Source organism: Dyella ginsengisoli LA-4, assembly GCF_000334915.1.
In the GTDB taxonomy this organism is placed as follows: Bacteria; Pseudomonadota; Gammaproteobacteria; order Xanthomonadales; family Rhodanobacteraceae; genus Dyella_A; species Dyella_A ginsengisoli_A.
Map to the genome: position 1 here is coordinate 55,075 of NZ_AMSF01000010.1, position 57,671 is coordinate 112,745.

Here is a 57,671-nt window from a genome sequence, read left to right on the forward strand (position 1 = left end):
CTTCTCGACGAAGGCCCGCTCGATCACGTAATCGCCCGGCTCGCGGGTGCGCGGGGAGACCTGGAAGCCGCGCGCGTCGAGAATCGCCGCGGTGTCGTCGAGCATGTGCTGACTGCCGCAGAGCATGGCCCGGTCGACCGCCGGATCCAGCGGGGGCAGGCCGATCGCCTGGCTCATGCGGCCGTCGACGATGGCGTCGGTGATGCGGCCCTGGTTGCGGAACGGCTCGCGCGACACGCTCGGGTAGTAGATGAGCTTTTCGCGCACCATCTCACCCAGGTACTCGTGCTGCGGCAGCTCGTGCTGCAGGTAGTCGCCGTAGGCCAGGTCGCTGATTTCGCGCACGCCGTGGGCGACCACCACCTTCTCGAAGCGCTCGTAGGTCTCCGGGTCGCGCACCAGGCTCATGAACGGCGCCAGGCCGGTGCCGGTGCTGAGCAGGTACAGCCGCTTGCCGGGCTTGAGGTCGTTCAGCACCAGGGTGCCGGTCGGCTTGCGGCTGACGATGACCTCGTCGCCGGGCTTGAGGTGCTGCAGGCGCGAGGTCAGCGGGCCGTTCGGCACCTTGATCGAGAAGAACTCCAGGTGCTCTTCCCAGTTGGCGCTGGCGATCGAGTAGGCGCGCATCAGCGGACGCCCGTCCACCTCCAGGCCGATCATCACGAACTGGCCGCTGTCGAAGCGGAAGCCTGGGTCGCGGGTCGTGCGGAAGCTGAAGAGCGAATCGTTCCAGTGGTGCACGTCGATGACGCGCTCGGTTGCGAGAGCCACCATGGGGAGTACCGTTGTCCGTCGCAGTAGAAGGAGCCGACGCGTGTCTGAAGCGGCGCAGGCAGCCGCTCATTATCGCATCGCAACGCAAAACCGTCAGATACCTGCGTCACACTGTCCAGCACCCGGTGACAGCAGAGGGGCAGGGACCGCTATCATTCGGCGAATTTCATGGGTTCAGGGGGCGGCATGCGGCAGATCGACCAAGCAAGGATCGCGATCGTGGGGTTGGGCTATGTCGGCCTGCCGCTTGCGGTCGAGTTCGGCAGGCACTATCCCACCGTCGGTTTCGACATCAATGCTTCGCGCATCGAGGAACTTCGCGCCGGTCGCGACTCCACCCTCGAGGTGGACGAGGCCGAGCTGGCCCAGGCGACCCGGCTCACTTTCAGTGCCCAGCTGCCCGATCTGGAGGGCTGCAACTTCTACATCGTCACGGTGCCGACGCCGATCGACGCAGCGCGACGCCCCGATCTCACGCCGCTGGTCAAGGCCAGCGAGATGCTCGGCAAGGTGATCAAGGCCGGCGACATCGTGGTGTACGAGTCGACCGTCTACCCGGGCTGCACCGAAGAGGTCTGCGTGCCGATCCTGGAGCGGGTGTCGGGGCTCAAGTTCAACCACGACTTCTTCGCCGGCTACAGCCCCGAGCGGATCAACCCGGGCGACAAGCAGCATCGCGTCACCACCATCCTCAAGGTGACCTCCGGTTCCACCCCGGAAGTGGCCGATTTCGTCGACCGCGTCTACGGCTCGATCATCACCGCCGGCACCCATCGCGCCAGCTCGATCAAGGTGGCCGAGGCGGCCAAGGTGATCGAGAACACCCAGCGCGATCTCAACATCGCCCTGGTCAACGACCTGGCGATCCTGTTCAACAAGCTCGGCATCGACACGCTGGAAGTGCTGCAGGCGGCGGGCACCAAGTGGAACTTCCTGCCGTTCCGGCCGGGCCTGGTCGGTGGCCACTGCATCGGCGTGGATCCGTATTACCTCACCCACAAGGCGCAGGAGGTCGGCCATCACCCCGATGTGATCCTCGCCGGCCGCCGCACCAACGACGGCATGGGTCCGTACGTGGCCAACGAGGTGATCCGGCTGATGGTGCGCAAGGGCATCAATCCGGTGCACGCGAAGATCCTGATCCTTGGCCTGACCTTCAAGGAAAACTGCCCGGACCTGCGCAATACCCGCGTGGTCGACATCGTGCAGGCGCTGCACGGCTACAACGCCGATGTCGACGTGTACGACCCCTGGGTCGACGCCGACGAGGCCGAGCACGAATACGGTCTGCGCCCCATCGATGCGCCGGCGCAGGGCAGCTATGACGCGGTGATCGTGGCAGTCGCCCACCACCAGTTCGTTGCGCTGGGCGCCGAGGGCGTGCACGCACTGGGGCGCGATGGCGCGGTGATCTATGACGTGAAGTACGTGCTGCCGCGCGAAGCGGTCGACGGGAGGTTGTGATGGAGCGCAACGAAGTGTTCATTCCTGCTGCATTGCAGGCACGCGTGCGCGCCGCACAGGGGCCCTGGCTGGTGACCGGCGCTGCAGGCTTCATCGGCTCCAATCTGGTGGAGACGCTGTTGCGGCTCGACCAGCAGGTGATCGGCCTGGACAACTTCGCCACCGGCTACCAGCACAACCTGGACGAGGTGCGGGAGGTCGTCGGGCCGGACGCCTGGTCGCGCTTCCGTTTCATCGAAGGCGACATCCGGGCGTTCGAGGACTGTCGGGCGGCGTGTGCCGGGGTCGCCCATGTGCTGCACCAGGCTGCGCTGGGTTCGGTGCCGCGCTCGATCGAGGATCCCCTGGCCACCCACGCGGCCAACGCGACCGGGTTCCTCAACATGCTGACGGCGGCGCGCGATGCCGGGGTGTCCAGCTTCACCTATGCGGCCTCCAGCTCGACCTACGGCGACGAGCCGACCCTGCCGAAGGTCGAGGATCGCATCGGCCGTCCACTGTCGCCGTACGCTGCCACCAAGCTGATCAACGAGATCTACGCCGAGGTCTACGCGCGCTGCTACGGGTTCCGCGCGATCGGCCTGCGCTACTTCAACGTGTTCGGTCGACGGCAGGATCCGGATGGTGCCTACGCCGCGGTGATCCCGCAGTGGATCGCCTCGCTGATCCGCGGCGACGATCTGTTCATCAACGGCGATGGCGAGACCACCCGCGACTTCTGCCATGTCGCCAATGCGGTGCAGGCCAACCTGCTGGCCGCGTTGTCCGCCGACGAGGCGCGCGACCGCGTCTACAACGTGGCAGTCGGCCAGCGCACCAGCCTCAATCAGTTGTTCGACCTGCTGGTGGGCGGCCTGCGGGGGCAAGGGGTGAATTACGATCGCCGGCCGGTCTACCGCGATTTCCGGGCCGGGGACGTGCGTCACTCCCTGGCGGATATCGCGCTGGCCGCAAAGCATCTCGGCTACGCACCCACCCACACCATCGCCGATGGCCTGCATGACGCGATGCCCTGGTATCTGGAGTTCATCGCCCGGCAAGGCGGCTGATCCCGGCCAGGCCCTGGGCGATGGAGACGAGGGGTGGGCAGTTTGCCCGACGGGTCGATGTGGCTCTGGAGCAGGCGGGGGTCGGGCGGCTGGCCGGAGCGCAGGCCTGGGTGGTGGTGTTCGACACCGCCGAGTGGTCGGACGGTCTGCAGCAGGCGGCTTCCGTGCTGGATGCATGGGAGCGGGCTCGCGCCGAGCGCTTGCGGTTCGAGGCCGACCGCACCAGTTATGTCCTCGCCCATGCCCTCTGGCGCCAAGTGCTGCGGATGTGCCTCGGCACGGGTCCGCTGCTGCCGCGCATCCTGCCCGATGCGCTGGGGCAGCCGCTGCTCCCTGATCACGCCGGCCATGTGACGAGCTTGAGCCGATCCGGACAATTCGCGGCAGTCGCCGTGGCCCGGATGGCGGCCGTGGGCGTGGATATCGAGCGCTTTCCGGCGCGCCATTCTCTGGATGGCGTGTTGGCGGCGATCGGCACGGCGGCCGAACGGAAGGCGCTGGCCGGGCTTGCCGGCGAGCCCTGGCAGCAGGCGGTGCTTGGGCTGTGGGCGGCCAAGGAGGCGGTGCTCAAGGCCCGGGGCACCGGACTGAGGTCCGATCCGGCCCTGGTCGATACGTTGCAAAGCCCGGTCTCCGACCCCTGCGGACGACCGTTGGCATGGAGGCTGCTTCGACTGGTGTTGCCGGCAGGTCTCGTCGGCGCGATCGCAGTACCCGGTGAACCCGAAGCGCTCAGCACCTGTTGGCTCGGCGCTGGCGGGAACATCGTCACACATGCTGACTGGACACTGTAACAAAATCGTGCATAACATGGCGGTCCGGCGCATGTAAAGCGAACTGAGTCACGGTATCAGGGGGTAGTGCCATGTTTCGCTCATCCAAGAATAGCGGCCTTCGCTGGCTGCTGTTGCTCGCCGTCATCGAGTTGCTGCTGCTGAGCGTCTCGCTCTATGTGGCCGCACGCCTGCGCTACCCGGGGGCGCCGGAAGATCTCGCGCGCTTCACCCGCTCTCTGGTCCTGCGCTCGCTGGTATTCGCCGCCGTGCTCATGCTCGGACTTGCTGCGCTGGGGCAGTACCAGTTGAACATGAGAACCAGCTGGTTCGGTCTGCTGGCCAGGCAGGCCGTCGGTTTCTGCTTCGGCGCGGTGATGCTCGTGGTCCTGTACTACGTGTTCCCCCAGGCGTACGTTGGCCGCGGCGTGTTCGGTATCGGCCTGGCAGTCGGTTTCATCCTGGTCACCGGATTCCGCCTGGTGTTCCAGCATCTGACCGAGGTCGAGGGTCTCAAACGCCGGATCCTGATCCTTGGCGCGGGCCAGCGTGCGGCCGAGGTGCACAGTCGCATGCGCCGTCGTTCCGATCGCCGTGGATTCATCGTGGTCGGTTTCCTGCCCCGGGCCAGCGAGGAGGTCTGCGTGCCTGCCGAGCATCTGCTCGACCCCCAGCACACGCTGCTGCAGTGGGTGAACGAGCGCCAGGTGGACGAGGTCGTGGTGGGCGTGGAGGATCGTCGCGGCAACCTGCCGATGGCCGACCTGCTGGAGTTGCGCCAGATCGGCGTCGAGGTGACCGATCTGACGACCTTCGTCGAGCGCGAGGCCGGTCGCGTCCAGCTCTCCTTCACCGACCCTTCCTGGCTGGTGTTCTCCGGCGGCTTCGATTCGACCCCGCTGCGCCGTTTCAGCAAGCGCTGCTTCGACCTGTTCGCCGCGGTCGTGGTGCTGGTCCTGACCTGGCCGTTCATGCTGCTGACGGCGTTGGCGATCCGCATGGAATCCGGTCCTGGCCAGCCGATCCTGTATCGGCAGGAGCGGGTCGGTGCCCGTGGCAAGACCTTCTGGCTGACCAAGTTCCGCAGCATGGCGACCGATGCCGAACGTGACGGCATCGCCCGCTGGGCGAGCAAGAACGATGATCGGGTGACTCGTGTCGGGCGTTTCATCCGCAAGACGCGCCTGGACGAGCTGCCGCAGTTGTGGAACGTGGTGAAGGGCGACATGAGTTTCATCGGTCCGCGGCCGGAGCGTCCCCAGTTCGTGGCCGACCTGAGCCGCAAGATCCGCTACTACGAGGTTCGGCACTGCCTCAAGCCCGGCCTCGCAGGCTGGGCGCAGCTGCGTTATCCGTACGGCGCCTCGGATGAGGATGCCGCGGAAAAGCTCAAGTACGACCTCTACTACGTCAAGAACCACAATCTGCTGTTCGATCTGCTGATTCTCATCCAGACCGTAGAGGTCGTCCTGTTTGGTCGCGGCGCGCGTTGACGGATGCTGAACGACCATGGATGGGGCGGAGACAGAGGCATGCGCGATGGCACGAAACAGCGCATGCTGACGGGGCGCTGCCCAAGCCCCTCCGTTCTCTGTGATCAGGGAATGCACACGCGCACCCAAGGGACCCGCCCAGATGAACGCCGATGACGTCGAATCCGTCCGTGCCGACGGTACTTCCCGACCCCGCCGCTGGCCTCGCGGGCCGCGCATAGGCGCCACGATCGTGTTGCTCTTTTCGGTGGCATTCGGGATCGCCGGCATGGTCCGGCCCGACCTTGTGGCTCCCCTCGGCCCGGGCAGGATCGTCCACGCGCCGGCAGCAGCCACGCCGGCTGTTTCCGCTTCCGCGGCCAAGGTGGACGATGACGCCCAGGCGCCATCGGAGGAATCCTTGGCCGTTGCGGCGGGCGCACCGGCGACAAGCCATGCCAAGGGTGACGCCGCCACGCGTTCGGGGCGTCTGCTCCGGCAATATGCCGAAGCCGTCACGCCGGGCAGTGCCGACGCGGGGTGGCCTTGCAGCGCCAACGGGCAGACGCTCGGGTTCACGCCGATCGGCAATGGGGTGCTCAAGCGCGGTAAGGCGAGTGACTGTTCTTCGGCCGTCACGTGGACGCGCGCGCTGTTTCCCACCGCGGCGAGCAGCCTTGGCATGGCGCTGTCGGCAAAGGTGCTGGTCGGGAGCTCGGCTGCGGCATCGGCAGGGTCCGGCAGCTCGACAACCGCCGGCAGCGGAACCCATTCAGGCATCGTGGCTGCGTCGGTGGGTGGCGCCACCCCGGCTGCCGTGGGCCCGACCATCACTGCCGCGCACCCGCGCATGATCCTGGACTCGACAACGCTGGCCACGCTGCGCCAGCACGCAACCGCCAACACCACCGAATGGCAGGCGCTTAAGGCGACCTGCGACAGCTATATCGGCGGCACGGTGCAGTATCCGAACGGGAACGCCTACCCGAACCTGCCCAACCTCGGTTCCGGCTACCAGGGCGAAGACTATCTCCCGGCCCTGCTGGCCGAAGCGATGTGCTACCAGGTGCTGCGTGCCACGAACGCCGGCCAGGCGGCGACCTATGGCGCCAAGGCGGTGGACATCCTGATGAAGATGTCCTCGCCCTTCGGTACCGGGCAGGGAACCGACCCCTGCACGGACAGCGGCTATGGCATCCGCTTCTACGGCGTGGGTTTCGGTCTCGGCTACGACTGGCTGTATGACCTGCTCTCCAGCAGTCAGCGTACGCAGGTCTACACCACGGCCAATGCCTGGCTCACCGCATGGGAGCAGCCCGGAGGCTGTGCGGCTTTCGAGTACGCGCACCCCCAGAGCAACTATTACGCGGGCTATTTCCACGCCAAGGCGGTGATCGCGATCGGCACCTATGGCGAGAACCCCTCGGCGCCTGCCGAGTGGGACGACTGGTACGGCAACCAGTTCACCGCGCGCGTGCTGCCCTACTACCGCCTCCATCTGACCGGTGGTGGCTGGCCGGAGGGCTTCGCCAACTATGCGCCACTGGGCATCTTCAACATGAGCCTTCCGGCGCGCGAGGTGAAGACCGCCACGGGGGTCGATCTGGTGCACGCCTCGACCGCATATACCTTCCCGACCGACAATGCCGCATACCTGATGCACTTCACCTGGCCGTCGCGCGGCTACATCGACGACCGTGACACCAATCGCTCGTCAGGCAGCCTTCCGGATCCGGGGACGGCGCAGCTGAGTGTGTTCCAGCAGGTCTACGGCGAGGCGGCCTACTGGGGGTCGTCGCTGGCGCCGGTGCTTCTGCAGTATCTGGGCCAGGTATCCAGCGCCACGTCCGGCTACAGCCCCGCGGCACCATGGCTGGCTTTCCTGGAGAGTGCTCCCGGCGGGGCGAAGGCATCGATCGACACGTTGCCCCTGTCGTACTTCGCCAGCGGCCTGAATGCGGTCTCGGCGCGCTCGGACTGGACCACCGCCGCGGTCTGGATGTCTTTCCGCGCCGGTCCTTACGTCAACAATCCCGGCCAGGGCGAGGAATACTTCGACCAGGGCTCGCTTGCCCTGGTGCGGGGCGCCACGCCGCTGCTGCTGAACGCGACCGGCTGGCTGGTGCACAGCCCCAACGGCAGTGCCGACGAAAGCCGCATCTACGACGACAACTACGGCAGTTTCGACGGCACGCCCTACAAGGGGAATCGGCAGATCTACAACGTGTTCTACGTGCGCAGCATGAGCGGCTCGACCGTCCAAAGCGCCTACGGGCAAGGGGCCTACACGACCGAAAGCGATGGCGTACGGACAGCGGTCAGCGCGTTCGAGGACGGCAGCGACTACGTCTATCTCCGCGCCACCCATCTGGAGGATATGTACCGCTCTTCGGGTGGCTCGCTCGGCAAGGGCGTCAGTGCGTGGTCGCGCGAGGTCACCTATCTGCGGCCCGGCCGCTTCGTCGTGCATGACCGCACGACCGCCAGCAGTGCATCGCTGGACCAGTACATGGCCTGGCACTTCCCGGCCAGTCCCACGAGCAAGACCACCTCGTCCGGCGGCACCCGCTTCGATGTCACCTACAACGGCACCTACGCTGGCGCGATGACCGTGGTGACGCCGGTCAATCCGGTCACCACCACCCTGGCGATGTATCCGGCCAGCAACCCGACCAAGGCGTGGCAGGTGCAGGTGCGGCCGGCGACCGCGGCGGCCAGCAACCAGTGGCTCACCGTATTCGATCTCTCCGGCACGGCTGCCGCGGTGGCGGCCGCGTCGCCGGTGACGATCAACCAGGGCAGCATCGTCGGCGTGCGACTGGCGGGCACCGATGGCGTCAGCGTGGTGATCAACAACGCCGGCACCCCGGGGACGCCGATCAGCGGGACGATCGCCTACTTCGTACCGGCCGAATCCGCACACCATGTGGTCACCGGGCTGGCCCCGTATACCGGCTACAGCATCACGCCGGCTTCCCAGGGGGGAGGGCGCGTGGTGACCATCGCCCCGGGCGGCACGTTCACGAGCAGCGGCAAGGGGGTGCTGGATTTCTACGTGACCGGTGCCGGCGTCGTGCAGATGAACACGCCCGGCTACGTCAACCTGCCGATCAGCACGATCCCGGTCGGCAATCCGACGCCCTACACGCCGGGTGGCTGAGCAGCCGACCCGGCGTGCATTCCGGGGGAACGGGCGATGGTGGCGGTCATCGCCAGCCAGCGCAGGCCGCCATCGGTGCATTCCCTGCGCTCCAGCAGCGTGAAACCGGACTGCGCCAGCAGTCGGGGGTAGTTGTGCGACAGCGACAGCTCATCGCCGTAAGGGCGTGAGTGGAAATCGCGCTCAAGGTCGTGATCGAGGGCGATCGGCTCGACCAGCATCAGGGCGGCCGGGGCGAGCGAGGCAATGTCCTGCAGGAGCGAGCGCATTGCGGACTCGGCGAAATACTCGAACACGCCGCCGTACGTCATGAAGATCATCCCGGGACGGGCATGCCGCGGAATCCACTGGCAGGCGTCGCCGTGAGCGAACGTGAGGCGCGGGTCGCGATGGCGCGAGCGATTGATCCCGGTCTGCTCCGCCGACAGATCCAGACCGATCAGCTCACGCAGCTGCGGGAGTGCCGAGCCGAGCTCGGCCAAGACCACGCCAGAACCGCAGCCGATCTCGCAGATCGAGCGCAACCCCGTGGCTTCCGTCAGTCGACCGAGCATGTCCGGAACGAAGCCATGCACGCGGTGGAACTCGTCCCGGCAGCGGGCTTCGGTCACCGCGTGGAACAGCACGGCCGATTCGCCTTCCCAATAGCGGCTGTGCTGCGGCATCAGGCGATCCATGCCCCCCGACGACCGATAGCGGGCCACCAGTCCTGCCAGCACCAGTCGCTCGATCCGGTTGCGGGGGGCTGCACCCGCTTCCAGCTTTCGTGCGATGTCCGGGCGCAGGATCGCCAGAAGGTAGCCGGCGGCCGCCTTGGCCAGCCGGCGCGGCCACGAATCGTGGGTCTGCAGCGGGAAATCCCACGGCGAGGTGGGAGAGTCGCGCGCGCTCTTTTCATCCACCAAGGTACGACCCTCCGAAGAGCGATGCCGGCACGGGGCCGGATGGGGCACGGGATGGCACGAACGCATCCCGGACCGGCTCGATGATCGTGCACGCCTGGCGCATGTGGATGACTCCGAGTCAGGGGGTGCTGGTGGACCTCACGGGAAGCGGGCGCAGCGGCGAGCTGTACCAGTCGACGACGCGGTCGTCCTTGAAGCGGACCCATGACGGGCCGTAGTCCCAGCGATCGCCGGCGTCGAGCTGCGGCTGACCGGCGAGGTCCAGCACCTGACGGCGCGTGGATCCGGCATCGATGAAGGACTCCACGGTCGCCCTGCCGTCTGCGCCATCCCTCCTGGGGGATGGCGTGGACGGGGGCGGTGATGCCGCGGGCATGCCGGTTTCGGTCGGGGCGGGCCATGCGTGCCAGAGCAGCAGTCCGGCGGCGACCAGGGTGACCAGCAGCAGGCCGTGTGCCCTTTTCCTTCCGCGCTTGCGAGGAGGTGTCGGCGCGGGTGCCGGGGTGGCGCGCATGGCGGGAGATCCCGGGAGGTGTCCGCGCGTGCGGTAAAACGCCATGGCAGCGGCGAACATGGCGGTCACCTGCTGGACCTCGGCCAGCTCCATTGCCGGGCGCTCGCGCTGGCGGTCCGGATGCCTGTCGGCGATATAGCGCCGGTAGGCCTGGCGCAGCTCGGCCTCGCTGCAGTCGGCATCGAGGCCGAGGCGCCCGTACATGGCAAGGAAATTGTTGATCTGCGCCATCCGTCTCTCCGGGATCGCGGCGAGCCATGTGAAAGTCGCACCGACCGGACGATTCCGCTGTCCTGTCGCGTGCATGTCGCCTCATTGAAGCGGCGACGTACTAGAATGCGAGCTGCAACACGGTTTTGTGTCGACTGCTAATGTAACGCCTCTTCACCTTAAAGGCGGTCAGTTTCAGGGGGATTCGTGACGAGGGAAAGGTCGCCCACGCTGAGTGAGACGGCGGGGTGGGCGGTGCCGCTCGGCATCGGCCCCGGTCTCCCGCCATGTCGCTTCCGCCGGGCCGGAAGCGGCCGGGCCGATCGCTCCGGCACGGTGCCGGAGTGGATCGCTGCGCCGGCGGGCGACGCGGCCTCCTGCCACGGCCGCAGCGGTCGCCATCGGGCAGCCGTCGACGTATCCGTCGGCGTATCGGCATGACCGCCGTCAACGACCACGCGCTGGATTTCCTCGACTGGGCCGACCGGTCCCCCGGTCGCGTTGCCCTGGCTGACGAGAGCCGGGCCCTCGACTACGCCGGGTTGCGCGTCAGGGTCATGACATTGGCGGCGCGGCTGGGCGCCATGGGGATTGGGCCGGGCGATGTGGCCGGCGTGGCGTGCGACCGCTCTCTCGACAGCGTCGTGGCGATCCTCGCCGTGCTTGCCGCCGGCGCCGCCTACCTTCCGCTGGACCTGGGCTATCCCTCGACACGCCTGGCCCAGATGGTCGAAGACGCGCGCCCGCGGGCGATGCTGCTGCGGTCCTCGTCGGCGACGGCGGAACTGGCCGGCCTCGGCGTGGCGATGTTCGACATCGACGCGCCGGCGACGGTCGAGCCGCTGGCGGCACCGGTGACCGTCGATGCCTCGTGCGCCGCGTACGTGCTGTTCACCTCCGGCTCGACCGGTCGTCCCAAGGGGGCCGTGCTGTCGCGGCGGGCGCTCGGCCACATGGTCGCCTGGCATCTGCGGCATCCGCGCCTGGCCGCGCCGGCGCGCACCCTGCAGTTCGCCACCCTGGGCTTCGACTCCTCGGTGCGGGACCTGTTCGCCACCTTCGCCACCGGCGGGACGCTGGTGCTCGCCGGCGAGGCCGACCGCCGCGATCCGTTCCGTCTGCTCGCGATGATGCGCGAGCAGCGCATCGAGCGGGCGTTCCTTCCCTACGTGGAGTTGCGCGCCATCGCCAATGCGCACGCTGGGGGCGGACCGCTGCCCGCCGCGCTGCGCGACCTGATGACCGGCGGCGAGGCACTGGCGATCACGCCAGCGATCCGCCGGCTGTTCGCCGAGCTGCCCGATGCGGTGCTGTACAACGAGTACGGCCCGACCGAGTCCTGCGTGTTCGTGACCAGCAAGCCGCTGTCGGGCGATTCCGCCGCCTGGCAGGATCGCCCGGACATCGGCGATCCGCTGGATCACGTGCGCCTTTACGTGGCCGACGACGAGCTTCGGGTGCTGCCCGACGGAAGCGAAGGCGAACTGCTGATCGGCGGCGAAAGCCTCGCCGATGGCTACGTACACCGCCCCGACCTGACCGCCGAGCGCTTCGTGCGGGTTCGCACCGGTGGCGAGTGCGACGAGCGGGTCTACCGCAGCGGGGATCGCGTGCGGCGGGAGGCGGATGGCCGCCTGGTATTTCTCGGGCGCGCGGACGACCAGGTGAAGATCGCCGGTTACCGGGTCGAGCTGGGCGAGGTCGAGGCCGCCCTGGCTGCGCATCCGCTGGTCGCCGAAGCGGCCGTGGTCGCGCCGGCCGGTGCCGAGGGGCGCCGACTGGTCGCCCACCTGGTCGCCAGGCCCGGGGCGCCGGTCGACTCCGAACTGCTCGACGTGCTGAAGCAGCACCTGGCCGAACGGCTTCCCGCCTTTGCGCGCCCGCAGCGACTGGTGCTCCACGACCGACTGCCGCTGACGCCCAATGGCAAGGCGGATAGACAGCGGCTGGAGGCGGAGTCCGTGGTGGCGCACGCACCCGCCGCGGCGACGCTGCCTGAGCATGCGACCGCGGAACAGCGCATCCTTGCCGCGTGGCGCGAGCTGCTCGAGCTCCCCTCGCTTCGAGCCGAGGACAACGTGTTCGACCACGGCGCCGATTCGCTGCGGGTGATGGCGGTGCTTCCGCGCCTGCAGGCGCTGGGCGTGGAGGGGTTGTCGGCCACGCGGGTCTACGAATTCCCGACCGCGCGGCAGCAGGCGCAGGCGCTGGCCGGTCATGCAGCCACCCAGCCGGCGCCATCACCGGTCAGGGGCGCCCAGCAGCGCGATGCCCTTGCGCGCTTGCGCGACCGTCACAGGAAGACGAACGGATGAATGAGAAGGACGCCATCGACGGCATCGCCATCGTCGGCATGGCCGGGCGGTTTCCCGGCGCGGCCTCGGTGCGCGAGCTGTGGGACAACCTGCTCGCCGGCCGGGAGGGCATCACGCGCTTCGGGCCTGGCGAACTCTCGCCCGGGTTGCCGGCGGTACAGACCCGGCATCCGCGTTACGTGCCGGCGCGCGGCGTGCTGTCGGATGCCGATCGCTTCGACGCCGGGTTCTTCGGCATCGCTTCGCGCGAGGCGGTGCTGATCGATCCCCAGCAGCGGGTCTTCCTCGAGCTGGCCTGGAATGCACTGGAGGACGCCGGTATCGACCCGGCCCGTTTCCCGGGGAGCATCGGTGTCTATGCAGGCACCTCCAACAACACGTATCGGAAGCTGGTCGAATCGCGGACCGACCTGCTGGAGGCGGCCGGCGAATTCGCCGCGGCGATCGCCAGCGAAAAGGACTACGTGGCCACCCGCGTGGCACACCGCCTCGATCTCACCGGGCCCGCGCTGAGCATTCACTCCGCCTGTTCCACCTCGCTGGTGGCGGTGGCACAGGCCTGGTGGGCGCTGATGAGCTACCAGTGCGATCTCGCGCTGGCCGGCGGGATAAACATCGTCGTGCCGCAGGAGTCGGGCTATGTCCCGGTGGACGGAGGCATCGAGTCGGAGGACGGGCATTGCCGGCCATTCGACGCGGCGGCCACCGGCACGGTGTTCTCCTCCGGCGGCGGTGCCGTGGTGCTCAAGCGGCTGGCCGACGCGGTCGCCGACGGCGACACCATCTACGCGGTGATCCGCGGCGTGGGGGTCAACAACGACGGTGGCGACAAGGCCAGCTTCGGCGCGCCCAGCGTGCGCGGACAGGCCGCGGTGATCCGCCAGGCGCTCGACAGCGCGGGCGTCAGCGCCGCATCGATCGGTTACGTCGAAGGCCATGGCACCGCCACGCCGCTGGGGGATCCGATCGAGGTTGCCGCGCTCGACCGCGCTTTCGCCGAGGATGGTGCTGCGCCGGGGAGCTGCTGGCTCGGCTCGGTGAAGAGCAACTTCGGCCATCTCAATGCCGCCAGCGGCATCGCCGGACTGATCAAGGCGGCGCTGGCGCTGCACCACGAGCGCATCCCGGCGACGCTGCATTACCGCACGCCGAATCCGCAGATCGATTTTTCCGCCAGCGCGTTCCGGGTGGCCGACCGCCAGATCGCCTGGCCCCGCGGCGGCGAGCCGCGGCGGGCCGGTGTCAGCTCCTTCGGTGTCGGCGGCACCAACGCCCACGTCATCCTGGAGGAGGCGCCACCGATGCCCGCATCGGGGCCGGGGCGCCGCCTGAACCTGTTGCCGCTCTCGGCTCGCGACGAGGCGGCGTTGCAGCGACGCGCGGAGCAACTCGCGGTGGCCTTGGCGGACGACGATGTTCCGGCGCTGCCGGACGTGGCCTGGACGCTGGCGATGGGCCGGCAGCCAATGGCCGCGCGCGGTTTCGTGGTTGCCGCCGATGTGCACCAGGCAAGCGAGCGCCTGCCCCGGATCGCCGCGCACGTCGCACCGGCGGAACCGCCATCGCTGGTGATGCTGTTCCCCGGCCAGGGAGCGCAACACGCAGGCATGGCAAGGGAACTGGCGGAGCACGAGCCGGTGTTCCGTCATGCATTCGAGCGTGGCTGCGCGCTCGCCAGCAGCTTGCTGGGTGAAGACCTGCGTGCGTTGATCCTGCCGGCAGCGGAGGGCGAGGACGAGGCCGCGCGACGGCTGGCCGAGACGCGATTCACCCAGCCGGCACTGTTCGTGGTCGAGTACGCGCTGGCCGAGTTGTGGGCGGCGTGGGGCCTGCATCCGGCGGTGATGATCGGCCACAGCATCGGCGAATACGTGGCTGCCTGCCGGGCCGGCGTGTTTTCGCTGGAGGACGCGTTGCGGCTGGTGGTCGCCCGCGGCGCGGCGATGTTCGCGCAGCCGCCGGGCGCGATGCTGGTGGTGCGGGAGGACGCCGACGCGCTGCGCGCTCGCCTGCCGCAGGGTGTGGAGATCGTCGGTTGCAATGCGCCGACACAGACCGTGCTCGGCGGCACCGACGCGGCCATCGAGGCGTTCGCCGCCACCCTGGCTGCCGAGGACGTCGCCTGCACCCGGCTGCGGGTCAGCCATGCCTTCCACAGCCACCTGATGGAGGGCGCCCTGCCGTTGTTCCGCCGGGCGTTCGATGGCGTCGCGCTGCACCCGCCGGAGCGGATCTTCTATTCCTGCGTCAGCGGCCAGCCGGTCACCGTGGAACAGGCGACCTCGATCGACTACTGGTGCCGGCAGCTGCGCGCGCCGGTGCGTTTCGCCGATGCCGTGCGCCATGTGCTCGAACAGGGCCCCGCGTTGCTGCTGGAGGCCGGCCCGTCCCAGGCACTCAGCGGGTTGGTCCGCGGCATGCTCGACGGGCGCGGCAGGGTGGTGGCCAGCCTTGGGCCGGCCTCGCGCGCAGGCGACGCCCAGGAGCAGGTGCTGCGGGCGCTCGGTGAATGCTGGTGCGCCGGACTCGCCCCGGACTGGCCGGCCCTTCACGGCGAGGTGCCGCGGCGTCGCGTGTCGCTGCCCGGCTACCCGTTCCACGGCAAGCGTTACTGGGTCGAGCCGGCGGCGACCGCGCCCGCCGCCATCGACATGACACCGGCGGCAGCGACCATGTCCGCGGCCTCGCCATCCCCGGAGGAAACCGCAAGCATGCCGTCCGCCGCACCTTCCCCGAGTACCGTGCCACGACCGCTGCGGCTGGCTGTCGAACTGCGCGAGCTGTTCGGCAACCTGGGCGGCGAGCCGCTGGATGCGCGGCACGATGCCGAGAGCTTCCTCGACCTCGGTTTCGACTCGCTGTCCCTGACCCAGGCCGCGCTCGCGGTCGAGCAGCGCTATGGCGTGAAGATCAAGTTCCGCCGCCTGATGGAGGACGTGGACAGCATCGGAAACCTGGCAGGGATGCTCGACGCCACCCTGCCGCCTGACGCGCTGCCGGCGGCAGCCATCGCCGCGGCTCCGGTCCAGGGTCAGGGGGCAGGCGTGGCCGCGCCTTCCACACTGGCCCAGCTGATCCAGAACCAGATGGCATTGCTGCAGCAGCAGAGCGCCCTGCTGGCGAGCCTGTCCGGGCAGCCGCCGGGCGGTCAGGCTGGCGGATCGGTTCCGATCGCTGCACCGGCACTGCCGGCCGTGGCGGGCGACGAACTGGCCCCGGCCAACCTGAAGGAGCGCCCGTTCGGCGCGTCCGCGCGCATCACCACCGACCGCCATGGCGATTTCTCGCCGGCGCAGCGCGCCTGGCTGGCAACCTTCACCGAGGCGTACTGCCGGCGTACCCGGAGCTCGAAGGACTTCGCCCAGCAGCATCGCGCGCTGATGGCCGATCCCCGCGTGGTGACCGGCTTCAATCCGCAGTGGAAGGAACTGGTCTACCCGATCACCGTCGAGCGTTCCCTCGGCGCCCGGCTGTGGGACCTGGACGGCAACGCCTACATCGACCTGCTCAACGGCTTCGGCGTGAACTTCCTCGGCTACCAGCCGGCGTTCGTCACCGCTGCGCTGCATGCGCAGGTCGATACCGGCGTCGAGATCGGTCCGCAGCACCCGCTGGCCGCCGAGGTGGCTCAGCTGATCAGCGACATGACCGGGATGGCCCGCGTCGGCTTCTGCAACACCGGCTCGGAAGCAGTGATGGGCGCCATGCGCGTGGCGCGCACGGTCACTGGCCGCAAGACCATCGTGGTGTTCCGCGACTCCTACCACGGCATCTTCGACGAGGTGATCGTGCGCGGTACCCGCACGCTGCGTTCGATCGCCGCGGCGCCGGGCATCCTCGCCAACGCGGTGGAGAACGTGCTGGTGCTGGACTACGGCACCGACGAGGCGCTGCGCATCATCGGCGAGCGTGGCCACGAACTGGCCGCAGTGCTGGTCGAACCGGTGCAGAGCAAACATCCGGAGCTGCAGCCGAAGGCGTTCCTGCAGTCGCTGCGCGGCCTGTGCGACCGGGCCGGCTGCGCGCTGATCTTCGACGAGATCATCACCGGCTTCCGCATGGCCCCGGGTGGCGCGCAGGAGGCGTTCGGCGTGCGCGCGGACCTGGCCACCTACGGCAAGATCATTGGCGGTGGCCTGCCGTTCGCCGCGATCGCCGGCAGCGCGAAATGGATGGATGCGCTGGATGGCGGCTTCTGGCAATTCGGCGACGACAGCTATCCGGGCGCAGGCGTGACCTATTTCGCGGGCACCTTCGTGCGGCATCCGCTGGCGCTGGCCGCGGCGAAGGCCGCGCTGCAGTGGATCCGGGAACAGGGGCCGCAGTTGCAGGCCTCGCTCAACGCGCGCACGCAGGACATGGTGGCGCGGCTCAATGCGCTCTTCGACGCGCGCCAGGCCCCGGTGACGGCCGTGGGTTACAGCTCGTTGTGGAAGCTGCGCGTCGATGACGGCCAGCCGTTCGCCAGCCTGCTGTGGTACCGGCTGCGCCATGCCGGACTGCATGTGTTCGAGCAGTTCAACTGCTTCCTCTCCGTGGCGCATGGAGATGCCGAGGTCGAGTGCATCGTCGCCGCCGTCACCGAGTCGGTGGACGACCTGCTGGGCGCCGGCATGCTGCTGCCGCGTCATGCCGCGGCCATGCCCGCGCCCGCGCCGGAGACCGATCGACTTCCGGCCAAGGTGCCGCTTACCGACGCGCAGCTCGGGCGCTGGCTGGGCATGCACTTCAGCGACGATATCGCGCCGGCCTTCAACGAATCGACGCAGCTCGGCTTCCGGGGTCCATTGGACGTCGATGTGCTGCGGCGCGCCTTCGACACGGTGGTGGCACGCCACGAAATCTTCTCGATGCGCTTTGCCGAGGACGGCAGCGGGCAGCTGTTCGAACCGCCCGCCGCGGTGCGCCTTGAGTCGCTCGATCTCAGTGGTGGCGCCGATCGGCAGCAGCGGCTCGACGCCTTTGTCGCCGAGCAGTCGGCACGCCCGTTCGACCGCCTGCAGCCGCCCCTGCTGCGCGCCTGGCTGGTCAAGCTCGCCGACCAGGAGCACGCCCTGGTGATGGTGTCCCATCACATCGTGATGGACGGTTGGTCGCTCAGCGTGTTCCTGCGCGAGCTGGCCACGGGGTACAACGCCTTCCGCCAGGGCGCGGCGCCGGCGTGGCCGTCGGTGGATGCCTGGCGCCGGTTCGTGCTGGACGAACGCGCGCGCCGCGACGGCGCGGAAGGTCGCGAGTCGCTGGACTGGTGGCAGGCGCAGTACCGCACGCTGCCCGACCCGCTGGCGCTGCCGCTGGACCGTCCGCGCGGGCGCGATGGCGGCTTCCGCGGCGCGACTCTGGGCGGCCATCTGGACGGCGACGTGGCCAGGACCCTGCGTGAGGCGGCGCGGTCGCAGCGGGTCACCCTGTTCGCGCTGCTGCTCGGTGGCTTCTACGCGCTGCTGCAGCGTTTGTCCGGACAGGACGACCTGGTCTGCGGCATCCCCTTCGCCGGGCAGGCGGTGAGCCGTTACGGCCAGACGGTCGGCGATGCGGACAACACGTTGCCGCTGCGCATGGCGGTGGATCCGGACGAGTCGTTCGGCGCGCTGGTCAAGCGCGTGCAGGGCCGCCTGCTGGACGCCGGCGAGCACCAGGACGTCTCGATCGCCCGCATCGCGCAGGCGCTGAAGCTGCCGCGCGATACCGGACGCCTGCCGTTGGCGGAGGTGTTGTTCAACTTCAATCCGGCCGTGGCGGATACGCCGTGGGACGGCGTCGCGGTGACCCACGGGGACCTGCCCAAGCGCCACATGAACTGGGACATCGAGTTCCACTTCACCGAGCACGAAGGGCGGCTGGACTTCCTGTTCCACTACAACCCGGACCTGTTCGACGCGGCGACGATCGAGCGCTGGAGCGGCTACCTGGGCGGGATCCTGCGCCAGGGCGCGGCGCGGCCGGAGCAGGCGATCGGCGACTTCGTGCTGATGGACGAGGCGGAGCGCCGCCTGGTGCTTGAAGGCTGGAACGATACCGACGCGCCGCTGGACCGGCGGCAGTCCCTGGTCGAGCTGGTCGGTGCGACCATGCGCGAGCATCCGTTCCGCACCGCGGTGAGCGGCAGCGGCATCTCGGTGGACTATGCCGGCCTCGATGCCGCCTCCCGTGCGCTGGCGCTGGCGCTGGGGCGGCGCGGCATCGGTCGCGGCGACTACGTCGGCGTATGCGTGCCGCGTACCGTGGACATGCTGGTGGCCGTGCTCGGCGTCCTGCGCAGCGGCGCCGCCTATGTGCCGCTGGATCCGGAGTTCCCGCCCGAGCGGCTGCGCTACATGGCGGACAAGGCCGCTGTCCGCTCCATCCTCTGCGGACCGGCCGGTGCCGTGCCGGAGGTGCTGCGCCAGGGGGCACAACTGCTGGAAGTGACGCAGTTGATGCGCGAACCGGACGACGGCGGCGAACTGCCGGCGGTCCACGGCGACGATCAGGCCTACGTGCTGTTCACTTCCGGATCGACCGGCCAGCCCAAGGGCGTGCGCATCCTGCACCGGAACCTGGTGAACTTCCTGCGCTCGATGCAGCGCGATCCGGGGTTCGCCACCGATGACGTGCTCTGCGCGGTGACCACGCTCTCGTTCGACATTGCCGGCCTGGAGATGTACCTGCCACTGATCTGCGGTGGCCAGGTGGTGGTGGCCACCGAGGCCGATCACCGCGACCCGCAGGCCTTGTGCGAGCTGATCGAGCGCAGCGGCTGCACCGTGCTGCAGACCACACCGTCGCTGCTCAAGCTGGTGGAGGAGATCGGCTACGACAGCGTCTTCGCCGGGTTGCGTCTGCTGGTCGGCGGCGAGGCATTGCCGCTGGCGCTGGCTCGCTCGCTCGCCGCGCGTTGCCGTGGCATGTGGAATCTGTACGGTCCCACCGAGACCACGATCTGGTCCACCGTGGCACCGATCGACGCGGGGGTGGAGGTCGTGCCGCTTGGCCGGCCGATCGCCAACACGCGCATCTACGTGCTCGACCGCCGTGGCCAGCCGGTGCCGCCCGGGGTGATCGGGGAGATCATGATCGCCGGCGACGGCGTGGCCGATGGCTACCTGGGAGAGCCCGCGCTGACCGCCCAGCGCTTCGTGCCCGAGTCGTTCCACGCCGGCGGCGGGCGCATGTACCGCACCGGCGACCTGGGTGCCTGGCGAGACGGCGTGCTGTATTTCCACGGCCGCGTCGACCATCAGATCAAGATCCGCGGCTTCCGCATCGAACCGGGCGACATCGAGGCGGTCGCCGGCGCCGATCCGTCGGTGCGCGAATGCGTGGTGGTGGCGCATCGCTTCGGGGAGAACGATCTGCGCCTGGTGCTCTATGCAGTGGTCGACGGTGATCGGCTGGAGGTGTCCGAGCGCCTGCGCGGCGCGCTGCGCGAGAAGCTGCCAGCCTACATGGTGCCGCAGATGGTGGAGGTGCTGGACCGGTTGCCGAAGACGGCCAACGGCAAGATCGACCGAAAAGCCCTGCCGGCACCGGCGGCAGCGCCCGAGTCGCCATCGGTCGATGCCGCGCCGGCGGTGTTCGACGATCCCCGCCAGGCCTATCTGGCCTCGCTGTGGCGCGAACTGATCGGCGCACCGACCGTGCGGGCCAGCGACAACTTCTTCGATGTCGGCGGGCATTCGCTGCTGGCGGTGGCTTTCACCACGCGCGTGCAGCGCGAGACCGGGGTGCGCATCAACCTGCTCGACGTGGCGACCAGTACGCTGGCGGCGCTGGCCGCGGCACTGCCGGAGCCGGCCGAAGCGGCCGAGGCGTCCCCCGAAGCGCCGGACAGCTCGCTGCGTGCGCGGATGTCGCGCCTGTTCGGGCGCTCCAGAGACGGTGGGAAGCACGGTCGATGACTTATCTGCACGGGCTGTTCTGGCTATGTGCCCTGGCGCTGGGGCACACCTTCGTTGGCTACCCGGCCTGGGTGGTGGCGAAGGCACGCTGGGGCCCGCGCCCGGTGCGCCGCGGCGAGTGGACGCCGACGGTATCGATCGTCGTTGCCGTTCACAACGCCGGGGCACAGGCGGAGGCGCGGTTGGCCAATCTCGCCGCGCTGGACTATCCGCCGGGTCTGATCGACATCGTGGTGGTCTGCGATGGCTGCGAGGACGACTCGGCCGAGCGCTGCCGACGCTTCGGCGACGAGCGGGTGCGCGTGCTGGAGTTCGTCCGGCGACGCGGCAAGGCGGCGTGTCTCAACGACGCCATCGCGGCGGCCCGCGGCGAGGTGCTGCTGATGCTCGACGTGCGCCAGCGCCTGGAGCCCCAGGCGCTGCGCGAGCTGGTCGCCAACCTCGCCGATCCGGAGGTGGGTGTGGTCGGCGGCGAGCTGTGTTTCGAGGACCCGGAGACGGGCTTCGCGCGCAGCGTGGATGCCTACTGGCGTTACGAGACCCTGATCCGACGCAGCGAGAGCGCATCCGGCTCGATGATCGGAGTCAGCGGCGCCCTGTACGCGATGCGTCGCGAGGTGTTCCAGCCGCTGCCGGAGGGGACGGTACTGGACGACGTGCTGGTGCCCATGCGCGCGGCCCGTGCCGGCTGGCGCGTGGTGTTCGAGCCGCGCGCGCGCGCCTGGGATCGTCCGTCGGCCGAGCCGGTGCAGGAGAAGCGACGCAAGATCCGCACCCTGGCGGGCAATTTCCAGCTGGTGCAGCTGTCTCCCTGGCTGCTGCGGCCCGGGCGCAATCCGCTGTGGTTCCGCTTCGTCAGCCACAAGCTGCTGCGCCTGGCCGCGCCGTGGATGGTCCTGCTGCTGGGTCTGACCGCCGCCGTACTGGCCACGCGGCATGTGTGGTGCGCGCTGACCCTGGTGGCATTGCTTGCCGGAGTGGCCATGGTGCTGGCGTCGCGTCTGCTGCCGGTGCTGGGTCGCTGGTTGCCGGTGCGCCTGAGCGTGGCCTTCTTCTACATGAACGCGTACGCGGCACTGGCCCTGCTGACCTTCGCCCGCAACCGGCGCCTGCACCTATGGTGAGCGTCCGCAAGGTGATTCCCTGGCGCGGCGACCTGCGGGTACGGCTGGGCACGTGGTGCTACCGGACCGGGTTGCTGGGGCCGCTGCGCCAGGTGCGCGGCTGGCGGATCCGGGACCTGCGCATCCTCGCCTATCACCGTGTAATCACCTTGCCCGACCCGGAGCTTTTCGAGTTCGACCTCGAAGTTGTCAGTGCCTCGGCCGAGCGCTTTCGCGAGCAGATGCTGCTGCTCAGGCGCAAGTTCCACCCGATCTCGCTGGGTGAGGTGGTCAGGCGCATCGAGGCCGGTCAGCCGATGCCCCGCAATGCGGTGGCGGTGACGTTCGACGACGGTTACGACGACAACTACCGTGTCGCGTTCCCGATCCTGCGCGAGCTCGGTGTGCCGGCCACCTTCTTCGTTTCCACCGGACACGTCGACGACGGTCTGCCGTTTGCCTATGACTGGTTGGCACACATGGTGCTGAGCTCGACCGAGCCGCGCCTGCAACTGCCCGAGGTGGGTCTGGACGTGCGGCTGCCGGCGGGCCGGGACCTGCGGCGCAAACTGGTCGAGAACCTGCTCGACCGGCTGAAAAGTCTCGACGATGCCGCGCAGGCCGCGTTGATCACCGGGCTGGAGAAGGCCTGGAACATGCCGCGCGACCGCGCCGTGGCGGATTGCCGCCCGATGGGCTGGTCGCAGCTGCGCGAGATGCACCAGGCCGGTTTCGAGATCGGGTCGCACGGCGTCACCCATCGCATGCTGGCCAAGCTGCCGCAGGGCGAGCTGGAGTGGGAGTTGTCCGAGTCGCATCGGGTGCTGGAGCGCGAGCTGGGCAGCGCCCCGAGCCTGTTGTCGTATCCCGTCGGCGGCGATCGCGCGTTCGACGCACGGGTGATCGAGGCGGCGCGCGCCGCAGGCTACCGGCTCGCCTGCAGCTACATCAGCGGTACCAATCCCGATCCCGCGGTGAACCGCTACGCCCTTTACCGGTTGCCGGTGGAGCGCCAGATGGGCCCAGGCTGGTTCGCCGCCATGGTTTCGCTTCCCGGCCTGATGGCTTACCCCACGGCCCGTCGTACCGGCGCTTCCGCCGGGGAGTCCTGATGTTTCCGCTGATCATCCTCTATCTCTCGCTGACCATTCTGCGCCCCCAGGACTACCTGCCTTCGCTGGCCGGATTCCCGCTGCTGCCGATCGTGCTGGCGATGGCGCTGCTGGCCTGGATGGCCTCGCGCTACAAGACGTTCGGGGCGCCGCATTTCGTGCTGTTGCCGGTGTTCATGCTGGCGTTGATGATGTCGGAGGTCGCCAACGGCTGGATCGGCGGGGCCATCGAGCAGCTCAGCGGCTTCGCGCCGGTGATCGTCGCCTTCGCGATTCTCGCGGCGGGGGTGAGTGCCAGCCAGAAGCGGGTGTCGGCCACGTTCGCGGTGTTCGCGCTCTGCTCATGCGTGCTGGCGCTGCACGGCGTGGAGCAGAAGCACCTGGGCGTGGGCTGGACTGGCATGGGCCTGTCCGAGGACGGGCGCATCCAGTACGTGGGCATCTTCAACGACCCGAACGACCTCGGCCTGCTGTTCGTCACCGCGGTGCCGATGGCCGTGTACATGGCCGGCCGCTCGCGGTTCCTGATGCGGCTGGTGTGGCTGGCCGGCACCTGCCTGCTGCTCTATGGCGTCTACCTCACCAATTCGCGCGGCGCGATGCTGGCATTGCTGATGGAGGGCGGTGTCTACATCTGGATGCGGCGCGGCATGGTGGTGGCCGGCATGCTCGGTGGCATCGGGCTGGTGGCCATGCGCATGCTGTCCTCGCGCATGGACGAACTGGATGCCGGGGAAGAGTCTGCCGCCGGTCGCGTGGACGCCTGGTACGAAGGCCTGCACATGTTCACCTCCCATCCGCTGTTCGGCGTGGGCGCGGGCAACTTCACCGACTACAACTACCTCACTGCGCACAACTCCTTCATCCTGGTGCTGGCCGAGACCGGCTTCTTCGGCTACGTCACCTGGCTGGCCCTGGTCGGCTACAGCTTCCTGATGCTGCGCCAGGTGCTGCGGCACCAGCCCTCGGAGGAGGTGCTGCACGAGCACGGGATCGACTGGCCCGCCGAAAAGACCATCGCGCGCACGCTGCTGCTGTCGCTGTGCGGCCTGTTCACCGCGGCATTCTTCCTCAGCCGCAGTTACACCGTGATCCTCTATCTCACCCTGGCCATCGTGGTGGGCGCCTATGTCGGCATCCGTCGCCGGGTCCCGGACCTGCCGCCGATGCGACTGGGCCGCTCGTGGTGGACCTGGGTTCCCGCGGCGATCGGCAGCATCGCGTTCTTCTTCGTCCTCGTCGCCGTCCTGTTGCATTCCGAATGAACGACCGTCGCAATACCCTTCGCAACACCGCGTTCTCGTCGATCGGGATCTACGCCGAGTATTTCCTCGGCATGGTCGCGTCGATCGTGATCGCCCGGCACCTGGGGCCGGGTCATTACGGCGTGTACAGCATGTTCATCTGGTTCGCCGCGATCGGCATCGTGGTGACCAACTCGGGGATCACCACCGGCGTGATCAAGTTCATCTCCGAGTTCCGCGGCAACGGCAACGAGGCGATGATCCGCCCGCTGCTGAGCTACATGCGCCGGGTGCAGGCCTGGCACATGGTGCTGGTGGTCGGCCTGGCCGGGGCGGGCCTGGCGCTGGCCGGGCATCGCTGGGCCAACACACCTGACCTGGCCGAGTTCCTGCTGCTCGCCGCCGCAGTGGCGATGCGTGCGCCTTACATGTTCAACATCGCCGTGGCGAAGGGCTTCGAAGCCTTCGACGCCACGGCGCGGGTATCGATGGTTGCCGCGCCGCTGAACCTCGCTCTGGTGGTCGGCGCGGTACTGCTGAAGGCGCCGATGTTCTGGTTCCTGGTGGTGTACGCCACTTCCAGTGCGATCTTCCTCGGCATTTCCTGGTGGCAGGCGCGGCGGCTGGTGGCCACGGTGCCGCCAGCAGCACCGATGGCCAGTGAGCTGAACCAGCGCATCCGCCGCCATCTGCGCATCGTCTCGGTGACCATCGTGGTGGGCTTCCTGATCACCAGCGACGTGGAGATCGTCTTCCTCAATACCTTCGCCAGCTCGGCCGACGCCGGCTACTTCAAGGTCGCCTATCAGCTGGCGACCGGCATGATGCTGCTGGTGCCCGGAGTGTTCGCCGCAGTGCTGCTGCCGATGATGTCCAAGGCGCTCAGTCGCGGGCGCGACCAGGCCGCGCAGAAGTTCGTGGCGGTCACGACCTACCTGGTGATGCTGTGCGCACCGGTGGTGATCTTCGGCGTGTGCTTCGCTGCACCGATCATCCAGCTGCTCTATGGCAGCCGTTACGGTGCCGCCGCACCGGTGTTTGCCGTGGCGATCCTGGCCAGCGCCATCGCCACCGCCAACCAGGGAGCGACGAGCCTGCTGGTGAGTGCGGACCGGCAGCAGACGATTCTCGTCATGGTGGTGGTGTTCGGTGTGATCAAACTCAGCCTGGACGCCCTGCTGATCCACCAGTTCGCATTGCGGGGCGCGATGGTGGCGATCCTGACCGAAGCGGTATCCAGCACCACCGCCTACGTGCTGATCGGCCTGCGGGTGAGCGGTGCGCGTCTGGACGGCCGGCGCCTGGCCGCGGTGGCGCTGGCTGCGGCCGGTGCCGCCTTGGTCGCGCTGCCGGTGCTGCTGCTCCGGATGCCCGTGTTGCTGACCGTGCTGCTGGGAGGAGTGGTCGTGCTGGGAAGTTATGGGGTACTCACCCTGCTGCTGCCGTGCTGGAATCAGGGCGACATCGCGCAGCTGCAGGAATTGCACGCGCGCTTCGCGCGCAACTGGCCGCAGCCCCTGCACCGGCTGTTGCTGCGCGCCGGCGAGCGCGCCAGCGCGCGGGCGGAGCGGGCGGCATGAGCGCCCCGGTGTTCGCGCGGATCTACGAGGCGGCCTTCCGCCACGTACTGTTCCCGGCCTACGAAAGCGGCCTGCGCCGCCGGCACACGCTGCGCTGGCTGGCCGACTACGAGCGCGACCAGTGGCTGTCGGCCGACGAGGTACAGGCGCTGCAGTGGCAGCGGCTGAAGGCCTTGCTGGAACATTGCTACCGCGAGGTGCCGTTCTATCGCGAGCGTTTCCGCGCGATCGGCGCGACGCCCGACGACATCCGCAGCCTCGCCGACTACGCGCGTCTGCCGCGACTGACCAAGGCCGACATCCGCGCACACTTCGCCGAGCTGCAGGCGCCATCGCTGGCCGGGCAGATGGTCTACAAGGCGACCGGCGGCTCCACCGGCGAGCCGCTGCGTTTCGGCTGCGATCGCGGCAGCAACGACCGCCGCACCGCGGTGATGTGGCGCGGCTACGGCTGGGCCGGTGCGCGCATGGGCCGGCGCACGCTGTATCTGTGGGGCGGTGCGGTGGGTCAGCCCAGTCGCTCCAAGCTGCTGAAGGACCGCCTCTACAACGCCGCGTTTGCGCGCCGGATGGTCGACAGCTTCGGCATGAGCGAGGCGACCATGGCCGAATACGCCACGGCGATCGACCGCTACCGGCCGGAGATCATCGTCTCCTACGTCGGGCCGCTGGTGCGCCTGGCCGAGTGGATGCTCGCCACCGGGCGTCGCGTGCATGCGCCGGTGGCGATCCTCGGTGCAGCCGAGGCGCTGCACGGGTTCCAGCGCGAGCTGCTGGAGCGTGCGTTCGGCTGCCCGGCGTTCAACACCTACGGCTGTCGCGAGTTCATGCTGATCGCCGCCGAGTGCGAGCACCGCCACGGCCTGCACGTGAACGCCGACCACCTGCTGGTGGAGCTGGAGGCGATGCCCGGCGGGCACGGTCCGGCAGAGGTGGTGGTCACCGACCTGTTCAATTACGGCATGCCGTTCCTGCGCTATGCCAACGGCGACGCGGCCACGCCGTCCGAGCGCACCTGCGCCTGCGGGCGGGGCCTGCCGCTGGTGGAGCGTGTCGACGGTCGGGTGCTCGATGCGATCCGAACGCCGGCCGGCCACGTGCTGCCGGGCGAATTCTTCCCGCACATGCTCAAGGACGTGCCGGGGGTGGAGCGCTTCCAGCTGGTGCAGCGCCAGCTGGATCGGCTCGACCTGTCGATCGTGCGCACCGACGGTTTCGACGAGGCCTCGCTGGCCTACATCCGTCGCGAGGTGGGCAAGAAGCTCGGCGACAGCGTGTCGCTTCAGGTGCACTTCGTCGACGACATCCCGCTCACGCCCAGCGGCAAGCTGCGGGTGACCGTCTCCGAGCTGCCGCCGGACGCGCGTGCCACGGGGGCGCCGTGAACGTCACGCACGTGGTGGAAAACCTCAACCGCGGCGGGCTCGAGCGGATGGTGCTCGACCTGGTCGGCTTGCAGCAGCGTCAGGGCCTGACGCCCCAGGTCGTGTGCGTATTCGAGGCCGGCTCGCTGGCCGGGGAGCTCGATGCCCTCGGCGTACCGCTGCGGGTCTGCGGCAAACGCAGGGGGCCGGACCTGCGCGCGCTGTACCGCCTGCGCCGTGCCGTGCGCGATCATCGCACCGAAGTGCTGCACACCCACAACGCCGCCGCGCACTACCAGGCGGTGCTGGCGACGCTGGGGTTGCCCGGGCGTCGCCGCGTGATCAACACCCGGCACGGCATGGGAGCCGGCCCCAGCGCGTCGCGTCGCGATGCGCTGTATCGCGCCGCGATGGGGCACACCGACGCGGTGGTGACCGTCTGCGAGGCCGCCTGCCGCGACGCGGTGGCGCGTGGCCTGGTGCCCGAGTCGCGCGCGGTGGTGATCCCCAACGGGATCCGCGTCGAGCGCTTCGCCGCCGCCGGCGAAGCCGCCCGCATGGCGCTGAAGCAGGCCCTGGGCCTGGCGCCGACGACCCGCCTGATCGGTACGGTCGGCCGGCTGAACTGGGCCAAGGACCAGGACAGCCTGATCCGCGCCTTCGCCCGCGTGCATGCAACCCGACCCGATACGGCGCTGGTGCTGGTCGGCCAGGGCGAACTGCGTGACGACCTGGAAGACCGCGCCCGGCTGGAGGGCGTGGCATCGGCGGTGCATTTCCTCGGCGACCGCAATGACGTGGTGCAACTGCTGCAGGGCTTCGATCTGTTCGCGCTGTCTTCGGTCAGCGAGGGCTATTCGATGGCGCTGCTGGAAGCGTCGGCCAGCGCGCTGCCCATCGTCGCCACCGATGTGGGCGGCAATGCCGAGATCGTCCACCACGGGCACACCGGCATGCTGGTGCCGGCCGGCGCGCCGGAATCGCTGGCCGTGACGCTGGGCGCACTGCTGGATACACCGGACGTGGCGACCGCACTGGGTGACGCCGCGCGCGCCTGGGTGCTCGAGCATGGCTCGCTGGAGGCGATGGCAGAGCGCTACGCCAGCCTGTACGCGGGAGACGTTGCGGCATGAGCCTGCGCATCCTCGCCCTCACCAATCTGTTTCCGACCCGCTGGGATCCTCACCGCGGCGCCTTCAACCGCCAGCAGTTCGAGCGCCTGGGGCAGCGCCACGAGGTGGAGGTGATCACCGCGGTGCCGCTGCCGGAGCGTCTGCGTGGACGCGGCGCCGGCGAACCCCTGACGATTGCCGGTCTGCGCCTGCGCACGTTCGTCTTCGTCTACCTGCCGCGCGTCGCCCGCTCGCTGCACGCGCTCTTCTGGGCCGCATCGCTGCTCGCGCAGCAGGGATGGCACCTGCTGCGCGGGCGCTACGACTGCGTACTGGCCAGCTGGGCCTATCCCGATGCCGCCGCCGCCGGCTGGCTGGCGCGGCGCATGGGCTGGCCCTACGTGGTCAAGGTGCACGGCAGCGACCTCAACGTGCAGGCGGAGGACCCGGCCCGGCGGCCGCAGATCCGCAGGGCGCTGGTGGGCGCGCGGGCCGTGGTGGCGGTGAGCCGGGCGCTGGCCGACAAGGCGGTGGCGCTCGGAGTCGAGCCGGCGCGGGTCCATGTGGTCTACAACGGCGTCGATCATGCGCGCTTCTCGCCAGGCTCGCGGCAGGAGGCGCGTCATCGTCTGGGCCTGTCCGAGCGCGCTCCGGTGCTGCTCTATGTCGGCAACCTCAAGCTGAGCAAGGGCTGCATGGACCTGCTCGAGGCCTTTGCTCCGGTCGCGAAGGCGCAAGCAGCGGCCCAGCTCGTGTTCGTCGGTGCCGGCGAGTGCCGTGACGCGCTGCGCGCGCGTGCCGATGAACTCGGTCTCGGCGGTGCTGTCCGTCTGGTCGGGGCGACACCGCATGCCGATCTGCCGGACTGGTTCCGCGCCGCGACCCTGCTTTGCCTCCCCAGCCACAACGAGGGCGTGCCCAACGTGGTGCTGGAGGCCATGGCCTGCGGCATCCCCGTGGTGGCCACGCGCGTGGGCGGAATTCCCGAGGTGGTTCCGGACGAGGCCGGATTGCTGGTTCCGGTGCGTGATCGCGATGCGCTTGCCGAGGCGCTGGTCGAAGCCATTGCCCTTCCATGGGACACTGGATGCATCCTGGAACACGCCAGGCAGTTCAGTTGGGAACGGAATCTGCAATCGCTGTCGGACATTCTCGAGGCTGCGGCAGCCGACTCCCCTCTCCCTAATTCGCTTCCGACATGAACATCCGGCCCAAGAAACACCAGATTCTCGGTCTGCTGCCGCGCTCGATCGTGCAGACGCACGGCGACCGCGCCGGCACCGGCCGCTTCCTCAGCTTCGACGATGGTCCGCATCCCGAGCACACCCCGCGCCTGCTCGATCTGCTCGCGGCACATGGCGTGCGGGCGAGCTTTTTCGTGGTGGGCCGCCACGCCGAACAGTATCCGTCGATCGTCGAGCGGATCGTCCGGGACGGGCACCTGCTGGGCAACCATTCCTACAGCCATACCCGTTTCGCACACATGAGCACCGCGGACCAGGTCGCGGACCTGGAACGTGCCGACCGGCTGCTGGCGGCCTTCGACGGGCGGGCGCGGCACCGGATCCGCACGCCGCAGGGACACGTGACGCTGCCGCTGCTGCTGCATTTCGCCCGCAGCGGCCGCAGCCTGGCCTACTGGTGCTACGACAGCATGGACTACCACGATGACGATGCCGCCGTGGTCGTGAGGCGCCTGCAGACACAGCCTCCGCGCGCCGGCGACATCGTGCTGATGCACGACGACGGGGCTGCCGGCATGCACGCCCTGGCCGAGCTGTTGCCGGCGTGGTGCCGGGACGGATGGACCTTCCACGCCCTCGAACAGGATGCTGCATGCGAGTGATCTACCACCACCGCACCCGCGGTCGCGACGTCGAGGGCGTGCATATCCGCGGCATCGTCGGCGCATTGCGCGGTCTCGGTCACGACGTCACCATCGTCTCGTTTCCCGGCGCGGATCCGGAACAGGCCCCGTCCGCGGGTGGCGGCGCTCCAAGGCGCAAGGGGCGGCTGGCCTCGCTGGTTACGCGGCTGCCCGGCGTGGTGTTCGAGCTGGCCGAGCTGGCCTACAACGCGGTCACCCTGGTGCGGATGGGCCGCGTGCTGAAGCGCGTGCGGCCGGACATGGTCTACGAGCGCTACTCGCTGTTCCTGTTCGCCACCGTGTGGCTGGCACGCCGGCACGGCGTGCCGATCGTGCTGGAGATCAACGATTCGGCGCTGGTCGAGCGTGTGCGCCCCCTCTACATGAAGGGACTGGCGCGGCGGATCGAGCGCTGGTGCATGCGTCATTGCACCGGGCTGGTGTTCATCTCCAGCTACTTCCGCGACCAGGCACAGGCAGCCTATGGCGACATCGCCCCCTGCGTGATTTCGCCGAATGCGGCCGACCTGGCGCATTTCGATCCGGCGCGTTTCGACCGCGAGGCACTGCGCCGCGAGCGCGGGCTGGAGGGCCGGGTGGTGTGCGGCTTCATCGGTTCGTTCGCCCGCTGGCACGGGGTGGACGGCTTCGTGCGCGCGATCGCCCCGCAACTGGCGCGGGCACCGGAGCTGACCCTGCTGCTGGTCGGCGACGGCGTCACCCTGCCGGAAGTGCGCGATCTGGTCGACCGTGAACGGCTCGGCCTGCAGGTGCGCCTGCCGGGCCGCGTGCCGCACCCGGACATCGCCAGCTGGGTTGCTTGCATGGACTATGCCGTGTTGCCCGATTCCAACGAGTACGGCTCGCCGATGAAGCTGTTCGAGTTCATGGCGATGGGCGTGGCGGTGGTCGCGCCGGACTACGCGCCGGTGGCCGAGGTCACCGAGGATGGCCGCACCGGCTGGCTGTTTCCGCGACGCGATACGCCGGCGTGCATCGAGCGCCTGCTGGCACTGGCGCCACGCGACGAGGAGCGCCGGCGCGTCGGTGCCGCGGCGCGTGAGTACATCGCGCGCGAGCGGCAGTGGCGCAACAACGCCGAGCAGCTGCTGGCACTGGCATTCGGAGGGAAGGGCGGATGATGGTCGTGGCAATCGGCGTGCTGGTGGTGCTGGTCGGCGGCTTGCTCGCCCTGGCGAAGTTGCTGCGCGGGCGCAACATGCACATCTGGCTGGGCGGCTATCTGCGTCGCCGCGTCCCCAGGGTCGATGGGCCCGTGCACGTGATGTTCTGTTTCGTCGACCACTACGAGCCGGCCTGGGGCAAGGTCGATCTGGCCACCCAGCGCGCCCGCGTCGACCGCTGGTGCACCGACTACCGCGCGATGGCCTCGAAACACCGCGATGCCGACGGTCGCCATCCTCAGCACAGCTTCTTCTACCCGGAGGAGGAGTACCTCCCCGAGCACCTGGACAAGCTGGCCGCGCTCTGCGCCGACGGCTTCGGCGAGATCGAGATCCACCTGCACCACGATGACGACACGCCGGAGAACTTCCGTCGCACCATCGCCGGTTTCTGCCGGACGCTGCACGATCGCCACGGCGCGCTGAGCCGCGATCCGGCCACCGGGGAGCTCACCTTCGGCTTCATCCATGGCAACTGGAGCCTGGACAACTCGCGCGCCGACGGCCGCTGGTGCGGCCTCAACAACGAGCTGATCCTGCTGCGCGAACTGGGCTGCTACGCCGACTTCACCCTGCCGTCGGCGCCCAGCGACACGCAGACGCGCCTGAGCAACGCGATCTACTACGCGACCGACGACCCCGAACGTCCGAAGTCGCACGACACCGGCGTGCCGGTGCGCGTGGGCGGCACGCCCAGCGGCGACCTGATGATCGTGCAGGGGCCGCTGGGACTGAACTGGGCCGAGCGGCGCAAGGGCATCGTTCCGCGCATCGAGAATGCGGACGTGCGGCGTGCCTGCCCGCCGACACGCGCCCGCGTCGACCTGTGGGTGCGTACCGGCATCCATGTCGAGGGGCGACCGGAGTGGGTGTTCATCAAGGTGCACACGCACGGCACGCAGGAGCGCGACATGGACACCCTGCTGGGCCAGGCCATGCACGACATGCACAGCTATCTCGAGAGCGCCTACAACGACGGCAAGCGGCACGTGCTGCATTACGTGACCGCACGCGAGGCCTACAACATCATCAAGGCGGCCGAAGCGGGCAAGTCGGGCAATCCCAACGATTGGCGCGACTTCGTGCTGCCGCCGCCGCCGCATCGCGCCGGGTAAGCGGCCACGGGATCAGAACGACTGCTGCATCCAGTCGGCGATGGCTTCGCGCAACCGCGCACGGTCGCCCGCCAGGATGAAGGTGTGGTCGGCCTCCGGGAATGTCCGCACCTGCACGTTCGGATCCGCGGCAAGCGAGCCGAAACACTCGCCGAACTGCCGCGGGTGGTTGAAATAGCCCAGGGCGCCGCCGCTGTAGATGAAGCAGAGCTTGCGCTCCTGCCGCACCATGTCGGTCAGCTCCGAGACCACCTGCTGCCTGGGCGGCCATTCCACGGCGAAGCCCGGCAGGTCCACATCGTCGCGCCGGCCGATGCGCCGCAGCCGCCGCCAGGCCGCCCGGGCCACCCTGCCGGGGTGGAGCAGTCGTGGCAGGTAGTGGCGCAGGTAGAAGCCGCGCGTCCGGTAGGCAAAGCCATCCATGAAGACGGCCCCGGCCACACGCGGGTCGCTGTGCGCCACGTGGTGGGCGTTCTGCGCACCCGAGCACAGACCCATCAACACGAAGCGCGAGCAGCCGGCATGTTGCTGCAGCGCCGCCATGGCGTCCTGCACATCGGCCAGCACCTGGTCCTCGCGCGAGCCGGCGTCGGCGGTGCCACCGCTGTCGCCGATGGTGGAAAGATCGAACCGGAGCGCCGCATATCCCTGACCGGCAAGCATGCGCGCCAGCTCCACCGTCATCCGGAAGGGTCCGATGCGATGCACCAGCCCGGCGTTGAGCAGGATGACTCCCGGGCGGGGCGCGGCAGCGTCGCGGGAGTCCGGCGTGGAGAGCACCCCGATCAGGTGATCGTGTCGGCCGAAGCGGCAGGCCGCCTCCGTCATTGCAGCGTCTCCATATGGCGCTGCACGCGCGCGATCAGCTCGTGCGACTGGATGGCCACCTCGAGGCGGTCGAGGTCGTCCCAGCCGAGCGGCTCGTCCAGCGCCACGATGTTTCCGGCGCGAGGGAACGCGTCGGCCGAGTCGAGCAGCAACGCGTCGGGAGGAACGGACAGGTGCATGCCGGCCAGTTCGCCCCCGAGCTGCTCGCCATGCGGAAAGCCCAGCCACTGGCCGGCACCTTCCGCCGCAGTCCGCGGACGGACGAAGCGGCGGGTGTCTGCGAGCATCTCGGCATGCAACGCCTTGAGCTGCGCCCGATGCGCGGGGCCATCGAGGATCGGGTCGCACAGCATCAGCGCATCGAACGGCTGGCGGGCATGCGCCTGCAGCGCGATGCTGCCGCCGAGGCGGGCCCCGAAGGCGAGCAGCCGACGGCAGCGGGTGCGTTGGCGCAATTCCCCGATTGCGTTCAGGGCGTCCTCGACGCAGCGCGCGAGCGTGGTCTGGTCGGCATCGCCGCAGGAGTCGCCGCTGCCGTAGTAGTCGAAGCGCAGCACGGCCAGTCCCCGCCGCACGAACATGTGCGCGAGCTGGCGGTACAGGCGATGGCTGCGAATCAGGTCCTGCCCCAGCGGCGGGCAGAGCAGGACCCCTGTGCTGGGCGGGTAAGCCGGTTCGGCCATGATGCCGAACAGCGATCCTTGCGGCCCGAAGTAACCGGGTATCTCCTTGAGGAGCTCGCCACTCATCGCCGGAAGATCACCCCGACATAGATGCGGTTCTCGTGGAAGCTCTGGCCGGCGGCGTCGCTGTGCCGCTGCTGGTGCAGGAAGGAAACGCGCCACGACCAGTGCACCGTGCGCTGATCGGTGAGTGCGACCTCGTAGCTGAGTGTGCGGTCCAGGCGATTGAGGGTGTCGTAGCGCAGCCGCTCACCGTTGACATAGGCCGACAGCAGCAGCGTGGGACGGAACTTGTAGTCCAGGCCGACGTTGGCGCCCTTGCCGACCTGATCGTAGGTCGTGTCGTTCACATAGCTCAGCTTGCGATAGTAGGGAGCGAGCGAGAACGTCAGGCGGTCCGAGCGCCAGGCATAGGCGAGCTCGCCACGGCGCTCCAGATAGACCTGCGGCCCCACGACGGTCTGCCCGGTCACGATGCCGCCGCGCCCCTCGACCGGCGAGGTGAGGTCCGGCTCGAGCATGCTCTGCGCTGCATCGGTGTATTGCCGCGCCAGGTTCACGCTCAGCGAGTTGGTCTCGCTGGGGTGCCAGGTACCGGTGGCGCTCAGCATCGAGCCGGAATACGAGCGGGGCGAGCCCTGGTCGAACTGAAGGTGCGTCCAGCCGGCCGACACGTCCAGCTCGGTATGGGCGGAGCTGCCCTGGTAGCGGCCGAAGAACTGGTCGCGTCGGTAATCCGATCCCGGCAGCGCCGAGGTGTAGTGGACCTTCTGGGTCTCGGCGTTCAGCGATCCCACGTCGCTGTGGCTGAAGTCGTGGATCAGCCGGGCGGCGAACTGGCCGCGCTGCGAGTCGAACTGCTTGGTCTTCTGCGCCCGGCTGTCGATGTAGCGGGCATCCACCTGGCCGCGCCAGGTCGACGCGAGATCGAAGCGCAGGGTCGGCCCCAGGCTGAGCACGTTGGTCTGCTGGAGGTTGGTCGGCGAATTGCTGACCGTCGAGTCGACCGGCTGCACCGCGGCGTAATCCTCCACCACGAAATCCAGGCGCTGCGGCGAGATCGACCAGTTGGCCTGGCCGGAGAGCTGGGTCTGGGTCTGGTTGCTGAAACGCGAACCGAGGTAGTCCCGGTATTCGATGCTGCCGAGGACATGGGCCTGCAGGTCCTCGCCCTGCTGGTCGAAGCGGAAGGTGGCCCCCGGAATCAGCGTGCTCTGGCTGATCGGGTCGGTTGCGCTCAGCGTAATGTTGTCGCTGTGCTCGATGCCGGTGTACAGGGTGTAATCCAGTTGTCCGGCCCGAGCTCCGGCGCAGGCGAACAGGCTGGTGATCGTGGCGGCGAGGATGCGCCGTGAGCAGCGATGATGTGCGGACATAGTCTTACCCCTTCCGGGCCAGGATGCGGGGATGCGCGTGCTTCTCCCACCGGGCATGCCGATGGAAAACAGCTCACCTGCTCCCCTGTTTTGGGCCGCGCCGCCCTTGCGGACGTCGCGCGGGTATCACGCGAAAACCTTGGCCAGTCGTCCTCTCAGGGAGCCTGGTTGAAGATCACGCCCGCCAGCTTGGACCGGTCGAACCTGCTGGCGGCCTGCATGATCGCTGCGGGTGTGTCCTTGCCGTAGCCGGCCACGAGCACGACGAAGTCCGCCAGTTCGGCCAGGATGCGGGCATCCGGCGACCCCTTCACGGCAGGGCCGTCGAGGAAAATGTAGCGGTCGTTGTAGCGGCTCCGCAGCGAATCCACCATCGCCCGCATGCGGAACGAGGAAAAGTACTCGCCGACATTCTCGCGCGCAGTGCCGGCGGGAATCAGCCGCACGTGGCGCAGCACGGTCGGATAGATCACCGACTGGATTCCGCGCGAGGGATGGTCGAGGAAGTCGATCAGGCCGCCGTTGTCGGTATCCACGCCGAGCACGCGGTGCTGCTCGGGATAGCGCAGGTTGCAGTCGATCAGCAGGCTGGTCTTGGACTGGTCGAACGCAAAGGCCGCAGCCAGGTTGCGCGCCACGAAGCTTGCGCCGCAGCCGGGGCTCACGGCCACCACCAGGGTGATGAAGTTCTGGTCGTTGGCCAGTTCCAGGAGCCGGGTACGGATCTCGCGGAAGACGTCGGCCTGGCTGCGCGAGGACTGCTCGGCGTGGATCAGCCGCCGCTGCTCGAGCTGGGACGGCACCAGTGCGCGCGTCTCCTCCATGAGTGCGATCGACTGGCTGTCGCTCTTGCGAGGAAGCTGGTCGCCGGGTCCGGTGTTGGAGCCGACTGGCAGCTGGCCTTCCCCGGTATGGTCGTCGCGCATGTTCATGCTGCAGCCCTCAGGTTGATCCATACCGAAACGAGGTAGGCCAGCACGATGGCGAAGGCGACCGCTCCCAGCAGGACGAACTGCATCTGCTGGCGACGACGGTCCTGCGGCGCCTGGTAGTACGGAATGGTCGCCAGCATGGGCAGCCCGGTGAGCTGCTCGAGCTGTTCGGCCGAGCGGACGCGGGGATCGAACCGTACCAGCAGGAACAGCAGTCCGAGCGGTACGCCGATGGCCATCACGATGCCGACCAGGGCGAAATGGATGAAGCGCAGTCCGGATGGCGCCAGCGGCAGCGTGGCGGGGTCCTGCACGATGAAGTTCAGTCCCTGCTGGGTGGCGTCCAGGTTCATCGAGACGCGCGCGTTCTCGCGGCGCTTGAGCAGATCCTGGTAGACGTCGCGGTTGACGTCGTAATCGCGGGTCAGCTCGGCGACCACGTTCTCCGAGCCGGCCACGCGCTTGGCGCGCTCGAGCTCGTCGTTGAGCATCGCCTGGCTGGCGCTCAAGCGCGCGGCGGTGGCGGCGATGTCTCCGCGCAGCGCGGCGAGCTGGCTCTTCAGTTGCTGGTACAGCGGGTTGAACTGCGCGTTGCCGTCGATCGCCACCGGTGTGCCGGCGAGCTTGGCGGCCTGCCGCTTGGCGTCTTCGGCCTGGATCTGTCGTTTGATGTCGTCCATCTGGTGGCGGGTCCGCACCACGTCCGGATATTCGTTGGTGTAGTTGAGCAGCAGCTTGTCCAATTTCGCCTGCAGGTCGGCCAGTTGGGCGCGGTAGACGCCGTCGGTGGTCTGCACGGCGGTCACTTCGGATTCGCCCGAGAGCTGGGACATCAGCGACGCTTCCTGCGAGCGCTTCTGCATCAGGTCGAGCTTGGCCGTCTCCACCTGGGTGCGCAGCTCGCTGATGCGCGAATTGATGTTGGCGTCGCTGCCGGGTCGCGCGTCGACGTTGTTCTCGCGATAGCGCTTGAGGTTCTCCTCGGCGGCCGTCAGTTTCTGCCGGTAGGCCTCGACCTGGCTGTCGATGAACTTGTACGCGTCCCGGCTCTCACGCTGTTTGGACGCAAGGCTCTCGCTGATGAACAGCTTGCTGAAGTCGCGGGTGACCTCGAACGCGCGCTTCGGATCGGAATCGTGATAGCTGATGGTGATCAGGTTGCCGTGGCTCAGATTGACCACGGTGCGGGCCTTGATGCCGTCGATGATGCGGTCGATCTCGGCCGGGGAGGGCTTGTCCTGGAGCAGGCCGGCGTCGGCGAGCACCTGGTTCATCACCGGGCGACTGAAGATCACGTCACGTGCGATGTTGGCGCGGTTCTTGGTGCCCGTCGGCGAGGCGGCGCCCTCCATCAGCGGCGTGATGATGCTGCTCTCCTGCGCGAGGATCGTGGTGCTCGCGTCGTAGCGCTTCGGCCATGCCAGACCCAGTGCGAGCGCGCCGAGCGCGATCACTACGAAGATCAGGATCATCGTGCCCAGCCGGCGCCTTGCTTCGGTCAACAGCACCGGTAGCAAGGACTGCAGGCTCGGTTGTTCGTCCTTCATGAGTACCGCTCCCCCTGTCGGGCTTTCCTGGTTCAGAACGACCGCTGCGGCACGGTGATGACATCGCCCGGCTGGACCGGATAGTTGGTGCCCAGCTTGCCGTCCTGAAGGATTTGACCCAGTTGCACCGCGTAGGACGAGGTGGTGGACTTGGTCTTGCGATAGAGCTCGGTCCGGTCCGGTGCCGCGAACTCGGTGATGCCGCCTGCGGCCAACACCGCATCGAGCACCGTCATGCCCTGGTGGTAGGGAATCGAGACCGGATTGCGCACCGCGCCGGTCACACGTACCCGCAGCAGATACTCGTGGCTGCGCAGCTCGGTGACGATGACCGCCACCTGCGGGTCGCGGATGAAACTCTTCAGGCGCTCCTTGATGTCGGCCGACACCTGGTCCGGCGTCTTGCCGCCCGCCACCACGTCTCCGATCAGCGGCACCGTGATGCGGCCGTCCGGGCGGACCGGCACCTTCACGCTGAGGTCGGGATTGTTCCAGACCGAGACTTCGAGCAGGTCGTCGACGCCGATGTGATACTGCGTCATCGCCTGCGCGTCGGGATTGAACACGGGTGCGTCGGTCGAACCCTGGGTGGTCGCACACGCAGCGAGCACGAGGGTGAAGAGCACTGCGAGTAGAGCCTGATAGATCTTCATAAATGTGAACCAGTTCCATTGACTCGTTGTTAACCGGATATTAGCAGCCAATTGTTTCCGGGAGCCATGCCGGGCTGTCGGGAGCGCAGATCGGTCCCCGGCCCCAAGCGACCGGTTTTCGGCGACCATATGCCGATGCCAATCGCGATTTCGCCCTCTGCCGCCCCCTGGCGCGTCTGTGTTGCCCCGATGATGGACTGGACCGACCGGCATTGCCGGTATTTCCACCGTCTGCTGTCGCCCCACGCCCGGCTCTACACGGAAATGGTCACCAGCGCGGCGCTGGTGCGCGGCGGGCAGCTCCGGCTGCTCGAGCACAGCCAGCAGGAACACCCCGTGGCGCTGCAGCTGGGCGGAAGCGAGCCGGAAGAGCTGGCGCAGGCCGCGGTGTTCGGCGCCCAGGCCGGCTACGACGAGATCAACCTCAACGTCGGCTGCCCCTCGGATCGCGTCCAGTCCGGTCGGTTTGGCGCCTGCCTGATGCTGGACCCGGGGCTGGTGGGGCAGTGCGTCCGGGCCATGCGGGATGCCGTGCAGGCCGCAGGCTCAAGCGTTCCGGTCACCGTCAAATGCCGCATCGGGGTGGACGATCAGGATGCTTATGCCGACCTGCAGCGCTTCACCGAGGCGATGGTCGAGGCCGGCGTGCAGGTCCTTGTCGTGCATGCCCGCAAGGCCTGGCTGCAGGGGCTGAGCCCGAAGGAGAACCGCGAGATCCCGCCGCTGGATTACGACCGGGTGTACCGCCTCAGGCACGAGTTCGCCGGCCTCACCGTGGTGATCAACGGCGGCATCACCACGGTGCCCCAGGTGCGCCAGCACCTGCAGTCCGTCGATGGCGTGATGCTGGGACGGGCGGCCTATCACGATCCTTTCCTGCTGGCGGAACTGGAGGCCGCTCTGTACGGCGAACCGCTGCCGACCCGCGAGGGGGTACTGAACCACCTGCGGCCCTATGTGGAGGCCGAGCTGGCTCGCGGAACGGCGCTCAAGCACATCACCCGGCACCTGCTGGGCCTCTATCAGGGCCAGCCGGGCGCGCGGGCTTTCCGCCGGGTACTGAGCGAGGGGGCCCATCGACCGGGGGCGGGCTGGAGTCTGCTGGAACAGGCCATGGATCCGGTACGCGCCGCGGCATGACAGGGGGTGTCGTTCGGGCCACTATTCAGGCCGCGGCCCTTAACCTCGGGCGCTCCTCGGATTCCCCGTCGAGGCCGGATCACGAACGTATGACACCCAAGACGCTTATCCTGACGCGCCTGCTGGTCGTGCCGCTGTTGCTGGCGGCCGCCGGTCCCTGCCTGGCCAAGCAGGACACGAATCTCACATTGGACCAGGCGGTGGAGCAGGTGCAGCACGATACGGGGGGCAAGGTGCTGTCGGCCGATCGCCGGGAGTTCGGGCGCAGGACCGAGTACCGCATCAAGGTACTCACGCCCGGCGGTTACGTCCGCACCGTCACGGTGCCCTCCGAATCGGACCGGCGCCCGGCGCCGGCCCAGTCAACCAAGAATCCGGCCGGAAACGGTCGGGGCAACAAGGAGAAACACTGATGCGCATCCTTTTGGTGGAGGACGAGGCTCCGCTGCGTGAGACGCTTGCCGCGCGCCTGAAGCGCGACGGGTTCGCCGTGGACACCGCCCAGGATGGCGAAGAGGGCATGTATCTGGGTCGTGAGGTGCCGTTCGACCTGGCCATCATCGATCTCGGCCTGCCCAAGATGTCCGGCATGGACCTGATCAAGTCGCTGCGCGAGGCCGGCCAGCGCTATCCGATCCTCATCCTCACCGCCCGCGGCGGCTGGCAGGACAAGGTGGAAGGGCTCAAGCACGGTGCCGACGACTACCTGGTCAAGCCGTTCCACGTCGAGGAGCTGCTCGCACGCATCAACGCCCTCGTGCGCCGCGCCAGCGGCTGGTCCAAGCCGGTGCTCGCCTGCGGCCCGATCAAGCTCGACACCACCGCGCAGACGGTTTCGGTCGAGGGCAAGGTGGTCGACCTCACCAGCTACGAGTACAAGGTGCTCGAATATCTGATGCTGCACGCCGGCGAACTGGTCTCCAAGGCCGACCTGACCGAGCACATCTACCAGCAGGATTTCGACCGCGATTCCAACGTGCTCGAGGTGTTCATCGGCCGCCTGCGCCGCAAGCTCGACCCCGAGAGCACCATCAAGCCCATCGAGACCGTGCGTGGACGCGGATACCGCTTTGCCATCCCCCGCAGCGACGGCGACGAGGACTGAGCCGGCGTCCACGCGTCGCCCGCTGTCGCTGGCGGCGCGTGCGGCGATGGCGACCGGTCTGGCGCTGGCCGGGTTTCTCGGCATCATCGGCGTCACCCTGTCGCAGGCCAAGTACCAGACCGCGTTGAGCGGGCTGCGCGACCGGCTGGAAAACGACGTGCTGGCCTATCTGGCGCTGATCGACGTGGGCCGCAACGGGCGGCTGCTGATGCCGTATTCCTCGCCGGATCCGAGCTTCTCCCGGCCCGGTTCCGGGCTGTATGCGGTGGCCACCGGCGAGAACGGCTTCCACTGGGAATCGTCTTCGGCGATCGGCCGGGACTTCGGCTTCCTGTCACCGCTGAAGCCGGGCGAGACGCGCTTCGTCGGACCGATCGATACCCGCATGGGCCGGCTGTACTACTACAGCTACGGCGTGGTGTTCGAGTCGCAGGACGACCGGAAGGTGCCGCTGACTTTCACCGTCGCCCAGACCGAGGACCAGTTCAAGGGCGAGAACGCGACCTACCGCCGCTCGCTGATCGTCTATCTCTCGACCCTCGGGGTGATGCTCATCGTGCTGCAGATGCTGCTGCTGCGCTGGAGCCTCACGCCGCTGCGCAAGGTGGCGGCGGACATGAGCCGGGTCGAGCGCGGCAAGAGCGATTCGCTCGATAGCCAGTACCCGCTCGAGCTGACCGGACTCACCGAGCGCATCAACGGTTTCATCGAGAGCGAGCGCGAACAGCGCACGCGTTACCGCAACACCCTGGCCGACCTGGCCCACAGCCTGAAGACGCCGCTGGCGGTGATCCGCTCCCGGCTGGAGTCCTCCAGCGAGGCGCCCCAGTTGGCCCACGACGTGCTGGACCAGGTTCGCCGCATGGACGAGCTGGTCGCCTACCAGCTGGCGCGCGCGGCCACCACCGGGCGCCAGCCGTTCGCCACGGCGATCCCGCTCGGCGGGCATGCCGAAGACCTGGTGCAGAGCCTGGAAAAGGTCTACGCGGCGAAGAACGTCCTGTGCGAGTTCGAGATCGAGGAGGGCGTCGCCTTCTACGGCGAACAGGGCGACCTGCTCGAGCTGATGGGCAACCTGCTGGAGAACGCCTTCAAGTGGTCGCGCCATCGCGTGCTGCTGATGGCGAGTGCACGCACCCAGCCGGGCAAGCAGCGACCGGGGCTGATGCTCAGCGTCGAGGATGACGGCCCTGGCATCGAGCCGGACCAGATCGAGCGGATCCTGCAGCGTGGTGTGCGCGGCGACGAGCGGGTCCAGGGCCATGGCATCGGCCTGTCCATCGTGCAGGACATCGTCAGGGCCTATCGGGGCGAGCTGGTCGTGGACCGTTCGCCGGAACTGGGCGGTGCGCGATTCAGCGTGGAACTGCCGCCGGGCTGACCGGCGAAGCCGCGATTACTGGATCGAGCCGGGCAGCAGCGACTGCCAGCCCGGGCTGGCGTGGTGCGGTGCAGCCTGGCGCGCGCTGCCGCTGACGGGCAGGTTGCCGGACGGATCGCTGTCCGCGTCGCTCGAGCTGCTGGCCGGAGCGCTGGCGCTGGTGTGCTGGGGCAGGCTGGTGACGTCGCCGCCGCCGGATGCGGATGCGCCGTTGACCAGGGTCCGCGAAGACGTGCTGTCGGAGCTGGACTGCTGTCCGCCGCCATCGAGACCGCCGAGATCCGACGACGCCGCAGACGCGAGCGCAGGCAGCGACAAGGCCGCCGCGAGGGCACTTCCGACGATCCAGCGCGGTGCGTTCATGACGACTCAACCCCTTGATTCGCATGATCCAGATCGCCGAGGGTGACAGAAAGCCCGACCTGCCGCCAGTGTCGCGCCCGGGGCGGCGGGGCGCGCCGCATGGGGCTGCCCGAAACCTCGGGATAGAATCGGCCGCCATGCATGCCATCCCGACTCCCCTCGGCGCGTTCGCGCCGATCACGCTCCCGTCCTCCGATGCAAGCGCCTGAACTGCTCGCCGCGCTGGCCGGCGGCCACCCCGTGTCCGGTGCACGGCTCGCCGAGGCCGCCGGGGTGACCCGCGCCGCGATCTGGAAACAGGTCGAGGCCTTGCGCGCCCGTGGCGTTCCGGTCGAATCCCACGGCAGCGCCGGCTACTGCCTGCCGTGGCCGGTGGAACTGCTCGACGCCGACCGCATCGCGGCGATGCTGCCGCCGTCCGTGCGCCACCGGCTCGGCGCGCTGGAGGTGTTCTGGGAGCTGGATTCGACGTCCAGCGAGCTGCAGCGCCGCGGTGCGGCGACACCCGACCTCAGCATCGTGCTGGCGGAAACCCAGACGGCGGGTCGCGGCCGGCGCGGGCGCACCTGGCTGTCGCCGCCGGGGCTCAATCTGTATCTGTCGTGCCTGAAGCGTTTCGAGTCCGGAATGGCCGGGCTGGGCGGTCTCTCGCTGGCGGTGGGGGTGATCGTGATGCGTGCGCTCGATGCGCTCGGGGTGCGCGGCGCCGGGCTGAAATGGCCGAACGACGTGCTGGCCGGTGCCGGCAAGCTGGCCGGCATCCTGGTCGAGGTCAGCGGCGAGTACCAGGGCCCCTGCGCGGCTGTGATCGGCATTGGCCTGAATCTGCGGCTGACCTCCGCGCTGCGCGACCAGGCCGGTCAGCCGGTGGCTGACCTGGCCGGGCTGTGCAGCGGCGAGCCGCCCTCGCGCATCCGCACGGCAGCGGCCCTGATCGAGGCCCTGGCCGCAGGCCTGGAGGCCTTCGAGCGGGATGGCTTCGCCGCCTTCGTCGACGACTATGCCCGCCACGATCTGCTGCGCGACCAGCCGTTGGCGCTCAGTGGGGCACAGGGCGATCTGCGCGGTACCGGTGCAGGCATCGATGCGCGCGGCGCGCTGTGCCTGCGACTGGACGATGGCCGCATGCAGCGGATCGACAGCGCCGAAGTCACGGTGCGCCGCGCATGAGGCTGCTGCTCGATCTGGGCAATACCCGGCTCAAGTGGTGGGCGCTGGACGCGGGCCGGCGGCTCGGCGAGGGCGCGGTCGCCTGGACCGGGTCGGTCGCCGAGCATCTGGCTGCCGAATGGGCTGGCCTGCCGGAGCCGGAAGCAGTGTTCGGGGCGTCCGTGGTCGACAGCGAACGCGAGCAGCTGGTCGACGCGCAGGTTCGTCGGCGCGGTGGAGCGGCGACCGTCTGGGTGCGCAGTCCGGCCGAAGCCTGCGGCGTGCGCAGTGCCTACGCCGACCCCTCGCGCCTGGGCGTGGACCGTTTCCTGGCCATGGTCGCGGCGCATGCCGATGGTCGCTCGCCCTGCGTGCTGGTCGGTGTCGGCACCGCGCTCACCCTGGATGCCCTGGGCGGCGATGGCCGCCACCTCGGCGGGCTGATCGCGCCGGGGCCACAGCTGATGCAGCACTCCCTGCTCGGCGCCACCGTGCAGGTGCGGCCCGAGCGCCCGGGTGAAGTCGCCGTGCTGGCCGACAACACCGCCGATGCGGTCGCTTCCGGTTGCTGGGGCGCCTGCGCGGCACTGGTCGAGCGTTTCGTGGCGCAGGTCGAGCCGATGCTCGGGAGCGGCTCGACGCTGCTTTTCGGCGGCGGCGACGCGCCTCTGCTCCGCGAACTTGTCGCCCGACCCGGTGAGCTGGTCGTCGATGGCGTGTTGCGTGGCCTGGCAGTGTGGAGCGGTACCGCGCTGCCACCCGCCGCGGACGACTAGAATCCACCGCAGTACCGGAAGAGAGCTCTGGATGTTCCTGCGTCTCCTGTTCGTTCTGCTGATCGCACTCAATATCGCCGTGGGCGCCTGGCTGGTGCTCGGGCAGGACGATGTGACCGTGCCTAGCGCCGCTGACCCGGGCGTGCCCGTGCTGCACCTGCTGACCGAGCGGCCAGACCTGTCTGCCGCCGGCCCCGCGCAGGGTGCCAGCGCTCCCGCCGATCCTTCCGCAGCGGATGCCGTCGCGATCGCTGCCTCTTCGCCGGCGCCCGGCCGATCGACGCCCCTGCCGGTCGGCGGCTCCACCGCGGCAAGCTACCAGTGCCTGGCGCTGGGGCCGTTCCCCAGCCTGCAGTCCCTGCGCAGCGCGCGCGAACGACTGGCGCCGGAGTTGGCGCGCAGCCAGTCGCGCCAGGAGCAGTCGCAGCAGTCGCGTGGCTGGTGGGTCTACCTGCCGGCGCAGGCCAGCCGCGCCCAGGCGCTCGCCGTGGCGCAGCGGCTGGCCGATGCGCACTTCAGCGACTACTTCGTGGTCAGCTCCGGCGACCAGCCCAACACGATCTCGCTCGGCCTGTTCAAGGACCCGGCCAATGCGCGCAAGCGCCGCGAAGACCTGGTGGCGGCCGGCTTCCCTGCGCAGATGACCGAGCGGGTCGAGACCGTGCCCGAGTACTGGCTCGACGTCGTCGTGCCGGATGCCAATTCGGCGACCTGGCGCCAGCGCGTGCGCGAACTGGCCATCGGTTCGCACAGTACGGGTTGCTTCTGAGCCGGTGCGCCGCGGACGTCGCCTGCTAGAATGAACGCTCATGCCGGTATAGCTCAGTTGGTAGAGCAACTGATTTGTAATCAGTAGGTCGCGGGTTCGATTCCTGCTGCCGGCACCAGTGAAATCAAGGGCTTGCCGTCGTGCAAGCCTTTTTCTTTTCCGGTGAGGCAACACCTAGGCAACGGCCGACACGGCTCGCAACCAAAAAAAAAGCCCGCCGATGTGGCGGGCTTTTCAAGCTAAAGGGGACGGACTCGTTTACGCAGCGAGATCTTGCTCGCCGCGGGTGCTCAGGCACTCAGAAAGAATCGCGTCGATCTTGTCGAACTCGGCCATCACCTGAGACGCCATCTTCATGAACCGATGATGGCTCAGGCTGGCCGTGCTGTTTTCACGGATGGGCGACAGTTCAGATTTCATGGCTTGCTCCCTGGGGGTAGACCCTTCACAAGTAACGGCTGAAGTGAGCTCCTCTTGAGCTCGAACCGCAGTCCGGTAACACACACACACACACTTCTTTAGATGCTGCCGCTGAGGATAAGGTTCAACTCGGCGATACAGCGGTCGTACTCTTCCTTGTCCTGCTTTACCACGGCAATAAACGTACATTGCAGCGTGCCAATTGCACGTGAACAGTTCAGCAGCGCGTTCGCCGCGCTATGTGTCAGCCCTTCCGCAGTTGCCATCAGCTTCAGCAACGCGTCTGCGTGACCAATGGCGGACAAAAGCTCCTCGATAGAGGGGTGCGTCTTCGCCCTGAACTGAACAATATCCAGCTGCTCGTCGGTTTCCAAAACGTGGTTCACGTAACCGATAGCCCGCTGCCAAAGATCCAAGCACACATCCTCCTTAGCCCGATGGTCATCGGTGGAGGCAAAGGGAACGTCAAAAACGATTGCTTGGCTCATGTAAAAGCGCTATCCGTGCGGGCAGGCCCAACATTGTAGCTTTTTTGTGAAGGGCTGCAACGACTAGCACTTTTACTTGCTTTCCAGCCACGGAACCAAGGTATCAAAGCCGACACTACCATCCCCTCTGCAGAGGGGATGGTAGTGTCGGTGAAGTGAAATGTACAACTCATTGATAAACAAGACTTTCTCTGACGCTTTGTAATCCCTGGATACGTCGGAGCCCGCCTACGGGGATCAGAGGAATCCCCCGGTACCGGTTGGGGTGACCTGGCGGCAAGATTGCCTAGCCCCGCACGTCAGGCCCAAACCGACCAAGCTGCCAGGCGTAAGCCAGCCGGCACGGAACGTCCAGGCGGAACCGATGCGCGGGGCTCTCCCCTTGGGTTAGCTCACCGCCCCCTTTGAGCACCAGCGGCGCCCGTGTGGCGCCGTTTTTCTGCGTGTGGGGGAGGAGTAGGCTCACGAGGTCGGGGGAGTTCGGTGCGATGGACAGCCAACAGAAGAAAGACGAATGGGCCACCGCGGCAGGGCTCGCGGCATACGTCGGCGTCTGCGCGCTGGCGTGGGGCGCTTGGAAATTAACCGAGCGCTGGGGCTGGGGTGTTCCCTACGAACTGTTGGCCGTTCCCGCCGTATTGGGCGGTTTGGTGGTCCATCCAGTAGCCATGTGGTTTGACGACTTCAGAGCCGCAAAACGTCGAGACACCACCGATAGCTAAACGGCCGCACCGTGGTGGTGTCCTGCAGCCACTCCTGTGCGTCCAGTTCGCGCGCCATGGGCTTGGCCTCGGGATGGCGGGCGCGGCGCTTCTCCATCGCCTCGACATCCTTGTAAGCCTGCAGCACCACCGCTGCGACGATGCGCCGGGCGGTCGATGGCTCCAGCCCGATGGGCTCTAGCCCCTTGGCTGACAGCAGCGTCATCGTTCAGCGCGCCGGCTGGCCAACAGCCGCCCCGAGGTCTGGTGCACGGTCGGGGGTCATTTCGCCCGGCTGCCACCAGCTGCTTTGCCCGCGCCGCATCATCCGCTGGCGGGTGCGTTCGTTGTAACCCGGGGACAGCTTCTCCATCTGCTGCTGGTAGATCATGTGGTTGAACGCGGCTTTCGCGTACCACAGGCGCGAGAACGGGGCCGCGTAGTTGCGGGCGAACTTGAGCAGGCGCGCCCCGTACTGGCCGGGCTTGGTGCTGCTCTCGCCGCTGGCCTCGTGCTCGGTGTCGCCGTAAAGGTGGATCAGGTCATCCAGGAACGTGGCGCCCGGGCCGGCCAGCTTCACCAGGCCGTTATTGCGGTGCTCGGTGCTGTCGCCGAACAGGAAGTCACCGTACATGCCGAACCCGCCCGAGGCGATGGCCACCTTCGCGGCGCCTTTCCTGGTGAGCAGGTTGTCGGGGTCTTGGCCCAGTGCGATCGACTTCAGCGTCAGCGCGAGCGCGCCCAGACTCGCCTGCATTGCCACCAGGCGGGCGCGGTAGCTCCAGGCGCTGCGCCAGTCGTTCAGACCGCCCGGCACATCGATCATGTGTGTGCGGAACATGCCCAGCGGCGTCTGCTTCAGGAACAGCAGCCACCGCGCAACCTGGCCCATGATCGTGCCGCCGTTCTCCGGCGTGATGTGCAACGTGAGGTTGTCGCGCACCGAGTTGCCGGAGCCGCCGCGCGCGCCGATGTGCGATTCCGCAAGCGTCACCGCCAGCAGGTGCTGCGCGGCCTCCGTGCGTAGCCGGCGGATGTCCTGCGCGATCTGCTCGGGCGTCGCCTTCGCACCCATGCGCGCCTCGGCGATCGGGCGAAGCTTGTCGTCCGGGATGCTGTAGATCGCGTCCGGCGTCAGCATGGTGTGGTCGCCACTGGGACCGCGGTCCAGTTCGGCCTGCTGCCAGGTGGCGAAGTGGTCAGCGGTGACGCCGCGGCCCGTCAAATAGGCCTGGTCCTTCGGATCCAGGGCGGCGAAGTCCGCGCGGCGGGTGTGCTCGCCCAGCAGGTCCATCAGGCTGGCCGAGATCGCGTGGATCTGCCCGCGGTCCCACATGCGCAGCAGCGACAGCACATGCACGCCGTGATTCAAGAAGCGGGTGAACTGGTTTGATAGCTCGCCGGCGCCGAATCGGTGGGTGCCGTCCTGCAGGGTCTGCGCGGTGATGCCCAGCCGGCGGATGTAGGCGAGATTCTCGGCGGACGGCTTCATGCCCTCGGCCATGTTGCCGACGATCGCGCGCCGGGTAAGTCCGAGCTCGCGGCCGTAGGCGATCGCCATGCCGACGTCAGGGATGGCGGCCAGCGTCGAGCCGCCCAGCAAGGTCGAGCCGACGATGCCGCGCACCGTGTTGGACACCTGCGCCCACAGGGGCAGGGCGCCAGGGCTGCCCGGGTTTCGCAGCGCCTGATACTCGGCCAGCGTCCGGCGCTTGAGGTTGTCCAGCTGCTTGATCTGCCCTTCGGTCAGGCCGCTGGACACATCGGCCGCAAATGCGCGGTTGACCAGTTGCGGCACGAACCGGTCTGCATCGCGACCGAACGCCCGCGCGGTCGCGATATCGCGGGCCATGCCGTGAAAATGGTGGTCCAGCAGCGACAGCACATTGCTCGCGCTGCCGAATTCCTCGGCCATGCGAATTTCCGCTTCCGCATCCTTGAACTTCAGTTGTCGCGGCGTGTTTCGCGATGCGCCCACGCTGCTGCCGTAGCCGGCGCCCATGCCCTCGCCGCGCTTGTTGGCGCCGTTCGTGCCCAGCGTCTCGGCGGCCTCGGTGACGAACCGGCGCAGCTGGTCGGGCGTCATCGGCGAGCCGTCGCGGTTGATGTAGTCGCCCGGGTTGATTTCCTCGAGGGCGCGCTTGATGAAATGGGCGCGATCGGCGCCGATCTTTTCCCACGCCCACGCGCGGGGCATGTAATCGTCCAGGTGGTGGATCGGGATGCCGACGTCATTGGCGGCCACGCGGGCGCGCTCCACGACGTCGCGCACCTGCTTGCCCAAGGCGTTGATGTCCGGGTTGCCGGAGTCCTTGCCGAAGATGGCCAGCAGGATGGCGCGCTGCTCGGCCGGGTTCTGGATCAGGCCGAAGAATCGACCCTTGAGCGCGCCGCCGTCGAGCTCGCGCGTAAAGTCCTGGTAGACGCCGCGGATTTTCTGCTCGAGCGGGATATCGCCGCCGCGGAAGTTGCCGGCCAGGGTGAGGCGCTGGCGCAGCGCGGCCAGCTGGCCCTGCAGACCCGGCTTGAACGAATCCACCTTCTTCAGCTCCCGCGCGCGTGTCTGCATTTCCTGCACCGCCCGCGAGCGCGCGGCCGTCACGTCGTCCAGATGGCGCGAGCGCGCGAGCTTGGCTGCCGCGGTGTATCGCTCGTCGCGGCCCATCGCGCGCCACGCGGCCGGATCCTGCCGGGCCAGCGTCTGCATCGACGACAGCATGCGTTCCTCGATGCCGTCGATTTCCGCCTGGGAAAGCTGGCGGCCGGCCGCCGCGGAAAGTGCCTGGATGCATTGGGCGAGCATGGTCAAACTCCGTGATGGATGGCGCAGGCGGCCGCGACTTCGTAGAGGGGCGCGAACTTCGACGCCTCGGCTTGCTGCTGCTGCAGCTCGTCGGCCAGCTGCGCGAAGGTGACTTCGCGGCCGTCGTCGGTGGTGGTGCGTTCGTCGCCGAAGTTGGCCACCAAGTGGGCCAACTGGTGGGTGTAGACGTCGCCCGCGTCGGCGCCCGCAGCTGCCGGCGTGAACGGTTCGGGCGGCAGTTCCACGCGCGGCACGTTGGCGGCTGCCTCGGCGTAGCCGGGCACGTCTTCCAGCGCGGCTTCGTGGATGGCTGGCGCGAAATCCTGCGCCGGATCCGGGATAGAGTGGTCGACGATTTCCTGCGCGTGCTCGGGCGGCACGTCGGGGAGCTCGCCATTGGCCAGGCTGTGGATTGCGTCGGCCATGGTGGACGCGTGCAGCGTCGCAGTCACCGGGTCCGTCGGAATGCCGGGCGCGCTGCGGTTGAAATGGTCCTCGGCGCTGACGGCCAGGGCCGCGTCGACGTCGGCCGGGTTGGTCGTGCGCGAGCTGTCCGGGTGGGTGAAGTGCCCCATCGCACCGAACGCTCCGCCGAGGATGGCGTCGGCAGCCATCGCCTCGCCGTCGAAAATCCGGTACTGCTTGGCCTGCTCGGGAAAGCCGTCGGCCTCCAGCGCTGCGGCCGTCAGCCCGCGCTGTGTGGCGCCCAGCGCCAGGTTGGTCGCGCTGCCGCCTAGGATGCTGGTCAGCGCCGTCTTGCCGAACTTCATCGGCACCAGCGCGCCGGCTGCCGAGAACAGGCCAGTCAGCGCAGCTTGGTCTGCCGACGCGCCGGGGCTCAGGCCCTGCTTCAGGCCCTCCTTGTACGACGCATGCGCCTCGGTCGTGCCCAGCAGCGCGGCCGCGCCCCAGGGGCCGGCGATGGTCGCGCCTGCCGCGCCGATGGTGATGCCCTCGGCGGTTTGGTTCGCGATCCGGCCCACGCTGCCCGTGATGCGCGGGTCTTGGCCGGTGGCGCCCCAGTCGGCCACTATCTTGGTTGCCGCTTCCAGCTTGGCGCGACGCTCGGGCGTAAACGCGTCCATCGCCAAGCCGCCGAACGGCACCGAGTGCAGCAGATAGTTGCCGGCATCCGTCTGCCAGGCGTCGAGTGACAGGTCGCTGAGCTTGGCCAGGCCGCCGGCGATGCCCTTGGGAATGGCGGCGGCCACGCCATCGAGTGCGCTCGCCGCCGGAATGTCCGTCGTGCCGGGCATGTTGGCGATGCGGTAATCGTCGTCGTATCCGGGATTGAGAAAGCCCATTGTTTTTGCCTATTAAAAAAAATTTGCGGTGTTCGTTCGCTACATGGCCCCGGGTGGAACATGCGCGCCACGGTTTGGGGGTGCCCCCACCCGGCGCTCCCCCTTCAGGCGAAAAAGGGGACCCGCAGCCAGGTCGGCCAGCGCGGCGCGGTCAGGATTTTTCGGGAAGGTCACGGCTTCTCCTTCCAGCGATCGGACGGCGGAAATTCCCGCGCAGTTGATTCGTTATCAATTGAGCCGGTGCCTGCAGAGTGAGGCAGGGCAACGAATTCGCCTTCGATGTCGGCAGTTGGGTCGCAGATGGGTCGCAGCGTGGCGCGTGCTCGCGCAGCGGCCAGGGCCTCGGCGACGTCGGCGCGTTCGACGGTAATGTCGAGCTTGTCCCGCAGCAGGCCGGCGAGCTTGGCGCGTAGCTCGATCGCCTTCACATAGGCGTTCGGCTGCTTGGTCTCGATGGCGAAAGCGATAGCCTGGTCTAGCTCGGCCATGCATCGCTGCCCGTTGTAGTCGGTCGCCTCGCAAAGCTTCTCCGCCGCCTTGTCCAGCTCGGCGCGGACTAGCTTGTTGTCGTGCAGGAGGGCGTGCGCAATGTGCTTCGCAGAGTGCTCGCTGTAGCCGGCTTGGATCGCTGCCTGCGTGCCTGACATGCCGGACTGATACGCGGCGACGAACGCGCGTTGTTTCGGTGTGAGCTGCCGCGGCACTTACTGGCCCCGACGCGCCGCGCGGCTGGCTCGGGCTCGCGCCCGGTTCGCCAGGTAGTGAATCAGCGCGGGATCGTTGCCCATGCCCGACTGCTCCAGCCAGTCGCGCACGGCCGGGTTGCGGGCCGCGGCGGCGGCGACTTCCTGCTGTGCAAGTCGGATCGTCTCGGCGCCGTGCTCGGGATCCGTCCGGGTGAGCTGTTCCCGCACGCGCTCGGCGGCGGCCGCGTTCGCTTCCGGTGTCGGCGGATTCACCACCGCGCGATTCCACTGCGCCGACAGGTAGCGCCCGAACTCCGGTGGCACCTGCTCGGCGGCCAGCAGGGCGCGCGCGGCGAGCTCCTGCGTGTGGCTGTGCTCAACGCCCGGCGGCGCACGGTCGAAGCTGTAGCGGCCGGGGTGGGCCGACTCGTCGAAAAAGGCACCGTCCAAGAGGTCGGCATCGCGGTCGGCCGGGGTGACTTCGCGCTGCGGGGCGTCGTTGCTGGGCTGGGTCGGCGCGGTGGTGTCGCCGGCGGCCTCGGTCTGCACCACGTCCGGGCGCAGGTTGAACGCACCGGGGGCGATCATCGGCCGCGCGCTGGCGGTCACGCTGTCCGGCTGCTGGACTTCCTCAGTCATGGGACGCCCCCAGGTCGGCCGCTTTCCAGCGCTTCAACAGGTCGGGCGTCGTGGCCAGCTTGTCGGCCAGGGGCTGGATCTCGTGCCGCGGCTGCAGGGCGCTTCCGAACGGCAGCCCCTGGCGCACCATTTCGACGCGTACCAGCTGCTCCACCACGTGGCCGCGAAGCAGTGCCGCGTCCATGTCCGGCACGTCGGGCAGGGCGCGCAACATGGTGTTGCTTTGCTCCACGAGCTCGGCGTAATCCTTGGCCAGGGCCTCGGCGTGGCGCTGGATCGACTCAGCCAGCGCGGCGCGCCTCACTGCCGCTCGGTGGGCCTCGTCGTATGCCTTCGCCCGGGCGTCGCGCTGCTGCGCCGCCTGCGCGTTGCCGTGGCGGGCGCGGACGGCTTCCAGGGCGTCGCGGGCGTTGCGTTCGTTCGTCTCCGCGGCGGACAGCTTGGCGCGGGCATCGGCCAGCTTCGGGAGGTTGGCGGCATCTTCCGCCACGACATTGGCCAGGGTGTCGGCGTACTCGGCCCGGGCGCGGTCCAGCGCCGCCACCGCGTCGTTGTGCTGCTGCGCCACGCGGTCGACGGCGGCCGCGGCCTTGTCGACGGGAGAGGTGGCGGCGGTTTTCTGGAACAGGGAGGGCATCCGATGGGCTCCGAATCAGGGCGAAATGGTCGACAGTGTTGCCCGGTGTTGCATATTGGTGCGTCCTGTTCTGTGGGCAGAAGTCGGTAAGTACTTGTATTATAAGGCATTGAGCGTCCATGCGCCACGGATTTCGCTGGGCGTGGACTACCCTCTGCAAGAGAGTAGGTCATGTGATTGCGGGTCGCGATCGGCGCCCGGCCAGGCTCGCGCGCGCACGCGCGAGGGCGTCGGTTGAAGCTGGCATGTGCGGGGTGTTGATAGACCGCCAACAAGTCACCCGCGTTGACTGAAAATCATCACAAATCAGGCACTTGCAATGTCAACGGGCTCGGGTCCACTGTCCCTGCCGCCGGATCGGCCGGCACCACTGGAGGGCACACCCATGCAACTCGTTACCCAACTCGCGAACGGCTCGGTGATCGACTTCGAATTCGACACGGTGGACCAGTGGGAGAGGGCCGTGGAGGCGGCCAAGCGGCTGCCCATCCCCAAGACCACGCGGGAGATCTTCGACTACTGGTGCACCGTCGAATCCGCGTCCCGGGGCATCGCGTGAGCCAGGCGCCCAACATCACGCCAGGGGAACTGTCGGCGCGCTGGGCCGGCGCGGTGTCGGTCAAGACGCTGGCCAACTGGCGGAACAAGCGGATAGGTCCACCGTTCCGGAAGTTCGGTCGCCAGGTGCTGTATCCGGTCGATCTGCTCGAGCAGTGGGAGCGCGAACGAACAGTGGCGACCAGGGGCTAGACCTACCTGCGGAAGTGAGCCGCCCCCCTAAGGGTGGCGGCACTTCCTTTCCGCACCTGGCGGATAGGGAAAAACACTTCCGCAGCGCACTTCCGCACTTCCGCAACACCGTTCAAGCCCTTGTGCTGCAACGCTTCCCGCGTTCTGGCCGATGCGTGGCGCATTTCCGCGCCACTTCCGCAGGTCGAAAAAATCGCACTTCCGCGGAAGTGACCGCACTTCCGCACTTTTCGGGTCATGAAGCACCGGTGAGGCGGTACGCGGTCACCCCCTTTTTTGTCACCGTTGCGACCAGCTTTTCCCCCACCAGCCAGTCGCGGGCGTCGGTGAAATTCTTGCGCCGCCCGTCCTTCGCCTTGCGCGCCGCCTTGGGGTCATCCTCGTCCGGCAGCGGGGTCGCTTCGAAATAGGCGTTCTGCCATTCCGTGACGCTGCACGTCGCCACGTCGCCCACCTCGGCGAACGTGTTCGCGAGCAAGGAGGAAAGGGCGCCGTAAACGTTCCTTCGCAGAGGCGTCCATTTGCGCGACGAGGTGCCGGGGGAGAGTTCGGCCTTCTGAAGGTCGACGACGACGCAGGACGAATCACGCTCGAGCGGGTCCGCGTCCGGGTCGTGCGCGTGGGTCGGGCCGAGGTCGATCGTCGCCAGGCGGAAGGAGAAGCGCGCGCCGTCCTCGCCGTCCTTGACCTTCGTTGCTCGCAGGTAGCGTGTCGAGTTGTCGACACCAGCACGCGAGATCTCCAGCTCGGCGTCCGCTGCGCCGAGCAGGGAAGAATGCCCGCGGGCGCCTGCGCTGCTGTCCTTGCCGGAGTGATGCACGAACACGCACAGACAGTTGAGGCTCGACGCAATCAGTCCCGCGCACCGGATCGCCTTGCCCATGTCCTCGCTGGCGTTCTCGTTGCCGCCGGGCATCGCCCGGTTCAACGTGTCCACCACCACCAGCGATACGGGGTCGCCGGTCTTGATGTCCGCCACCAAGTCCTTGGCATCCTGGGCGCGCTCGGCGAGCAGATCGACGCCCTGCCGCTCGATGATATCCAGGCCCGAAAGGTGGGACGCCTGCAGCTCGTGGTGCTGCAAATACGCCTCCACGCGAGCCCTCATCGCGCCCTCAAGGCCGACGTACACGACACGCCCGCGGCGGACACGCTGGCCCGCCCACGCGATGCCCCGGGCGATGGCGGCGGCCAGGTCGAGCATCAGGAAGCTTTTGCCGCTGCCTGGGGCTCCGTACACGACACCCAAGCCACGCGCCGGCAGAAGACCACGCACCAGCCACGCCGGGCGCGGCTGGCTCAGAAGATCCGAAACGGTGGCGACCTTGTAGCGGGATTTCCGCGGCTCGACTTCCACCGCTTCGAACTGAGCTTCGGGCGCATCCGCGCCTTGGGGGTTCTGTCCGTTCAGGTATGCGCTGGCGATGGTCTGCTGCAACTCGTCGGCGTCGAGCATCGGCTCGCACGGCCAGTGCTCGAGCATCAGCGCAAGGCACTCGTCGGGATCGCACCCGAGATCCTTCACCCGCGCCGCTGCAGCGAACGCGGCGTGATTGCGGCCGCCCTCAGTGACGGTATCCAAGGCGGTCAGATACTCCACGGCTCGGACGCGTGCGCGCTCGGGATCGATGCCGGGCAACGCCGCCCGGGTGCCACGCTCCCCAGGCTTCGCCCATGGATGCGGCAACAACGCCTCCAGCCAGGCCGGGCAGTCCGCGGGCCGTTGGGCTTCGGCCACGGTGTATGTGCCGCCCTCGACCTCTGAACCTGGCCCCACGACATAGCCGCCCACGCCGCGGACGTCGATCCCCGGCGCCAGCACGCCGGCGTTGCTGCCGGTCGCGCGCGAGGCGTGGAAATAGAGGTGCAGGCCGCCGGATGGGGTGCGGATCGTGAAGGTGTCCGGCAGGCCGCCGTGCGGTGCGGCTAGCGCACGCAGCGCTGCAGGGCCATCCTTGCCACCCTTCGTGTCCAGGTCGAGCACCACCATGTGCCGGGTGAGGCTGCCCACGATGCGCTCGCCGGCATAGACGCCGATGTTGTGGCTGTCATCGGCGAACCACTCGCGCACGGTGTCCGCGTTGTTGGTCGCGACGTCGGGCCACCGTTTGGCCGCTGGCTGCTTGCTGCGGGGCCGGCAGCGGAAGACCCGAAAGCCTTCGGCGGCGAGCTCGTTCGCGAAGCTGGCGCGGGTACTCGTCGCGGCGCTCAAGCGGACACCTCCGCCGGCTCGGCGTAGACCGCCGCCAGGATGAAGTCATCCCGGCCGATGGGCTGGCAACGGCGTACGTCGGTACTCGGGGCGTCGAGCATGAGCTCGGTGCTGTGCAGCGTCGCCAGCGATTCCTTGCTGATGCGACCGCCCTTGCTCACCTGGGCCACCAGCTTGTGCATGTCGCCCCACGCGGCGCGCAGCTCGTCGGCGGTGTAGCCGATCAGCTCGCTGCCGGGCCCGCCTTGCACTGCGACCAGGAATCGCAGCAGCGCGCCGTCCGTCTGCATGTCCACCTGGAAGTGGCGTTGACCAGGCAGCGGGGCGTCCAGGTTCTTGGGGGCGTCGTGGTCGTGACGCGACAGCACCGAGATTTCCACGCCGTCGTCGTCGTCGCCGCCGTTGATGTGCAGGTTGATCAGGTTGACCAGCTCGGTCAGTACGTCGGTGTCGCGGATGTCCACCCACACGCGCACGGGGATGCGGTAGATGATCGGCTTCATTCGGCACCACCTTCTGCGGTGCGAGCGGCTGCGAGACGGGCCAGGTACTGATCCAGTTCGCTGGCAAGCCAGCCGATCGTGCCCTTGCCGAGGCGAACACGCCGCGGGAACAGCCCGGCCTTTTCGAGCCGGCGGAGGTGAACATCGGTGAAGCGGACGCCCCAGTGCGGCTTCAGCTCGGAGCGGCTGACGATGCGATCGTGCGGGATGGAGTCTTGCGAGGGGGTGTTGTTCATTTGGCACCTTTAGGAACGGGTGCCGGTCTTGTCGCGCGGGGATGGATCGCCCAGACAGACCGGCCAATGGTTGGCGGTTTGCCTGGGCGTCGACGCTTGGACTTATCGGGCGGTGCCTCTGCAGCTCTGACGCTTTAGTCAGACCCGGGTCCTTTCATCGCCGCCTACAGGGGTGGAACGCTTCAAGCTGCAGGGACGAAACAGACCGTACTGACGGGAACATGGATGCACAAGCACAATCTGCGCTCGCGTGGTTTCGCCATTGATGCAATATCAATTGCCCCGACTTCCCTCGGTGCTCGGCTGTCGCGGCTTCCCAGCTATCCGCCTGCGCTGGGTCGCAAGCTGGGTCGCACAGCCTCCGTTTACTTTTCCCCCTCGAGGATCTCGCCCAGCGCGCGGTCCAGCGCTTCCAGCGCCTGCCGCTTCTCCGGGAGGTACAGCTCCGGGTTGTTCCGGTAGTGCTTGCCGGTGACGCCCGCGACGCCGTGGCTTTGCAGCCGGTCCGACTGTTCCTCGGGGATGCCTTCGGCCTGCATCAGTTGCGTGCAGGTGCGCCGCAGGTCGCGCGGGGTGAATACAGCGATCTTGGTTCCGTCGATCAACGCATGTTCGGATTTGCGCCACTTGCGCACCGCGCTCGCCGGCGACGCGATGTCGATGTGCCGGTCTGGACTGGTCGACCACGGCCAGGGGCGGCTGCCGCTCTGCGCGCGCACGCGCTCGAGAATCTCGGCCATGCGATCGGTCATCGGGACCAGGTGCACGCGCGGCTGGCCGCCGCGGCCTTTGCGATCGATCAGCGACACCACGCGCTTGTCCGTGTCGTAGGATGCCCAGGGCTCGCGCGCGAGCTGGTGCGTACGCTGGCCGCCGCTGGCGATGGTGAACCGCAACAGGTCGGCCATCACCGGCCCCACGCCCGAAACCTGGTCGATCGTCAGCCAGAACTGCCGCAACTCGGCGCGGGATAGCGCGCGCTCCCCGGGTGTCGACTTTGACTCCCGGGGGATGGAGGCCACCGGGTTGTGCTTGATGCCGTAGGTACGCGGCACGGTGCGTGCGACAGAGTTCTCGGATTGGATGCCGTAGACGAATGCCGCCCGCAGGAATGACTGCACCTTCGCAGCGGCGCCCTGTGCGCCGTTCTTGGATACGCGGCCCTTGCTGCCTCGGCCGGTGGATGGCCGCGCGGTGCCCTCGTGATAGATGGGGTGAAGCAAGGCGACGACGTGCGCCGGCTCCACATCCTGCGCCTTCATCGCCAGCAGGGGCGGGGCCTGTCGCTTGAGCGTGTCCACCAGGCGTGACCACTCGGCCGCCTGCCGCTGCGCCACCGGGGCGCGGTTCTCGCTGCCGGCCTTGCGCCACGCGATGTAGTCGCACAGCAGGT

Annotated in this window: 48 protein-coding genes and 1 tRNA gene (2 of these 49 only partly in view); 27 read left to right on the forward strand and 22 right to left on the reverse strand. The window is 68.3% G+C overall.

Annotated features, from left to right (window positions below; genetic code table 11):
- A protein-coding gene (locus C693_RS0101735) for a ferredoxin--NADP reductase (RefSeq protein ID WP_017460524.1) crosses the window boundary here: on the reverse strand, positions 1-774 show its 5' portion. Its footprint begins 3 nt before the window's first position; the window shows 774 of its 777 coding nt (coding positions 1-774); the start codon lies at positions 772-774; its stop codon lies beyond the left edge, outside the window.
- A gap of 186 nt (positions 775-960) precedes the next feature.
- Between C693_RS0101735 and tviB the strand changes: the two genes are divergently transcribed.
- The 5 genes from tviB to C693_RS20860 all read left to right on the forward strand — a co-directional run bounded on the left by tviB (position 961) and on the right by C693_RS20860 (position 8,692).
- The gene (gene tviB / locus C693_RS0101740; protein WP_017460525.1) at positions 961-2,238 is read left to right on the forward strand and encodes a Vi polysaccharide biosynthesis UDP-N-acetylglucosamine C-6 dehydrogenase TviB; all 1,278 of its coding nucleotides are present in this window, start codon (positions 961-963) and stop codon (positions 2,236-2,238) included.
- The gene (locus C693_RS0101745) at positions 2,238-3,287 is read left to right on the forward strand and encodes an SDR family oxidoreductase (RefSeq protein ID WP_017460526.1); all 1,050 of its coding nucleotides are present in this window, start codon (positions 2,238-2,240) and stop codon (positions 3,285-3,287) included. The genes tviB and C693_RS0101745 overlap by 1 nt, the downstream gene beginning before the upstream one ends.
- 59 nt (positions 3,288-3,346) lie before the next feature.
- Positions 3,347-4,081 carry a 4'-phosphopantetheinyl transferase family protein gene (locus C693_RS20855; protein ID WP_017460527.1) on the forward strand — a complete coding sequence of 245 codons (735 nt, stop codon included), beginning with the start codon at positions 3,347-3,349 and terminating at the stop codon, positions 4,079-4,081.
- Between the two features lie 71 nt (positions 4,082-4,152).
- Positions 4,153-5,553, forward strand: coding sequence for a TIGR03013 family XrtA/PEP-CTERM system glycosyltransferase (locus C693_RS0101755; RefSeq protein ID WP_017460528.1), 1,401 nt, complete (start codon positions 4,153-4,155; stop codon positions 5,551-5,553).
- Between the two features lie 661 nt (positions 5,554-6,214).
- On the forward strand, positions 6,215-8,692 hold the full coding sequence (locus C693_RS20860; RefSeq protein WP_241762613.1) for a hypothetical protein: 2,478 nt from the start codon (positions 6,215-6,217) through the stop codon (positions 8,690-8,692).
- Here C693_RS20860 and C693_RS0101765 read toward each other — a convergent pair.
- Both C693_RS0101765 and C693_RS0101770 read right to left on the reverse strand, forming a co-directional pair.
- Positions 8,674-9,594, reverse strand: a complete 921-nt coding sequence (locus C693_RS0101765; RefSeq protein ID WP_157798535.1) for a class I SAM-dependent methyltransferase — start codon at positions 9,592-9,594, stop codon at positions 8,674-8,676. The two genes, C693_RS20860 and C693_RS0101765, sit on opposite strands and share 19 nt — an antisense overlap.
- A gap of 121 nt (positions 9,595-9,715) precedes the next feature.
- A complete protein-coding gene (locus C693_RS0101770; protein WP_017460531.1) occupies positions 9,716-10,342 on the reverse strand; it encodes a hypothetical protein in 627 nt (208 codons plus the stop codon).
- A gap of 416 nt (positions 10,343-10,758) precedes the next feature.
- On the opposite strand from C693_RS0101770, the gene C693_RS20865 reads away from it, so the two are divergent.
- Genes C693_RS20865 through C693_RS0101830 form a run of 12 tightly spaced genes read left to right on the forward strand, consistent with a single transcriptional unit; the run spans position 10,759 to position 32,197 of the window.
- Positions 10,759-12,636 (forward strand): non-ribosomal peptide synthetase, encoded by a 1,878-nt coding sequence (locus C693_RS20865; RefSeq protein WP_017460532.1) that lies wholly within the window; start codon positions 10,759-10,761, stop codon positions 12,634-12,636.
- Positions 12,633-20,516 (forward strand): hybrid non-ribosomal peptide synthetase/type I polyketide synthase, encoded by a 7,884-nt coding sequence (locus C693_RS0101780; RefSeq protein WP_017460533.1) that lies wholly within the window; start codon positions 12,633-12,635, stop codon positions 20,514-20,516. Before C693_RS20865 ends, C693_RS0101780 begins: the two co-directional genes overlap by 4 nt.
- Positions 20,513-21,640 (forward strand): glycosyltransferase family 2 protein, encoded by a 1,128-nt coding sequence (locus C693_RS0101785; RefSeq protein ID WP_017460534.1) that lies wholly within the window; start codon positions 20,513-20,515, stop codon positions 21,638-21,640. The genes C693_RS0101780 and C693_RS0101785 overlap by 4 nt, the downstream gene beginning before the upstream one ends.
- Positions 21,634-22,731 carry a polysaccharide deacetylase family protein gene (locus tag C693_RS0101790; protein ID WP_017460535.1) on the forward strand — a complete coding sequence of 366 codons (1,098 nt, stop codon included), beginning with the start codon at positions 21,634-21,636 and terminating at the stop codon, positions 22,729-22,731. Before C693_RS0101785 ends, C693_RS0101790 begins: the two co-directional genes overlap by 7 nt.
- Entirely contained in the window at positions 22,731-23,996 is a 1,266-nt protein-coding gene (locus C693_RS0101795) for an O-antigen ligase family protein (RefSeq protein ID WP_017460536.1), read from the forward strand. Before C693_RS0101790 ends, C693_RS0101795 begins: the two co-directional genes overlap by 1 nt.
- Entirely contained in the window at positions 23,993-25,555 is a 1,563-nt protein-coding gene (locus tag C693_RS0101800; protein ID WP_017460537.1) for an oligosaccharide flippase family protein, read from the forward strand. Before C693_RS0101795 ends, C693_RS0101800 begins: the two co-directional genes overlap by 4 nt.
- On the forward strand, positions 25,552-26,940 hold the full coding sequence (locus C693_RS0101805; RefSeq protein ID WP_017460538.1) for a phenylacetate--CoA ligase family protein: 1,389 nt from the start codon (positions 25,552-25,554) through the stop codon (positions 26,938-26,940). Before C693_RS0101800 ends, C693_RS0101805 begins: the two co-directional genes overlap by 4 nt.
- Entirely contained in the window at positions 26,937-28,052 is a 1,116-nt protein-coding gene (locus C693_RS0101810) for a glycosyltransferase (protein ID WP_017460539.1), read from the forward strand. The genes C693_RS0101805 and C693_RS0101810 overlap by 4 nt, the downstream gene beginning before the upstream one ends.
- Positions 28,049-29,233: a glycosyltransferase family 4 protein gene (locus C693_RS0101815; protein WP_017460540.1), complete on the forward strand. Its 1,185-nt coding sequence runs from the start codon at positions 28,049-28,051 to the stop codon at positions 29,231-29,233. Before C693_RS0101810 ends, C693_RS0101815 begins: the two co-directional genes overlap by 4 nt.
- Positions 29,230-29,877: a polysaccharide deacetylase family protein gene (locus C693_RS0101820; RefSeq protein WP_017460541.1), complete on the forward strand. Its 648-nt coding sequence runs from the start codon at positions 29,230-29,232 to the stop codon at positions 29,875-29,877. Before C693_RS0101815 ends, C693_RS0101820 begins: the two co-directional genes overlap by 4 nt.
- Positions 29,868-31,040 carry a glycosyltransferase family 4 protein gene (locus C693_RS0101825; protein WP_017460542.1) on the forward strand — a complete coding sequence of 391 codons (1,173 nt, stop codon included), beginning with the start codon at positions 29,868-29,870 and terminating at the stop codon, positions 31,038-31,040. The genes C693_RS0101820 and C693_RS0101825 overlap by 10 nt, the downstream gene beginning before the upstream one ends.
- Entirely contained in the window at positions 31,037-32,197 is a 1,161-nt protein-coding gene (locus C693_RS0101830; RefSeq protein ID WP_017460543.1) for a hypothetical protein, read from the forward strand. Before C693_RS0101825 ends, C693_RS0101830 begins: the two co-directional genes overlap by 4 nt.
- A gap of 12 nt (positions 32,198-32,209) precedes the next feature.
- On the opposite strand, the gene C693_RS0101835 is transcribed toward C693_RS0101830, so the two are convergent.
- From C693_RS0101835 to C693_RS0101860, 6 genes are all read right to left on the reverse strand, one after another.
- A complete protein-coding gene (locus tag C693_RS0101835) occupies positions 32,210-33,025 on the reverse strand; it encodes a dienelactone hydrolase family protein (protein ID WP_017460544.1) in 816 nt (271 codons plus the stop codon).
- The gene (locus C693_RS22450; RefSeq protein ID WP_017460545.1) at positions 33,022-33,774 is read right to left on the reverse strand and encodes an alpha/beta hydrolase; all 753 of its coding nucleotides are present in this window, start codon (positions 33,772-33,774) and stop codon (positions 33,022-33,024) included. The genes C693_RS0101835 and C693_RS22450 overlap by 4 nt, the downstream gene beginning before the upstream one ends.
- Positions 33,771-35,084 carry an outer membrane beta-barrel protein gene (locus C693_RS0101845; protein WP_017460546.1) on the reverse strand — a complete coding sequence of 438 codons (1,314 nt, stop codon included), beginning with the start codon at positions 35,082-35,084 and terminating at the stop codon, positions 33,771-33,773. The genes C693_RS22450 and C693_RS0101845 overlap by 4 nt, the downstream gene beginning before the upstream one ends.
- 155 nt (positions 35,085-35,239) lie before the next feature.
- Positions 35,240-36,010, reverse strand: a complete 771-nt coding sequence (locus tag C693_RS0101850) for a polysaccharide biosynthesis protein (protein ID WP_206740654.1) — start codon at positions 36,008-36,010, stop codon at positions 35,240-35,242.
- 2 nt (positions 36,011-36,012) lie between these two features.
- Positions 36,013-37,563 carry an XrtA system polysaccharide chain length determinant gene (locus C693_RS0101855; RefSeq protein WP_017460548.1) on the reverse strand — a complete coding sequence of 517 codons (1,551 nt, stop codon included), beginning with the start codon at positions 37,561-37,563 and terminating at the stop codon, positions 36,013-36,015.
- Positions 37,564-37,595: 32 nt separating this feature from the next.
- Complete coding sequence (locus tag C693_RS0101860; RefSeq protein ID WP_017460549.1) at positions 37,596-38,216, reverse strand: XrtA/PEP-CTERM system exopolysaccharide export protein; 621 nt, start codon at positions 38,214-38,216, stop codon at positions 37,596-37,598.
- A gap of 135 nt (positions 38,217-38,351) precedes the next feature.
- Between C693_RS0101860 and dusA the strand changes: the two genes are divergently transcribed.
- The 4 genes from dusA (at position 38,352) to C693_RS0101880 (ending at position 41,842) form a co-directional block, all read left to right on the forward strand.
- The gene (gene dusA / locus C693_RS0101865; RefSeq protein ID WP_026107109.1) at positions 38,352-39,356 is read left to right on the forward strand and encodes a tRNA dihydrouridine(20/20a) synthase DusA; all 1,005 of its coding nucleotides are present in this window, start codon (positions 38,352-38,354) and stop codon (positions 39,354-39,356) included.
- A gap of 89 nt (positions 39,357-39,445) precedes the next feature.
- Positions 39,446-39,769 (forward strand): PepSY domain-containing protein, encoded by a 324-nt coding sequence (locus C693_RS0101870; RefSeq protein WP_017460551.1) that lies wholly within the window; start codon positions 39,446-39,448, stop codon positions 39,767-39,769.
- Positions 39,769-40,461, forward strand: a complete 693-nt coding sequence (locus C693_RS0101875; RefSeq protein ID WP_017460552.1) for a response regulator transcription factor — start codon at positions 39,769-39,771, stop codon at positions 40,459-40,461. The genes C693_RS0101870 and C693_RS0101875 overlap by 1 nt, the downstream gene beginning before the upstream one ends.
- Before the next feature lie 46 nt (positions 40,462-40,507).
- Entirely contained in the window at positions 40,508-41,842 is a 1,335-nt protein-coding gene (locus C693_RS0101880) for an ATP-binding protein (protein WP_017460553.1), read from the forward strand.
- 15 nt (positions 41,843-41,857) lie between these two features.
- On the opposite strand, the gene C693_RS0101885 is transcribed toward C693_RS0101880, so the two are convergent.
- The gene (locus C693_RS0101885) at positions 41,858-42,205 is read right to left on the reverse strand and encodes a hypothetical protein (RefSeq protein WP_017460554.1); all 348 of its coding nucleotides are present in this window, start codon (positions 42,203-42,205) and stop codon (positions 41,858-41,860) included.
- Between the two features lie 195 nt (positions 42,206-42,400).
- Here C693_RS0101885 and C693_RS0101890 point away from each other — a divergent pair, with 195 nt between their 5' ends.
- From C693_RS0101890 to C693_RS0101905, 4 genes are all read left to right on the forward strand, one after another.
- Positions 42,401-43,375 carry a biotin--[acetyl-CoA-carboxylase] ligase gene (locus C693_RS0101890; protein ID WP_017460555.1) on the forward strand — a complete coding sequence of 325 codons (975 nt, stop codon included), beginning with the start codon at positions 42,401-42,403 and terminating at the stop codon, positions 43,373-43,375.
- Complete coding sequence (locus tag C693_RS0101895) at positions 43,372-44,130, forward strand: type III pantothenate kinase (protein WP_017460556.1); 759 nt, start codon at positions 43,372-43,374, stop codon at positions 44,128-44,130. The genes C693_RS0101890 and C693_RS0101895 overlap by 4 nt, the downstream gene beginning before the upstream one ends.
- 31 nt (positions 44,131-44,161) lie before the next feature.
- Positions 44,162-44,899 carry an SPOR domain-containing protein gene (locus C693_RS0101900; RefSeq protein ID WP_017460557.1) on the forward strand — a complete coding sequence of 246 codons (738 nt, stop codon included), beginning with the start codon at positions 44,162-44,164 and terminating at the stop codon, positions 44,897-44,899.
- 42 nt (positions 44,900-44,941) lie between these two features.
- Positions 44,942-45,017, forward strand: a tRNA-Thr gene (locus tag C693_RS0101905).
- 140 nt (positions 45,018-45,157) lie between these two features.
- Here C693_RS0101905 and C693_RS23525 read toward each other — a convergent pair.
- From C693_RS23525 to C693_RS0101945, 8 genes are all read right to left on the reverse strand, one after another.
- A complete protein-coding gene (locus tag C693_RS23525) occupies positions 45,158-45,319 on the reverse strand; it encodes a hypothetical protein (protein WP_017460558.1) in 162 nt (53 codons plus the stop codon).
- Between the two features lie 98 nt (positions 45,320-45,417).
- On the reverse strand, positions 45,418-45,807 hold the full coding sequence (locus tag C693_RS0101915) for a hypothetical protein (RefSeq protein WP_017460559.1): 390 nt from the start codon (positions 45,805-45,807) through the stop codon (positions 45,418-45,420).
- Positions 45,808-46,491: 684 nt separating this feature from the next.
- The gene (locus tag C693_RS0101920; protein WP_017460560.1) at positions 46,492-46,734 is read right to left on the reverse strand and encodes a hypothetical protein; all 243 of its coding nucleotides are present in this window, start codon (positions 46,732-46,734) and stop codon (positions 46,492-46,494) included.
- 3 nt (positions 46,735-46,737) lie between these two features.
- Complete coding sequence (locus tag C693_RS0101925) at positions 46,738-49,311, reverse strand: hypothetical protein (RefSeq protein WP_017460561.1); 2,574 nt, start codon at positions 49,309-49,311, stop codon at positions 46,738-46,740.
- A 2-nt stretch (positions 49,312-49,313) separates the two neighbouring features.
- Positions 49,314-50,615 carry a hypothetical protein gene (locus tag C693_RS0101930; protein WP_017460562.1) on the reverse strand — a complete coding sequence of 434 codons (1,302 nt, stop codon included), beginning with the start codon at positions 50,613-50,615 and terminating at the stop codon, positions 49,314-49,316.
- 170 nt (positions 50,616-50,785) lie between these two features.
- A complete protein-coding gene (locus C693_RS0101935; RefSeq protein ID WP_085939825.1) occupies positions 50,786-51,319 on the reverse strand; it encodes a terminase small subunit in 534 nt (177 codons plus the stop codon).
- Positions 51,320-51,940 carry a hypothetical protein gene (locus C693_RS0101940; protein WP_017460564.1) on the reverse strand — a complete coding sequence of 207 codons (621 nt, stop codon included), beginning with the start codon at positions 51,938-51,940 and terminating at the stop codon, positions 51,320-51,322. It abuts the gene before it with no gap.
- On the reverse strand, positions 51,933-52,577 hold the full coding sequence (locus C693_RS0101945; protein ID WP_026107111.1) for a hypothetical protein: 645 nt from the start codon (positions 52,575-52,577) through the stop codon (positions 51,933-51,935). Before C693_RS0101945 ends, C693_RS0101940 begins: the two co-directional genes overlap by 8 nt.
- 385 nt (positions 52,578-52,962) lie before the next feature.
- On the opposite strand from C693_RS0101945, the gene C693_RS23530 reads away from it, so the two are divergent.
- Entirely contained in the window at positions 52,963-53,136 is a 174-nt protein-coding gene (locus C693_RS23530; protein WP_017460565.1) for a hypothetical protein, read from the forward strand.
- A complete protein-coding gene (locus tag C693_RS0101955) occupies positions 53,133-53,327 on the forward strand; it encodes a hypothetical protein (protein ID WP_017460566.1) in 195 nt (64 codons plus the stop codon). Before C693_RS23530 ends, C693_RS0101955 begins: the two co-directional genes overlap by 4 nt.
- Positions 53,328-53,562: 235 nt before the next feature.
- Here C693_RS0101955 and C693_RS22455 read toward each other — a convergent pair whose 3' ends face one another.
- From C693_RS22455 to C693_RS20880, 4 genes are all read right to left on the reverse strand, one after another.
- Positions 53,563-55,539, reverse strand: a complete 1,977-nt coding sequence (locus C693_RS22455) for an AAA family ATPase (protein WP_026107112.1) — start codon at positions 55,537-55,539, stop codon at positions 53,563-53,565.
- On the reverse strand, positions 55,536-56,042 hold the full coding sequence (locus C693_RS0101965) for a hypothetical protein (protein WP_017460567.1): 507 nt from the start codon (positions 56,040-56,042) through the stop codon (positions 55,536-55,538). The genes C693_RS22455 and C693_RS0101965 overlap by 4 nt, the downstream gene beginning before the upstream one ends.
- On the reverse strand, positions 56,039-56,278 hold the full coding sequence (locus tag C693_RS0101970; RefSeq protein ID WP_017460568.1) for a helix-turn-helix transcriptional regulator: 240 nt from the start codon (positions 56,276-56,278) through the stop codon (positions 56,039-56,041). The genes C693_RS0101965 and C693_RS0101970 overlap by 4 nt, the downstream gene beginning before the upstream one ends.
- A 365-nt stretch (positions 56,279-56,643) precedes the next feature.
- Positions 56,644-57,671, reverse strand: partial view of a site-specific integrase gene (locus C693_RS20880; RefSeq protein WP_083868202.1) — the 3' portion only. It continues 502 nt past the right edge of the window; only the last 1,028 of its 1,530 coding nucleotides appear in the window; its start codon lies beyond the right edge, outside the window; its stop codon occupies positions 56,644-56,646.

Coding starts and splice junctions, on each gene's coding strand:
- C693_RS0101745 (WP_017460526.1), top strand. CDS start 2,238: ATGGAGCGCAACGAAGTGTTCATTCCTGCTGCATTGCAGGCACGCGTG.
- C693_RS0101800 (WP_017460537.1), top strand. CDS start 23,993: ATGAACGACCGTCGCAATACCCTTCGCAACACCGCGTTCTCGTCGATC.
- C693_RS0101815 (WP_017460540.1), top strand. CDS start 28,049: ATGAGCCTGCGCATCCTCGCCCTCACCAATCTGTTTCCGACCCGCTGG.
- C693_RS0101845 (WP_017460546.1), bottom strand. CDS start 35,084: ATGTCCGCACATCATCGCTGCTCACGGCGCATCCTCGCCGCCACGATC.
- C693_RS0101820 (WP_017460541.1), top strand. CDS start 29,230: ATGAACATCCGGCCCAAGAAACACCAGATTCTCGGTCTGCTGCCGCGC.
- C693_RS0101755 (WP_017460528.1), top strand. CDS start 4,153: ATGTTTCGCTCATCCAAGAATAGCGGCCTTCGCTGGCTGCTGTTGCTC.
- C693_RS0101790 (WP_017460535.1), top strand. CDS start 21,634: ATGGTGAGCGTCCGCAAGGTGATTCCCTGGCGCGGCGACCTGCGGGTA.
- C693_RS0101805 (WP_017460538.1), top strand. CDS start 25,552: ATGAGCGCCCCGGTGTTCGCGCGGATCTACGAGGCGGCCTTCCGCCAC.
- C693_RS0101870 (WP_017460551.1), top strand. CDS start 39,446: ATGACACCCAAGACGCTTATCCTGACGCGCCTGCTGGTCGTGCCGCTG.
- C693_RS0101795 (WP_017460536.1), top strand. CDS start 22,731: ATGTTTCCGCTGATCATCCTCTATCTCTCGCTGACCATTCTGCGCCCC.
- C693_RS0101965 (WP_017460567.1), bottom strand. CDS start 56,042: ATGAAGCCGATCATCTACCGCATCCCCGTGCGCGTGTGGGTGGACATC.
- C693_RS0101850 (WP_206740654.1), bottom strand. CDS start 36,010: ATGCGCGACGACCATACCGGGGAAGGCCAGCTGCCAGTCGGCTCCAAC.
- C693_RS0101835 (WP_017460544.1), bottom strand. CDS start 33,025: ATGACGGAGGCGGCCTGCCGCTTCGGCCGACACGATCACCTGATCGGG.
- C693_RS0101970 (WP_017460568.1), bottom strand. CDS start 56,278: ATGAACAACACCCCCTCGCAAGACTCCATCCCGCACGATCGCATCGTC.
- C693_RS0101785 (WP_017460534.1), top strand. CDS start 20,513: ATGACTTATCTGCACGGGCTGTTCTGGCTATGTGCCCTGGCGCTGGGG.
- C693_RS23525 (WP_017460558.1), bottom strand. CDS start 45,319: ATGAAATCTGAACTGTCGCCCATCCGTGAAAACAGCACGGCCAGCCTG.
- C693_RS0101855 (WP_017460548.1), bottom strand. CDS start 37,563: ATGAAGGACGAACAACCGAGCCTGCAGTCCTTGCTACCGGTGCTGTTG.
- C693_RS0101770 (WP_017460531.1), bottom strand. CDS start 10,342: ATGGCGCAGATCAACAATTTCCTTGCCATGTACGGGCGCCTCGGCCTC.
- C693_RS0101880 (WP_017460553.1), top strand. CDS start 40,508: ATGGCGACCGGTCTGGCGCTGGCCGGGTTTCTCGGCATCATCGGCGTC.
- C693_RS0101830 (WP_017460543.1), top strand. CDS start 31,037: ATGATGGTCGTGGCAATCGGCGTGCTGGTGGTGCTGGTCGGCGGCTTG.
- C693_RS0101925 (WP_017460561.1), bottom strand. CDS start 49,311: ATGCTCGCCCAATGCATCCAGGCACTTTCCGCGGCGGCCGGCCGCCAG.
- C693_RS0101940 (WP_017460564.1), bottom strand. CDS start 51,940: ATGACTGAGGAAGTCCAGCAGCCGGACAGCGTGACCGCCAGCGCGCGG.
- C693_RS22450 (WP_017460545.1), bottom strand. CDS start 33,774: ATGAGTGGCGAGCTCCTCAAGGAGATACCCGGTTACTTCGGGCCGCAA.
- C693_RS0101885 (WP_017460554.1), bottom strand. CDS start 42,205: ATGAACGCACCGCGCTGGATCGTCGGAAGTGCCCTCGCGGCGGCCTTG.
- C693_RS0101900 (WP_017460557.1), top strand. CDS start 44,162: ATGTTCCTGCGTCTCCTGTTCGTTCTGCTGATCGCACTCAATATCGCC.
- C693_RS0101915 (WP_017460559.1), bottom strand. CDS start 45,807: ATGAGCCAAGCAATCGTTTTTGACGTTCCCTTTGCCTCCACCGATGAC.
- C693_RS0101895 (WP_017460556.1), top strand. CDS start 43,372: ATGAGGCTGCTGCTCGATCTGGGCAATACCCGGCTCAAGTGGTGGGCG.
- C693_RS0101920 (WP_017460560.1), bottom strand. CDS start 46,734: ATGACGCTGCTGTCAGCCAAGGGGCTAGAGCCCATCGGGCTGGAGCCA.
- C693_RS0101890 (WP_017460555.1), top strand. CDS start 42,401: ATGCAAGCGCCTGAACTGCTCGCCGCGCTGGCCGGCGGCCACCCCGTG.
- C693_RS0101780 (WP_017460533.1), top strand. CDS start 12,633: ATGAATGAGAAGGACGCCATCGACGGCATCGCCATCGTCGGCATGGCC.
- C693_RS0101930 (WP_017460562.1), bottom strand. CDS start 50,615: ATGGGCTTTCTCAATCCCGGATACGACGACGATTACCGCATCGCCAAC.
- C693_RS0101825 (WP_017460542.1), top strand. CDS start 29,868: ATGCGAGTGATCTACCACCACCGCACCCGCGGTCGCGACGTCGAGGGC.
- C693_RS0101945 (WP_026107111.1), bottom strand. CDS start 52,577: ATGCCCTCCCTGTTCCAGAAAACCGCCGCCACCTCTCCCGTCGACAAG.
- C693_RS23530 (WP_017460565.1), top strand. CDS start 52,963: ATGCAACTCGTTACCCAACTCGCGAACGGCTCGGTGATCGACTTCGAA.
- C693_RS0101875 (WP_017460552.1), top strand. CDS start 39,769: ATGCGCATCCTTTTGGTGGAGGACGAGGCTCCGCTGCGTGAGACGCTT.
- C693_RS0101860 (WP_017460549.1), bottom strand. CDS start 38,216: ATGAAGATCTATCAGGCTCTACTCGCAGTGCTCTTCACCCTCGTGCTC.
- tviB (WP_017460525.1), top strand. CDS start 961: ATGCGGCAGATCGACCAAGCAAGGATCGCGATCGTGGGGTTGGGCTAT.
- C693_RS20860 (WP_241762613.1), top strand. CDS start 6,215: ATGGCGCTGTCGGCAAAGGTGCTGGTCGGGAGCTCGGCTGCGGCATCG.
- dusA (WP_026107109.1), top strand. CDS start 38,352: ATGCCAATCGCGATTTCGCCCTCTGCCGCCCCCTGGCGCGTCTGTGTT.
- C693_RS20865 (WP_017460532.1), top strand. CDS start 10,759: ATGACCGCCGTCAACGACCACGCGCTGGATTTCCTCGACTGGGCCGAC.